Origin of the sequence: Hyphomicrobium zavarzinii ATCC 27496 (assembly GCF_000383415.1) — a bacterium.
GTDB classification, from domain to species: Bacteria; Pseudomonadota; Alphaproteobacteria; order Rhizobiales; family Hyphomicrobiaceae; genus Hyphomicrobium_C; species Hyphomicrobium_C zavarzinii.
Map to the genome: position 1 here is coordinate 1 of NZ_KB911259.1, position 56,752 is coordinate 56,752.

Genomic DNA, 56,752 nt, shown 5'->3' on the forward strand with positions numbered 1-56,752 from the left:
GCGTTATCTGGACAGTCTGGCTGTGAATTATCTGGACAGTCCGGCGCGACTCGCAGCGAACTCTGATACGGGCGTTGAGGCCACGATTTCGCTGTCCATCGACCTCAGCGTTGGCCGTGGTTCTCCGCCGCTGAGGCCGGAGCTGGGACGCGTAGCGGACCAGCGGAGGGCTCAGCGGCGGAGCGCATCTTTTCAATGTCCAAGTGCGTGCGTCGAGAGCGGGGGCTCGTCTCATGATCACGCTGTTGGAGGCAAGTGCGCGGTCGGCCGCGGAGAACGGCAATGTCACCGCCTGGAGCCGGACGGCAGGGGCGCCGGCCATCCTGCGCGATGGCGCGCCCTACGATCCCCATCTCGATCGCTTCCTCGCGGACCTGCCACTCAATGGCGTGCGCTCGCAGCACAGCCTGCGCAGCTACGCCTACGATCTCCTCGTCTGGGTGCGTTTCCTCGACGAGGCACGCGGCAAGACCGTGTGGCTAGCGACGCGCGAGGATGTGGGCGCCTACCATCGTGCCCGGCGGCACGACGAGGCCGCGAACCGCATCTCCGCCGCAAGCTGGAACCGCGCAGTGGCGGCGCTCGACAAGCTCTATCGATGGGCGGTCGAGGAGGGTCTCATAGCCCAAAGTCCGTTCAACTATCGCGACGTGTGGCGCCGGATGCCATCCGGCCGTGGCCGCACGATGACCGTAACGCGCAACCAAGCCTACGAGCGCGCCGCCAAGCATTCCGACGTCAAGTTCATCACCATCGAGGATTACCGGCACTTCCGCGATGTCGGCTTGCTCGGGCTCACCCCCGAGGGCAGCGATCGGCCCGGCGCCCGCGACCGCAACGGCAGCCGCAATGCCCTCTTCGCCGATCTCCTGATCTCAACTGGGCTCCGGCTCGAGGAGGCCTCATCCCTGCTCGCCGTGGAGATCGAGGAGGCGATCCGCGCCAGCGTGGGCCGCGACAAGCAGGTCGCCTTCCGATTGCCTGCTTCACTGACGAAGGGCGACAAGGGCCGCACCATCCGCATCCCGGCCTCGCTGCTCGCCCGCCTGCGTAGCTACCTGGAGGTCGAGCGCGCCGTCGCCGTCGAGAAGTTCAAGATGCGCGGCGGCATCATGCGCATGTCGGCGGCCCTGACGTGCGGTGTCAACGCCGGCAGGATCGAGGTCGCCACGGCGAGCGGCGAGCGGAGGCCGATGCGGCTCGACACCGTGACACCGGACGAGCGCCGCCGGCTCGTCATTCGAGGCAACGACGACACGCCGATCGAGCCCGCCGCCCTGTGGCTCAGCGAGGTAGGCCTGCCCGTCGCTCCCAACACGTGGGAGGTCACCTTCACCCGCGCTTCCCGCCGCTGCCAGGCCGCCGGCCTCGCCTTCGACGTCAGCCCGCATCAGCTGCGGCACAGCTTCGCCGTGCACATGCTGGCGTTGCTGATCCGGCAGCGGTTCGGCGATGCGCACAAGGATCAGGATCTATCCGGCGCGGCCTATCGCCGGCTGCTCGGCGATCCCCTGCAGCAAGTTCAGCGCCTGCTCGGGCACGCGAGCGTCGCCACGACCTATATCTACCTCGATCATTTGGCCGGTTGCCAGGACACGGTCGACGCCGCCGTCGAGGATTTGCTGTCCGGCATCGAGACGCCGCAAACGGTCAAGGCGGCGGCATGAGCGGCAAGGGCAAGGCGCGGCCGCGCAAGGGGCAGCGGGTCTCATTCAAGCGTGCCGATGGCCAGTCATCGGCACGGAGATCCGATGCCGTCACCGGCTTGCGCTTCACCGTCGACACTGCACATGGCGGCACGGCCCTGATCGAACTCGTCGTGCTGCGACCGCGTCGTTTGGCGCTCGCCTTCGGATCGGCGCTGCGGGAGCTCGCGCCGACCATGGTGCGCTCGACCGTGCTGCAGCACCTCAATGGCCTGAAGCGCTTCTTCGTGTTCCTCAACGAGACCGCGCCCACGATCGACGGCCCCGAGCATCTGCGAGCTGAGCACATCGACGGATTCGAGAGCTGGCTCGAGGCTCAGGGTGTGACGACCATTCACCGTCACACCATTATCGCCAAGGCCATCATCGCGCTGCGCACCATCGATGCGGGCCGGCCAGGCCTGCTCGACGAGAAGCTGCGGCAGCGGCTCGGCTACACGAGCGCGCGATCGCTCGGCAGGTCGACGCCACGGGATGCCTACAGCGGCTACGTCGCCAAGCAGCTGCGTGATGCGGCGCGAGCCGATATCCAGGCCATCACGCGCCGGCTCAAGTCGCCAGCCCCGATCGAGCATGCCGACGCCACGTTGCGCGGTCACCTCGAGGCCGCCGCCGAGGTGATCGAGGCCGAGGGCACGATCGGCCATACGCATCCGGTCCTGCTCTCGTTCTACCGGCGGTTTCACCTGCTCGGTCTCGAGAACGGCACGCCGATCCGCGATCTGCACGCCCGCCGCCATCTGCTCGCCGAGGACGTGATCCCGTTCTTCGTCCTGCTCAGCCTGGAGACGGGGCTCGAGCCCGAGTGCGTTAAGGCTCTGCGCCTCGACTGCCTGCGCAATCCGGCGTCCGGCACGGTCGAGATCGATTATGTGAAGCGCCGCGCACGGGGATCGGAGTGGAAGCGGCTGCGCGTCCGCGACGGCGCGTCGTCCACGCCGGGCGGCATCATCCGGACTCTAATCGAGCTGACGACGGCCGCCCGCAAGCACAAGCCGAGCGACAGCCTATGGCTCTACTTCCACACTGGACGCCTCGCCGATCGCTTTCTGCACCCGCAGGAGATGATCGATATCTGGGTCGCGCGCCACAATCTCGTCGATGATGCTGGCCAACCGCTGCCTCTGCTGCTCTCCCGCCTGCGCAAGACGCACAAGGCGCTCTGGTACGCCAAGTCCCAGGGCGATATGGCCCGCTTCGCCGTCGGCCACACGCCGGAGGTCGCCGCCCGCCACTACGCCGATCTGCCATCGCTGCGCCACCTGCACGAGCAGGCCGTCGTCGACGGCCTCAACGATGCGCTCAGCTCTGCGCTGCAGCCTCGCATCGTCACGCCCGAGGAGGAGGCGGTCGCTCGCAAGGCCCCTTCAACGCTGCAGCTTCCCGTGCCGGCCGCCCAGGTTCGGTCCATGTTGAGCGGCAAGCAGGATGTCTGGCTGGCGAGCTGCAGCGGCTTTCACAACAGCCCGTTCGCGGCCGACGGCGAGCCGTGCGCCGAGCCGTTCTGGGGCTGCCTCGAATGCCGTAATGCCGTCATCACCGCGCGCAAGCTGCCCTCCATCATCGCGTTCCTCGACTTCATCGTCGTGCGCCGCACCGAGATGGCCGAGGCCGACTGGTGGGCCAAGTTCGGCCGCCCCTGGTCGCGCGTCACACAGCAAGTTTTGCCGGCGTTCTCGGAGGCCGTCGTTGCCGATGCGCGCGAGAAGGCCAAGGCGCTCGAGCATCAGCCCTATCTGCCGCTGGAGACGCGCGCATGAGCAAGGCAACGGCCCTGAAGCTCGTCCCGGCCGCCACCCCGCATCAGCTTGCTGGCAAGCCGGTGCTGGAGAGCGCAGCCCTGCGCCGCGGCCACAAGCGATCGGCCTTGTCCCGCTTCGAGGACAGCACCTGGGATTTGTCGCCAGCCGTGTTTCGCGAGAACGCACGGGTCTGCCACGTCACCGCGCATTTCGACGGCATCGAGGACGCGAGCGTCGCGCGCACGCTGCGGGAGTTTCTCTATGCTCGGCTCAACTTCGATATTCCCGGGCACCGCGGCCGCCTGCCGCCCGGCAGCATCCGCCAGCTGTTCAACCGGGCGCGCCGGTTCCTAGAGTTTGTGGCCGAGAAGAAGGGCAACTGCAATCTCGCCCGTGTCGATCAAGCCACGCTCGACGCCTACCGCAATCACCTGACGGCAGATCCGCAGCGCCGCCCCATTCAGGTCGCGCATCTGCTCGAGGTCGTCGTCGATCTCCACCATTTTCGGGATCACATGCCGTCCGGCGGACTCGTACTGCTGCCGTGGAAGGGACGCTCGGCGCATGTCGTCGCCGGCTCGAAGCAGACCGCGGGCGAGAACAAGACGCCGCGCCTGCCCGAGGCGGTGATCGCTCCCCTGCTGCAATGGTCGCTCAAGTACATCACCGTCTTCTCGGCCGATATCCTAGCCGCACGCGCCGAGCTCGAGGCGCTGGAGGAACGTCACAGAACACTAGTCACCGAGGATAGGCGCTTCTCGCCGTCCACCCGCAAGCAACGCCGCCGGCAGCGGCTCATCACCTATCTCGATCAGCTGCGCGCCAACGGCCGTGGCGTGCCGATCTGGACCACATCGCACAATGGTGCCGTCCGCCAGGATCCGATCACGGGCACCTCGACGCCGCCGGTGAATGCTCTCCTCATCCATCTGCATATCGGTCTCGACGCCCAGGCCGAGCCGGCCCAGCACGTGCTGCTCCGCAAGACGACCAAGGCACTCGTACTCGATGCGATCGATGCACTCGGCACCGAGGTTGGCGGGATGGACACGGCCATCTCGATCGACCCGGACACCGGCAAGCCTTGGCGGCTGCGCTTCGACGCCAAATCTCTGCTCCTCGAGGAGCGCATGCTGCAGGCAGCCTGCTATATCGTCTGCGCCTACTTGACCGGCATGCGCGACTGCGAGGTGCAGGCGATGCGTTCGGGTTGTCTCGATGTCGAGCGTAGCGAGGACGGCCTTATCGAGCGGTATCGGATCAAGAGCACCGTCTACAAGCGGCGCGAGGTGCGCGGCCAGGCGGAGAAGTGGATCACCGTCGAGCCCGTCGCCAAGGCCATCACGGTGCTCGAGCGCCTGACCGAGCACATCCGGCACCGCCGGGGTGGCGACACGCTGTGGAGGGTGCTCAGTGACCACGGCAGCAAGGATCACATCTCGGCCGAGATCGTGCGCCAGCTCAACACCTTTCGCGACCACCTGAACGCTCAGTTCGGCACGCCCGAGGCGCCGATCATCCCGCCCGGCCCGGACGGCAAGCCGTGGCGCATCACGACGCGCCAGTTCCGGCGCACGGTCGCCTGGCACATCGCGAACCGGCCGTTCGGCACGGTCGCCGGCATGATCCAGTACAAGCACAGCGGCATCGCTGCCTACGAGGGTTACGCGGGCTCGAGCCGATCGGGCTTTCGCAACGAGGTCGAGCGCGAGCGCGTCCTCGGCCAGCTCGACGACGTGCTCTCCTACTTCGAGCACCACCGTGCCGGCGAGGTGCTGATGGGACCGGCTGCAGCCCGCATCTCGAATGAGCTGAGCCAAGCCGCCGACAAGCTCGAGCCGCTCCCCGGCCACATCGCTGATCCCGCGCGCGTCCGCGCCATGCTCGCGCACGTGGCCAAGACGCTGTTCGTCGGCGTGTTGAGCGACTGCTTCTTCGACCCGGCGACCGCCCTCTGTCTCAACGGCAAGACCGACCACAGCCGGCCGGCCATGGCCCAGTGCCGCCCCGACCGCTGCCCCAACTCCTGCATCACCGACCGCCACCGCCCGCTGTGGGCCAAGGCCATCACCGACGGCGAGGAACTGCTCAAGACAAGGCGGCTATCGCCGCTGCAGCGCGAGGCGATCGATGCAGACATCACAAAATATCGCAAAGCCATCCGAGTGTTCTGAGGGCCGCGACCTCACCGCGCGCAAGGAGGTCTGAACTTGACTCCCGTCAATGCGTTCATCAAGCTATAGAAGCTATAGATTTTTGCATGCTACCATTGTCTGGAGGTTGACCATGCGCAACACACGTAAATCGCTCCTTGCGAGCATCCTTGTTTCCGCCACGCTCCTTGCCGGGGCCATCAGTGTACAGGCTCAGCAAATGCAGCATGGGCCGGGCATGATGGGTCCAGGAATGATGGGTCCGGGCATGCCCATGGGCGGCGGCATGATGGGGTGCCCCATGATGGGCGGCCAAGGCATGACGATGGGCCAGATGCCCATGGGCGGCATGGGTCCCGGCATGATGATGACGGGCCCGGCGATCGAGGGCCGTCTCGCCTATCTCAAGGCTGAGCTCGGCATCACCGAGGCGCAGACGGCGGCCTGGAACGGCTACGTCACGGCAGTCAAGGCGCGCCAGTCGGCCATGCAGGGCACACACCAGGGGATGATGCAGGCGTGGCAATCGGGCACCGCCGTTGCTCGCCTCGACGCTCATACCAAGGCTATGGAGAGCATGGTTGAGGCCCTCAAAGCCCTGAGACCGGCGACCGATGCGCTCTATGCCGTGCTGACACCGGATCAAAAGACGAAGGCAGATCAGCTGCTCGGCATGGGCTGCTGCATGATGTGAGGACCACGATGCTCCGCAGCTTCACCCTGGCTTTGGCCCTTGTCCCGGTACTCGCAGTGCCGGGCTGGGCGCAGACCAATCCTCAAGGCTGGCCAATGCATGAATGGATGTGGTGGTGGGGGCCATGGCACATGCTAATGCCCCTGCTGTTTCTCGGCCTCATCGTGGCCGGGGTCATCTTCCTCGTTCGCAAGCTTTGGCCGGATGAGCCGCGGCACTTTGGCGGCAGCCGCGCCCTCGACCTGCTCGACGAGCGCTATGCCAAGGGCGAGATTGATCGCGAGGAGTACCAGCGGCGCAGGCAAGACATTCTCGGCAGGTGACGTCATGACCTTCTATATTGCCAAGACCATCCGGGCGCCGTTCGACGCCGCCATCGACAAGGTGACGGCAGCGCTCAAGGAGGAGGGGTTCGGCGTGCTGACCGACATCGATGTAAGCGCCGCGCTCAAGAAGAAGATCGGCGTGGACTGGCGCCCCTATCGTATCCTTGGCGCCTGTAATCCGCCGCTCGCGCACCGCGCCCTGCAGGCCGAGGACAAGATCGGCACCATGCTGCCCTGCAATGTCATAGTGCAGGACGTGGGCAACGGCCAAGTCGAGGTCGCCGCCATTGATCCGGCCGCATCGATGGAGCGGGTTGGCAAACCGGAGTTGACTGAGCTCGCGCACACGGTTCGAACCAAGTTGCAGGCAGTCCTCGCCAGGCTCTGACGCCGTCTCAATCACCGGCGAGGATCGCTCAGTGCCTCCATGATCCGGCAGTCCTTCATCTGGCCGCCATGGCACGAGGTGACCAAATCCTTGAGTGCCCGCTCGAGGGCACGCAGCCGCGCGAGCCGCTCCCTGACGACTTCCAAGTTCGCTTCCGCGATTTCAATCACCTCGCCGCAAAGCCGGTCCGGCTTCGAAGCGAGATCGAGAAGCGTGACGATGGTTTCGATCGTGAAGCCGAGATCGCGGGCATTGCGGATGAACGCCAGCCGGCGCACGTGGTCGGCAGCATAGCGTCTCTGGTTGCCCTCGGTGCGCGACGGCCGCGGCATCAGGCCGATCTGCTCGTAGTAGCGGATGGTTTGCACATTGGTGCCCGTCCGCTCGGCAAGGCCGCCGATGCTCAGTTCTTGACCAGTCATCAATAACGATCCCCTTGAACCTATAGTAGCTATAGGTTGTAACATGGCCTTGAATGACAAGCCAAGATCCTCCGGAGCAAACCATGCCAGCAGTCCAAGAGCATCGCTTCCAAGTAAGCGGAATGGACTGTCCGTCCTGCGCAGCCAAGGTCGAGACCGCCGTCGGCCGTTTCGAGGATGTCTCGGACGTCACCGTCAACTTCGCGACGCAGGTTCTGACGTTCCGCGCTTCGGCTGACGGGACGCGTCCGGACGCCATCGGGGACGCCGTCCGCAAGCTCGGCTATGGGGTCGAGCCGATAGCGCCTCGGCCGATATCTCGCGTCGACGAGAAGTTCCGTGTGGACGGCATGGACTGTCCTTCCTGCGCGGCCAAGATCGAGACGGCTGTGCGGCAGCTGCCGGGCACATCTGACATCGCCGTCAACTTCGCGACACAGATCTTGAGTGTTCGCCTCGATGCGGCCACGACACCCCCGGATACGGTCATCCAGGCGGTGACGAAGCTCGGCTATCGCACCCAACACATCGAGTCCCTCGACGGTCGTGAGCAGGCCGAATCGCGTGCGGGAGCAGCGCCGGCAGCTGACGAGGATCAGCAGACATGGTGGAGCACACCGAAGGCTCGGCTCATGGGATTGCTCCTTGCGTCGGCGGCGGTTGGCCTCGTTGCGTGGCTGAGCGGAGTTGCAAGCGAGCAGCTTGCATTCCTGCCGACGGCGCTCATCGGCCTCGCTTATTTCGGCCGCCGCGCCGTCGCCAGCGCACGTGCGGGCACGCCGTTCAGCATCGAGATGCTGGTCTCGCTCGCTACCGCGGGCGCGGTCGTCATGGGCGCGAGTTCTGAAGCCGCCCTGGTCAACGTTCTGTTCCTTCTGGGCGAGCTGCTGGAAGGCCTTGCCGCCCGCCGCGCGCGCGATGGCATCCGGGCGCTCGGCAAACTGATCCCGCGCACCGCATTGCTGGTCGAGGGCGATGTGACGCGGGCTGTCGAGATCGACTCGCTGAGCATTGGTCAGGTCGTGCTTGTGCGTCCCGGCGACCGAGTACCTGTCGACGGCACCATCATCGACGGCTCGTCCGATCTCGACGAGGCGGCTGTGACGGGTGAATCGATCCCGGTTCCGAAGACGCCCGGCAGCAGTGTCGTCGCCGGGAGCGTCAATACAACGGGCGCTCTCAAGGTTCAGGTCACCCGGCGGGTCGAGGACAATACGATCAACCGCATCATCCACATGGTCGAGGAGGCACAGGCGACCAAGGCCCCGACAGCCCGACTGATTGATCGCTTCAGTAGGTATTACACGCCCATCGCCATCCTGATCGCAGCGCTGACCATGGTCCTGCCACCGATGGCATTTGGCGCGGACTGGAGCACATGGTTCTATCGCGGCTTGGGTCTTCTGCTGGTCGCCTGCCCGTGCGCGCTCGTGCTCTCGACACCGGCCGCCATCGCGTCGGCGCTTGCAGCCGGTGCACGCTCCGGTCTGCTGATCAAGGGCGGCGCGGCACTGGAAGCCATCGGCAGCGCTCGCACGGTCGCCTTCGATAAGACCGGCACGCTTACGGTTGGTAAGCCGGTCGTCACGGATATCGTGCCCATCGACGGCACGGCCGATGCGCTCTTAAGCCTCGCTGCAGCCGTGGAGCAGGGCTCGAGCCATCCCATCGCTCGCGCGATCACCGAGCGCGCCACAAGTGCCGGGATTGCGGTGCCCACTGCGACCGATCAGCGAGCGATCGCCGGGAAGGCTGTTGAAGGCGTGGTTGCAGGCGCGCGCATCGAAATACTGTCGCCGCGCCATGCGGCCGGCCTGGACTACGTGCCCGACACGCACCCAACCATCTCCGCGCTCGAGGAGAGCGGCAAGACCGTCGTGATTGTCGCCAAGGACAAAGCGCCGATTGGTTTCATAGCCGTGCGGGACGAGCCGCGCCCGGACGCTGCTGCGGCCATCACTCGGGTCCACCAGCTTGGCGTCACACCCATCATGCTTTCTGGTGACAATCGGAGAACGGCAGGCGCGGTCGGCAAAGCGATGGGCCTCGAGGTACGCGCCGAGTTGCTCCCCGACGGCAAGCTGCAGGAGATCGCGCGCCTCAAGAGCCAAGGCACCGTAGTGATGGTTGGTGACGGCATCAATGACGCACCGGCATTGGCCGCAGCTGACGTCGGAATCGCCATGGGTGGTGGCACCGACGTGGCGCTCGAGACGGCTGATGCGGCGCTGCTGCATGAGCATGTCGGCGGTGTAGCTGACATGATCGAGCTGTCGCAACGCACCCGCCGCAACATCGCTCAGAACGTCGTCATCGCTCTAGGGCTTAAGGCAATCTTTCTCGTGACGACGATCACTGGCGCGACGGGTCTGTGGCTCGCCATCATGGCGGATACGGGCGCGACCATCCTTGTCACGCTCAATGCCCTACGGTTGCTGCGCCTCACAGGCCGCGAGCAGGATCGCACCACCCGAGACCGCCGCAAGAACCTCCGCCCGGTGGAGGCCAGCGCATGAAGAGCTCGACAAAGCTCCTGCAGTCATCGCCGGTCGCCTTCGGACTAGTCGTTATGACAGTCGCGATGTTGGATCTGTGGTCGAAGTCAGCGATGATCGCTTGGCTTACGCCAGCCCGGCGCACCGTTGAGGTGACACCCTTCTTCAACCTGCGCCTCGGCTACAACCCTGGCATCAGCTTTGGCCTCTTTCCCGCAGAGAGCGACCTTTCGCGGATGCTGCTGATCGGATTCGCGCTGCTGGTGACCCTTCTCGTCGTGTGGCTCGGATTGCGATCGCGGGTCTGGATCGAGCGTCTTGGCTTTGCACTGATTGCTGGCGGCGCCGTCGGCAATATCGTCGACCGTGGCAGTGACGGCCTTGTTACCGATTTTCTCGATTTCCATGCCTTCGGCTGGCACTGGCCGACGTTCAATCTGGCCGATGTGGCGATCACGGGCGGCGTGCTTGTACTTCTTGCTGCCAGTTTCATCGGCGATCGTTTCGCCCAACCCAGTCAGGATCAAACGCGATGATAAGAGCGACAACAGCGGTCCGCCGGACGAGCGCTCACGTTACCATGACTAAAGGAAGGCGCATCGCACAGTTGCTGTCGTTTCTCGTGATCCTACTTCCGGCAGCGGCAAGGGCAGCTTCGGTCGAGATGATGACCACATCGGGCTGCTCATGCTGTCATGCCTGGGCTCGGCATCTGCACGCTGCTGGTTTCGAGGTGACGGTTAAAGACCTGGCAATGGGCCAACTGATGCGTGCCAAGCTGGATGCCGGGGTACCCGCCACGTTGGCCGCCTGCCACACGGCGCGCATCGGCGGCTATGTCGTCGAGGGCCATGTGCCCGCGCGTGAAATCCAGAAGCTGCTAACAGAGCGCCCCGACGCGATCGGGCTCGTCGTCCCCGGTATGCCGATAGGATCACCCGGGATGGAGTCCGGCGATCGTCGCGAGGCCTATGAGGTGCTGCTGCTCAAGCGGGGTGGCAAGACGGAGGTATTTGCACGCTACGAATAGCTTTGCGTAGTCGTTTTGCGACAGGACCACTTTTCACTATTCACCGTCTGACGCGATTTCAGACTGTCAGGATAAGTTGCCGAATTGGGCGCCGCCTATCTGTGCGCCGAGCTCGGCATCTGCGCCGAACCGCGCAAAGACCACGCCCAGTACCTTTTGCACTGGCTCACGGTCATGAAACTGGACAAGAAAGCCATCTTCACGGCGGCTGCAAAAGCTGCGGAAGCGGCGCGCTACCTCATGGGCTTCATGCCCAAGGAGGCACAGAATGCCGCGTAACGGAGCCACGATCTATGAAACGCTTATCTGGCGCGGCATCACCTGCCGAGTCTGCACCACCCGCGATCGGAATATCACGGGATGGACCGTCATCACCCTGCGTGCCCCGGAGGATATCCCCTTTCCGCTTGGCGTACGCGGATACTGTCGCCATGGTTTGGAGCAGGCGGAACTCGACGCGGCCGGCGGCGCGGTATCCTTTTTCAAAGCCTGGGCAGACCGCGAGGCCCAAAACCCCACCTATCTCCACGCTGTCGTCCGTCACAGGCAAGGAGACCTGTTCAAGTGAAATGACGCCTCACCCTCCACGGCATCCTGCCCGTCAGCAGCAAGCTCGTCACGCACAGCAAGGTCATCAGTGCCAACCACAACGCCACTCCGACGAGGCAGGCAACCCCTTGTCCCATGCCGAACAGCGTATCCCGTAACGATATCTCCCCGATAATCCCGCCCACGCACCCGAGGGCCTTGCGAAGAGCAATGGCCCCCTTCTGTCTGATCAGGTTCATCGGCCCTTCCACGCTTTCACCACGTGCCCGCCGCGCATCCCAGTACCCGTCCACATCCCTCAGCTTCACGTAGCGGAAAAACGGCCAATGCCATTCCGATACAAAGACCTGCCGTAGCTCCTCCGTGGGGTCGATCTTCGAGGCAATGCACCCCAGCAAACGCTCGGGAATGCTCACCCAGCCGAGGCACTTTCTGTAAAGCAGCGATCGTTTCACAAATGTTCGACGGCACACCTGGCAATACTCGCCGTCCGTCCACGACGTCAGCGTATAGGAGCAACAAGGGCAGCGGCGATTTCGCATGGACGCAGTCTGACAAACCTGCGCTCGGTCCAGAACCTTGTGTGCGCACGGCGTATGCAATGGGAGTCTAACAACGCCGATCTCGTTCGCCCTCTGTTGCATCTCAACACTCCCGCCTTAGGAGCCAATGAGCGTTCTTCGCTCTCTTCATCTCTCCGGCAGCGAACGAGAATGCGCCGCCTCACCGCATTTTCTACCGAGCGGAAAAACTCCTGAAGGTGGTCGTCTCTCCATCAAACATAAGCTTCACGGTATCAGTGGGGCCTTTGCGGTTCTTTGCGACGATCACTTCTGTGATGCCACGCGATGCTTCAAGTTGGGCCTTTACATCCGCGATGCGCTTCCGCTCGGTGTCGGTTGACGCGGTGGCTTCATCCGCCGCGCCAAGCCCCGCCTTCAGATAATAGTCGTGGCGGTACAGCATGAGAACCACGTCGGCATCCTGCTCGATGCTGCCGCTCTCCCGCAAATCCGAGAGCAAGGGACGTTTGTTGTCGCGGGATTCAACGCTGCGCGACAGTTGGCTTGCCGCAATCACCGGCACGTCCAGTTCGCGCGCCACCATCTTGAGGCCACGGCTGATCTGCGTGATCTCCTGCACACGGTTGTAGTCGCCCTTGATGGGAGACATCATCAGCTGCAGGTAGTCGACGATGATGAGGCCGATGCCGAACTTGCGCTTCATCTCACGGGCCCGTGAGCGCAGGGCGCCGACGCTCAATCCCGGTGTATCGTCGATGTGAAGAGGTAAACTGTGGAGCTCATTGGCTGCTCCCATCATCCGTTGCAGATCGCCGTCGGACAAATGACCATTGGCAATCCGGTTCGCGCAAATATTGAGCGCGTTGGCCACCAGCCGTTGCGTCAGCTGGGTGGCACTCATCTCCAGGCTGAACACGCCCACCGGCGCCGTATTGGCGCCGTCAGCGAGGTGCCGTGTCGCCACAGCTTGCGCCATGTTCAGCAGCAGGCTCGTCTTCCCCATGCTCGGCCGCGCACCGAGAATGACCAAGTCGCTGTTCTGGAACCCGCCGAGCAAACTGTCGAGGTCCGTGAAGCCGCTCGCAATACCCGTCACGCCCGTTCCCGTGGCTTTTGCAGCCGCAGCCTGCCGGATCACCTCGATGAGGTTCTGGCGCATGTCACGCGCGGCGTCCTTCCGCCCGATCTCCGTGAGACGGAAGACCTCACTCCCCACCGCCTCGAGCATGGCTTCCACGTCCTCGGGCTTTGTTGCCGCCCGCGCCTGCGTGTGGACGCTTTCCGCAAGGCCCATCAGCTGCCGCTGCCGGAAGGTGGTGATGATGACGTCCGCAAGGCTTTTGGCGTCACCGGCCAGGGACGCGTTCTCGAACATGGCCGTCAGATGCGGAAACAGCGTCTTTTCCGCATCGAAGGCCGTTCCCTTCAGGCGCTCGCTGATGGTGATGGGGTTCGCCTCACCCCCACGCGCATTGATGATGCTCTCGATCGCTTCAAAAATGGCGCCGTGCACCGGCACATAGAAGTGCTCCGCGCTCAGCGCGCCCTCAAGCTCGTCATAGAAGCGGTTGTTGACCATGATGGCACCCAGCAGCGCCTGTTCCGCTTGCGCGCTGTGGGGTGATTTGTCCACGCCGCGCGGGAGCCTCTCGCTCCCCAGCTGCACGACACGCGCGGGCTCCCCTGCCATCGCGGCATCATGGCCCGAACAAAGCCAAACACCAACCTTTGCGAATCGTACACTTATCAGTCTGGCTGTTTCGCTTCCGAAACTTGCCGCTTATCTGGGCACCCCATGACATCCAAGCGCCTGCCGATTGCCGGCTTTCCGCACCTTGCGCTCACGGCGCAGAACGACCATAGACTGTTCGCCAGAACCTTAGCCGCCTTACGAAAAGCCGGTTTCACAATCGAAACTGACAAAGCCGTTCCTCCGGAAGGCTCGACCGGCACCTCAATCATCATGGCTCTCACTTACGCGTTCCAAGAGGCAAAGGGCGCTTAGATTACACCCCCCGAATCTCCACAATGAGCACTACAGCCGCTCCCTGCCCCCCAATCACACCCGCAGCAATTCCTCCCAGCGCGTCGTGTAGCGCGGAGACAGGTGTTCGGAACGCATGGCCCAGCGCTTGTTCACCCCGCAAGCCGCCATCACCATCGTTCCCCGCCCCCACACGCGGTTAAGACGATCAACCGTACGCATCAGGGTCTTGCCCTTCCAATCATCCGCAGAAGCCCACAGATCTCCTTGGACCCCATCTGCCGGCTCTATGGCATCCAGCATCACGCCAGCCTTGGTGTAGCGATACCCCTGCTTGTAAATGCGCCTCACCGCACAAAACGCCGCGTGAATGAGTTTCGAGGTATCAGCCGAAGCCACCGGTAGCCTCACCACGTCGGATGCACTGTATTGGCGCTCGGTGGTCTTAAACGGGTTGGTATGCACGAACACCAGCACGGTACCTGCAGCGAGATTCTGGCGACGAAGTTTTTCTGCCGCACGGCTCACGAAGCTCGCCACTGCTTCCTCAAGTTCCCGCTGTGCTGTGACCGGCCGCCCGAACGAGCGCGACGCCATAATCGATCTAGCTGGTTTCGACCCCTCGTCCAGCATCAGGCATCGTTCCCCATCGAGTTCCCGGCCGATGCGTTCGACCACCACGCCTCCCTCCCGCCTCAACAGATCGGGCTGGGCCTCGCGGAGATCCACCGCGGTCGTGATACCGAGCGCGCGCAGGCGGCGCCCAAGACGCGTCGCCACACCCCAGACCTCTTCCACCTCGAGTTTCGCCAGTGCATCCGACTGCTTCTCACGGCTCATCAACGATTTCACGCCTTGCGACCCCGCGTCCTTTTTCGCCGCCCGGTTCGCCACCTTGGCCAGCGTCTTGGTGGGCGCAAGCCCAAAGGACACCGGAATGCCAGTCCACTGCAGGATCGTCGCCCGCATTTCCCGCGCAATCCCCTCCTCACGCCCTTCTAAGCCCGCCAGGTCGATAAACGCTTCGTCGATCGAATAAACCTCCACGCTGGGCGCAAGTCGCCTCAGGATCGAGATCACCCTCTGGCTCAGATCGCCATAGAGCGCGTAGTTGGACGAACGAATGACCACGCCCTTGCGCTGCCACTCCGCCCGATGCAAATGCCAGGGATCGCCCATCCTGATACCGAGCCGCTTCGCTTCATCGCTCCGCGCCACGGCACATCCATCGTTGTTTGACAGCACCACCACCGGGCGATGACGAAGTCCCGGATCGAACAGCCTCTCACAACTGACATAGAAGTTGTTGCAATCCACCAGCCCCAAACACGTCATCGCCGCTCCACCTCTCCGTCCGCTATCGGTTACGGCGCGTGCATCCGCACGCTTTTGGGGATCACGCCCCAAATCTCAAACTCAGTCCCTTCAGTGATGGGGATATCCGGGTAGTTGATATTCTCCGGCGTGAGCCACACGCGCCCAGCTCTCATGCGAAGGCGTTTCATCGTGAACTCACCGTTCACCAGCGCCACGATGATGGAGCCATCCACCGGCTTCAACGACCGGTCGACAACGCAGATATCGCCGTCGTGAATGCCGGCACCCACCATGCTGTCGCCCTGCGCCTTCACAGCGAAGGTGCTGGCAGGGTTCCTCACCAGCAACTCATTGAAATCCAGCGGGCGGTCTTCGTGCTCTTCCGCCGGAGACGGAAACCCAGCTGCAACCGGTGCCGCCATCAGCGGAACATGTAGATTTGTGCGTATCTCAACAACCCGGACCCACATGAAAAACTCCCTCTTGATTTTTGTTCACTTTTTGTTCTCATTCTCCCGAAGTGTCAAGACGGAGATTGTCCATGCGGCGGAAAGGCGAACTCAGCAAGAGCATGATCGACCGGCAGTGGCCCCACCAAGTCGCATTGCCCGAACGGCTGTCATGCCGCTCACACTGGCCGCCCCAACACGCATTCTGCAACGGCCTCGACGTGTCACCGCGTGGGCATTGCTTTGTCCGCAATGGGGAGTGGTGGAACGTACGATGCTTTGCCGTGAAGGAGGATGCCGAACGGTTCATCCAGACCTTCGGCGGGGAATACATGACACCGGAAACTCGCCCCCGCCATTGAGATGGCGTTCGTTGTTGGAAAATTCGCACCCGGCACTTTGGAACAACCCGCATAAAGAAAGGCCTGTCCTTGAACTTCGGAGACAGGCCTTTTCGACTATCGTTTTTGGATCAGTATCCTCGATACAGCAGTCACCCAAACGGCGAATGCGCATGTAAACCCAACAAGCGCCGACGCCGGCACCTCCAGGAACAGCGCGTCCGATCCGAACCAAGCCGTCTGTTCATCGAGAATCGCCAGCCCCGTCCCGAATGCGTAGAGGACCACAACAAGCGACGCCGTCAACAAAACGGCGGAACCCAACACTTTAAGCATCGATGTTTCCTTTCTCCCCCCGCATGCGCGGAGGGCATGCGGTTGAAGAACCTAACAATCGGGGTATGGGTCGCCCGGACGCTTTTTCAACTCCTCGATGCAGTTTTTTATTTCGGCACACCGATCGGCACGATGAAAACCAACCCGCCGTATCACAGGCGCATCCGCATACCCTGTCAGGACTGCTCTGCACTCCCTCCATAATTATACCGAAACAAAGGAGAGCAAGAGTGCTTACACGTCAGCTTATGTGCGCAATCACCCTACTCGCTGCAAGCATAGGGCCCCTTTGCACCGCATACGCCCTGGAAAGCGTGACCGACACCAACAGCCGCGCATCCAACGGAGCCCTGCTTCGCCATCAGGCGCAAATTCGCTCGGCCCAAATGAACGAAGTCTCAACACTGCAAGCCCAGGCAGATGCCCTTCTTGAATGCACGGCCAAAGGCCGCTTATACGCCCCCGGCGACACTGCCGCTGATGCGCATGGCTGCATTGATATTCAAGTCACCATCGAACAATGAAAGCTATGCTCATGAAATCCACCGTCCTCGTTCTCAGTCTTGCAAGTTGCATCGCTTTGCAGGGAACCCATGCCCTCGAGGCCACCGCCCCTGCCGAAGAACGTTCGCGAAGCGTCTCCTGAAGTGAACATCGCCGCACAGAACAGCTTGATCAGCGCCGCCATCACCAAGGTCAACAAGGACCTGATGGCCATCCTCACGTGCAACAAGAGGAACAAGTTCTACAAACCAGCCGACACAGACGGGTGCGTCGGAGCAACCGTCTCCACGACCACCGCTACCATCATGGACGCGCTGCCCAAGGTCGAGTTCGACAGCTACCCCGGTTACGTAAGAACGAAGAAGGGATTCAGCGGATCATCGACCCGCCACATCAGTCTTGCGGAGATCATCTCGAAAGGCGCCACATCCGTCTCCGTGAAAGCCACCAAGAGCGGCTTCATCGGAAATTGCCAACGAGGCGACGTCGTCATGAACATCGCGAATTTGAAGACAAACGTCACAACCACGACATTCCAATGCCACTATGACAATAGTCCCAACCGCAGCACCTTTTTCAGCTGGAGCTACGACGCTTCGAGCAAGATGCTCGCGGTGCAGGCGCGCATGGCCCAAACCAAAACCAACATGGCCAATGCCGCGCTGACCGGCATGTCCGCCACCTACGAAATCACGAAGACGGTCCTGAGAATCGGTGATGGCAAGTGACGTAGCCAAATACATTCCCTAATGAGCCAGGAACGAGCCCGAAATCGGTCGTCCGACGTTGCCGCGGCACGGGCTCCTGTTCAGTCTTCGCCATCCCCTATCGGAAGATCCATCTGGAGGATTGTCTCTCCGCCTTGCGACAGCTTGGATACCGACACGCCGACCAGCCTGATGCCAATGGTCACCGGGTAAACCGTGCGGACAAGTGCCACGCAAAGCTCACGCAAATGCGCCGGCGAGCGGATCGGTGACTGCAACGTCCTGCTGCGTGTCACGGTCTGGAAATCGGCATACTTCACTTTAACGGTGACGGTTTGCCCATAGATCTGCTTATCCTGACACCAAACCCAAACATCCTCCGCCATGCGAAGTATCCCTTCCTCAATTTCCTCAGCAAGGAAGAGGTCGCGATCAAAGGTCGTCTCGCTGCCAGAAGATTTGCGGGGACGGTTGGGCACGACCGGCCTGTCGTCCTGGCCCCGGGCAATGCCGAAGTACCAAGCTGCGGATCTCCCAAAATGTTCCTCCAGAAAGAGGAGAGCTTTCTGCTTGAGATCAACACCGGTATGGATCCCAAGCCGCTTCATCTTTTCCGCCGTCACAGGCCCCACACCATGAAACCGCTCGATGGGAAGCCCCTCGACAAACGCCTCGCCCATCTCCGGAGGCACAACAAACTGCCCGTTGGGCTTCCGCTGGTCTGATGCGAGCTTCGCCAGGAATTTGTTGTAGGACACTCCGGCAGATGCCGTGAGACCCGTCAGCTCCCGAATACGGGCGCGGATCTCCTTTGCCATCTGAGAGGCGGTCGGAACGCCGCGCAGGTTCTCGGTCACGTCCAAGAAGGCCTCATCCAGCGAAAGCGGTTCAATAATGGGCGTATACTCAAGGAAGATGGCGCGGATCTCCATCGACACCGCCCGGTAGACCTCAAAGCGTGGGGGCACAAACACCAAGTGCGGGCATTTCCGCAGGGCCGTGACCGACGGCATGGCCGATCTCACGCCAAACGTTCGCGCCTCGTAGCTCGCGGCGGCCACGACGCCGCGTTTCGCCGCATACCCTACCGCCACAGGCCTCCCGCGCAGCTCCGGGTTGTCCCGCTGCTCGATCGACGCAAAGAACGCGTCCATATCGATGTGAATGATCTTACGCACGGAGATATCTATCCCCAAAGCCTTGCCGGGCGTCACGCCGCAATCAATGACAGATCGAAAGATAATTTGGACACTCGGTCCATCGACTGGCATTCGTCGTTTGCGTACCTATCATCGTGCCGTAGCGCACCGCACGCTTCACCCCAAATGATCATACCGGAAGGCGGTGCGGTCCTGACAGCTCCCCCTTCAAAAGGGGCCGCGCTATTTTTGAAGGGGCATCATGCCGAACCGGACGACGACAAGTCTTAGCGTCTCCCGCACCCGATCAAGATGGTCCGCGGAATGGGGCGGACCGGTCCCCCGCAAGGGCTTGGCAAGTAAGCCTCCAGCACCATGGTCAACCGACGACATCGCTTTGTGGCTTTATTCTCTGCAGGGCGCTGCGTACATTGCACCAAGTTGTCAACGGCAAGGATGCTCCGTGAAAGAAAAGCGAGAGGCTCACATCGTAACACTCGGCGTGCAGGCCGTTGTGCTTGCGCCGAACGGGCATGTCCTCCTCATCGAACATCGGTACCGTCCGGGCTGGCATTTTCCAGGCGGCGGCGTTGAGCACGCGGAGACCGTGGATGTGGCGTTGGCGCGAGAACTCGAGGAAGAGACGGGCATCAGGCCGACGTCAGAGCCAAAACTCGTCGGTTTTTACGCGCATTTCGACGAGTTTCCTGGCGATCATATCGCTCTCTACCGTGTCGTTGATTGGGTGCAGGCCCGCCCCTTCAAGCCGGGCCTCGAAATCGCAAACTGTGCCTTCTTTGCTTTGAACGCTCTCCCGACGTCCACCACCCGCGCAACCCGCGCGAGGCTTGACGAACTCTTCCACCACGCGCCCCTCTCTGCCCATTGGTAGAGCCCCCATTCCGGTCCCGTGATCGTGAACCTGGATTTCCTAGTACGGAAGGACGCCACACTTATTTGGGCTTTGCGCTTCACGAGGCGCGACATTCAGTCTACACGCAAATGTTGCAGAGCTGCGCGGAACGTGCAACCGTCAGGTGGGGATTTGGCAATGCATTGCCACGGCTGGATCTAGTCCTGACCAGTCGATCTCGCACACTCAGGTACCGTCGCTTGCGAACCATTGACGACAAGCGAACGATCAATGCTGACTGTTTCTAATGACGAGCTACACGGGGGCATTGCGTGTCAAACAAAGGAATTTTGGACCCGCTTATCATCGAGCTCACCAATCATTGCAGCCGGCTGGACCGCATGTCCAACGAGTTCCACGCAGCGGTTCGCGCAGGCAAGACGCCGGACGTCGACGTGACGGCCGTCATGCGCGATGTGGGTGATGCTGTAGAGCTCTGTGCGCGCATTCTTCGTGATCCAACCTCAAAGCGTTCATACCTCGATGGTTCGGTTCGGGCCTTGTCCTTTACCCTGCGCGCTGCGCACGAGGCTCTCGACGCGCTGATCCTCGCCCATCACCCGCCCTCAGGTGAATCTCCATCCAGCCCCGGGAGCGGAGCTTCGTCGGTTCCAGCGGCTTAAGTGACAAGTGGGGAGTTTGGGATTTGATTATCCCGGTCATCCTGTCGGGCGGCTCGGGAACCCGGCTCTGGCCCCTCTCGCGGGCCATGTATCCGAAGCAGTTCGTCAGCGGTTTGAACGGAGAGAAGGCGAGCCTGCTCTCCGCCACCCTCGCGCGCCTCGCGCCGCAGAATGGCTTCGCTGCCCCCATCGTCGTCTGCAACAACGCGCACCGCTTTCTGGTGCGCGAGCACGCGGCCGAGGCGGGCGTGGAGCCGGAGAGCGTGGTGCTGGAGCCCAGCGCCCGTAACACGGCCCCTGCCATCGCCGTCGCCGCGCTCCTCGCCGCCCGGCGCGATCCCGCTGCCATCCTCGCCATCATGCCGTCCGATCACGTGATCGCGGATACGGCGGGCTTCGCGGACGCCGTGCGCCGCGCAGCGGAGGTCGCGAGCCGCGGGCGTATTGTCCTCTTCGGTATCGCGCCCACCGAGCCGCACACCGGCTACGGCTACATCCGCAAGGGCAACGCCCTCGCGGAGGGCACCGAGGGCGCCTTCGAGGTCGACAGCTTCTTCGAGAAGCCGAACGCGGAAACCGCGCAAACCTACCTCGAGGATGGGCGCTACCTCTGGAACAGCGGTATCTTCGTCTTCCGGGCCGACACCTATCTGGACGAGCTGGCCCGCCATAACCGCGCCGTGCTGGCCGCGGCACGCGAAGCGCTCGAACATGCGAGCGAGGACTTGGGCTTTCTCCGCCTCGATGAAACAGCCTTCGCCAAGGCGCCGAGCATCTCCGTCGACTACGCCGTGATGGAGAAGACCGACAAGGCCGCCGTGCTGCCTCTCTCCATCGGCTGGAGCGATCTCGGATCATGGGCCTCGCTCTGGGATGCCGCCCCGCGCAATGCGGAGGGCAACTTCATCCAGGGCGACGCGCTGACCGAGGACACCACCGACTGCTACATCCGCAGCGAGAAGGCCCTCATCTCCACCATCGGCGTGAAGGATCTGGTGATCGTGGAGACGCCGGACACCGTGCTGGTGGCCGACAAATCCCGCTCACAGGATGTTGCCCGCTTCGTCACCCGCCTCAAGGCCGCGAACCGCAAGGAGCAGGAGCAGCACCTCAGAAGCTATCGGCCGTGGGGGTTCTTCGAGACGCTCAACATGGGCCCGCGCTTCCAGGTGAAGCTCTTGCACGTGAAGCCGGGCGGCATCCTCTCCATGCAAATGCACCATCATCGCTCCGAGCACTGGGTCGTGGTGCAGGGCACCGCCCGCGTGACCGTGGACGGCACCGAGAAACTCGTCCGCGAGAACGAAAGCGTCTACATCGTCGCCACCCAGTGGCACCGGCTCGAAAATCCGGGAAAAGTTCCTCTGGAGCTCATCGAGGTCCAGATCGGCACTTATCTCGGCGAGGACGACATCATCCGCAGCGACGATATCTACAATCGCGGTGACGGCGAAACCCGCTGAGCGGGAGCGCATTGATCAGCTCACGGCTCATCATCGCCGCCGCCGTGCAAGAGCCTGCCCGCAACGCCTGCGGGTTATCCCCAGAATTTTCATAAGCCGGCCGCGCGAGCGTCGTCACCACACATCAGCCATCTCGCTCGCGTACTCGACGCAGGCGAGCCGATGTGGTTTGTAAAGCGGCCGGTCCGGGGGGAGTGGCGGGTCCACATTCAAGTTCGAAACGTCTTTCGTGCTTTCTGGGCGAAATGGGCTTCGGCCCGTTCAAGAAGAAAATGCGACAACGCAACAGGCCAGGTCCGCCCCGTCGGAGTTCAAGCGTGTATTCAGCGTGTCTTGCTGCCATCTGCCGTTCCGCTGCGCGGCGCGTGCCCAAGGGGATCGCCGCCGCACTCATCGCGCTTGGCTTTGTCTGCGCCATTCCTTCCGCCGAAGCACAGCAGAAGAAAAAGGAGGCCCCGGCCGCCGCGCCCGCAGCCGCCGCGCCTGTGGCCGACGATCCCGAATGCCTGACCATCAGCCAATCCTCCTCCGCCACCTACATGATCGAGAACAAGAGCTGCCCGGAGGCGAGCGTGCTGGCCTCCATCGAGCTCGCGGACGAAGGTACGCTGGCCCGCTGCTTCACCAAGAAGATCCGGAGCCAGATCTCCATCGCGAGCCAGGGCGCCGTCCCCTACATCAACTATCAGTGCATCGAAGGAGCACCGGGATGCTCGATCGACGTGTTGCGCACCATGTTTCCCGAATGTCACGCGGGCTGAGGAGAGGTTGCATCGGCCCCGAAGCGGCGGTGGATGCGACGCAGGGACAGCAGGCCGAATGGCCCGCTTTCCGATAAGACTTTGGAATTAACGGGGTAGGGACAAGATCCGACGCCATGGCCGCCTTCAATCGCGATGCCGCGCTTGAGCGCCAGCAGATCCATGAGATCTCGCTCAACGTCGCCCGCAGGCTGCTCAAGGTGCTGGAGCGGTCACGCGCGGCGCCTCCGCACATTGGCGCCGACATCGAAGCGTCCGCCCGCCTGATCGCCGACATCCAGCGAGAGATCGACCAGCTCATGGCGGCCTTGCCGCCGCGCGAGCTGATGGACATCGCAGTGCTGACGCACATCCTCGGCAGCCACCGCCGCGCGCTGGATCTGCTGGAAGTGGTGGAGCAGAAAGCATCGGGCCTGCTGCCCCGCATGGACGCCGCGCCGGATGCCGCCCAGGCGCACGCCGCTCTGCTCGCCACATCGCGCGAGATCGAGCAGAGCGCGTTTCGCCAGGAGATGCCGGGCTTGGCCGCGCCACGCGGCCCGGTCGCCTATTTGCCCGCGCCTGCCACAGCACCGTATCCGCAGCAGCACGCCCCCATTCCGCCCGCACCCCAATGGGCACAGCCGGTAGGGCAGCGGCCCCCGCCGTCCGCTCAGCGCGCACCCATGCCGCCCAAGAGCCCCGCCAAAAAGGCGGATAAAGCGCGAAGCGCCGGCGCTGTCGCCGCCTCGAGCGTCGCCGCCATGCGGGCGCTCGTCGACAAGAACCCCACATCCGCCGCCGCACTCGCGGCTCTCACTGTCGTCGCCGGCCTCTCCATCGCCATCCTGAGCATCGTCTCGCCCGGTATCGGCGACGGCACGCGCCGCCACGCCGCAGCAACGCTGGAACCCGGAAAGAAGCTCGACGGCCGCCTCGCCACCGCCGGGGAAACGAGCACGGAAGAGGCGCCCGCGCCGCGAGCCTCCGGCGCCATGAGTGCCGAAGCTGCGGTCCTATCCCCGTCGGTCGGCAACGAGACGCAAGGACCGATCGTCGTGTCGCCGAACATGGAGCAGCCCTACCTCGTCGTGCTCTCCACGCGCCGCAGCACGGAAGAGTTGCAGCAGGATTACCGGGGTTTCAAATCCGCCTACCCGCAGATTTTGGGTGACGCCAAGGCGCGCGTGGACCGCGTGCAGGGGCAGGACCGCGAGACATGGTACCGCCTGTCTCTCATTCCGCCGCACTCGCGCGCGGACGCCAAAGACCTGTGCCGAAGCCTGAAAGCAGCGGGCCTCACGGGCTGCTGGATCAAGCCGCTCCCCCTGGGCCGGCAGTAGCACCCGCACCCTGCGGAGGGGGCCCCGCCTTGCGGCCTCCGCGAAATGCACCTATGTGGTGCTCCGCAACAGAAGTTCACGCTCTCCTGCCGCGGCGGTACGCATGAAGGCCATCATCTCGATCAAGGGCGTGAACAAGACCTATGCGTCGGGTCACGTCGCCCTCAAGACTGTCAACCTCGATATCCGCGAGCGTGAGATCTTCGCGCTTCTGGGCCCGAACGGCGCCGGCAAGACCACGCTGATCAGCATTATCTGCGGCATCGTCAATCCGAGCGGCGGCGAGATCCTGGTCGACGGCATGGACATCGCGCGCGACTATCGCGCCGTCCGCGCCCTGATCGGCCTCGTGCCCCAGGAGCTCTCGACCGACATGTTCGAGACCGTATGGGCGACGGTCTCGTTCAGCCGCGGCCTGTTCGGCAAGCCTTCGAACCCCGCCTACGTCGAGAAGGTGCTGCGCGATCTCTCCCTCTGGGACAAGAAGGACAGCCGCATCATGACGCTTTCCGGCGGCATGAAGCGTCGCCTGCTCATCGCCAAGGCGCTCGCCCATGAGCCACGCATCCTTTTCCTGGACGAGCCAACCGCCGGCGTGGACGTGGAGCTGCGCAAGGACATGTGGCAAATCGTTCGTGGCCTGCGCGACAGCGGCGTCACCGTCATCCTCACCACGCACTACATCGAGGAAGCCGAGGAGATGGCCGATCGCATCGGCGTCATCACCAAGGGTGAGTTGATCCTCGTGCAGGACAAGGTCGAGCTGATGCGCAAGCTCGGCAAAAAGCAGTTGACCTTGGAGCTTCAGAAGCCTCTCGATGCGCTTCCCCCAAGTCTCTCCCGCTATCAGCTCGAGCTGCGCCCCGGCGGCAGCACCCTCGTCTTCACCTACGACACGCAGGCCGAGCGCACCGGCATCACCGCACTGCTGAGCGACATGCGCGAAGCCGGCATCGGCTTCAAGGATCTGGCAACCAGCCAAAGCTCGCTCGAGGACATCTTCGTCGACCTGGTGAGGCAATCGCAATGAACATCCGGGCCGTACACGCCATCTATGCCTTCGAGATGCACCGCTGGGGGCGCACCCTCATGCAGAGCATCGTCTCGCCCGTGCTCTCCACCTCGCTCTATTTCGTGGTGTTCGGCGCGGCCATCGGCTCGCGCATTGCCCAGATCGACGGCGTGCCCTACGGCGCCTTCATCGTGCCCGGCCTCGTCATGCTGATGCTGCTCACCGAAAGCACGTCGAACGCGGCCTTCGGCATCTACTTTCCGCGTTTCACGGGCACCATCTACGAATTGCTCTCCGCGCCCATATCGCCCTTCGAGATCGCACTCGGCTACGTCGGCGCGGCCGCCACGAAATCCGTGATTCTCGGCCTCATCATCCTCGCGACGGCGAGCCTCTTCGTTCCCCTGCGCATCGCGCATCCGTTCTGGATGATCGGCTTCCTCGTCCTCACGGCCATAACCTTCAGCCTGTTCGGCTTCATCATCGGCATCTGGGCGGACGGCTTCGAGAAGCTGCAGATCATCCCGCTGCTCGTGCTGACGCCGCTCACCTTCCTCGGCGGCACCTTCTACTCCATCAACATGCTGCCGCAGCCATGGCACACGGTGACGCTCTTCAATCCGATCGTCTACCTGATCAGCGGCTTCCGCTGGAGCTTCTACGAGATCTCGGACGTCAACGTAGGCGTGAGCTTCGCCATGACGCTCGGCTTCCTCACGGTCTGCCTCGTGGTTATCTGGTGGATCTTCAAGACCGGCTATCGCATCAAGGCGTGATCGCCGCGCCCGGCGAGAGCGCTATCGCTGCCCGGACATGCCCGTAGCGGTGAAGTCGCTGCGCTTGGCGGTTCCCATCAGAATGGCAGCATACTGAGATGCCCCGCTCACGAGCGCGCCGGGATGCGCGAGATTGGCAAGCGCCCCGGCAAAGAGCGCATCGTGTCCGAGCCCCGCACGTCCTATCGTCAGCAGCGCACGATCGCGCTGGTCGATGCCTTCCATCACGGCCTCTGCGTGCACGCGGCTGCGCACGCCCTCGAACTCGGGCATCACGGAGGCGAGGCTGTAGCGCTGGCCCGCCACGATCGACTTGAGATCGAAGTTCGCCTCGGGCGCCTCGCCTGAAAAACGCGGCGCGTTCGCCTCACGCGGACTCGGGGCATGATGAACCGTGACGAAGGCCTGATAGAGCTCGCCGAACGACGGCCGCCCTGTTTTCGCGATATCCGGTGCGATGCGATTGCAGCCACCCCGCCAGAGCGAGGCCTCGATATCGTCCTCGCAGGTCATGCGGATCGAATAAGCGAGCGGGAGGTCCATCCGGCCCTGCTCGTCCGAGAGCTGCACCGCGAAGGCGACCACGCTGCCCGCAAGCGCGAGGAGCACAACGGCGAGCCAATGCCGCCGGAGAAACTCCAGCGTCTCGATCACGTGGCGGGTCAAGTACGACAGCATGGCCGCGGGAGAATCCCACTGGCGGGCTCTGAAGACAAGTCTCTCCAGCGGGCCTGTCATGAACCCTGGACCTTACGGCGCGAGGCCCTGGGCTGGCGGCGGGGGCGCATCCGGATCGTAGACATCCGCCATCGCCATGGCGCCGTCGCGCCGGTAGATATCGGGACGGAACTCGATCACGCCGTTGGGCTCAGCCCACGCCGTGATGTAGGTGAAATAAACCGGAACGGGACGCGACAGCGCCACGTCGAGCGCCTGCCCCTGGTCGAGGACGGCCTGCACGCGCCCCGGCTGCTCCCATCCGGCTTCGAAACGCGCCAGCCATTCGACGAGCTGGAACACGTCCTGCACGCGCACGCACCCTGCGCTGAACGCACGAGCGCGCTGCTGGAAGAGCGGCTTCATCGGCGTGTCATGCATATAGACGCCGTGCTCGTTCTGCATATCGATGCGAACGAGGCCGAGCGCGTTCTGCGGGCCCGGGTCCTGCTTGAGCTTGACGCGGCGCGCGTCCGCCTGCGACCAGTCGATGGAGGTGGGATCGAGCTCGGGCCCGTTGAAATCGCCGGAAATGACGCGGATGTGCTCCTTCGTCAAATAGTCCGGCTCCTTCACGAGGCGCGGAAACACATCGAGTTGCGCCACGCTGTCCGGCACGCGCCAGTAGGGAAAGAAGTTCAAATTGCGGATCATCGCCTTGAGCGACGGCGTCTCGCGGCCGTTGCGGCCCACGATCACGCGATGGCGCAGCACAGTCTGATAGCGTTCGACGGCTTCGAGCTGAAAGGCCGGCACGTTGACCAGCACATAACGCTCCTCGGGCGGCGTCTGCACGAGCTCCAGGATGCGGCCGTGATTGAGCTTGAGCTGGGCGAGACGCTCTTCCGCGGTGATGTTGAGTGCGGCGAGCGTCGGCTGGTCGACACGCCCCGTGGCGCGCAGGCCATTGCGCTCCTGGAAACGCACGACCGCCTGCTCGACCCCTGAATCGAACGAGTAGTCGTTGTAGCTCGCCGAACGCGGCAGCTCACCCGTCGCCATCAGCCTGCGCCGGAGCGCCGCCACGCGCTCGTCGTCTTCACCGACGCGCAGCATGCGGTTTCCGGGAATCATCGGCCAGCCGCCCCGGCTCACGATGTCCTGGTACTGGGCGATGGCCTTCTCCATGGCCACCAGCATTTCATCGCTGCGCCACGGCACGTCGGTAGGGCGGAGATCGTTGAGCACGTCCTGGCGCGGCGGCGTGCGCTCCATTTCCGCGCGCCGGCCAGAATAGTCCGGCGTGCCGAAGCTCGTGATTCCTTCCCACCAATTGCCGTCCTGCGCCGCGGCCGACGTTCCGGACCAGCTCGAAGCCACGGCGAACAGCGCCCCCGCCATCACCGGCACGGAGCAGCGCCGGATGAAAGCTCGCGTCGCTTCCGTTCTGCGGCGGACGAACGACACGCGTAGGCTACGGCAGAACGTCATGAGCGAGGTCATTCCCTGTTTGCTGAAGGCCAGCCCTGGCGACGGACGATCAGGCGTCAACGCGAGCGATTCCAGGGCCGTTAAACGAAAACGATATGGCCAAACAAAGACCCATTATCAATCAAACTATCGCCAAACCCTTGGAAATTCAGCGGGTCCCGCCGGACGCACTGAAGGGTCCCATTCGGGCTTCCGTCAATGCGGGAAATGATCCCATCCAGGCCTAGTGAACGACATCGGTTGCCCGTCCGCACCCAGCACGGAAATGCCCGTTCCGGCGGAAAGCCGTCCGATTTCCGAGACGGGCACCCCACACGCTTGAGCTGCGGCCTGGAACGCGGATGCCTCTCCAGGCGAAACGGCCGCAAGCACCTCGTAGTCGTCGCCCCCCGTGAGCGCGGTCGCGATGAGATCCGGCTGGCGCGCAAGTGCGCTCAAAAGCGGTTGCGAGAGCGGCAGGCGCACACAATCGAGCGAAGCGGCGAGCCCGGAGGCGCGCGCGAGACGTGCACAATCCTTGACCAGTCCGTCCGACACGTCCATGGCCGCCGACGCATGGGCGAGGAGATGCGGGGCGAGCGCCACGCGCGGCTCCGGACGGAGATAGCGGCCAACCAGCATCGCTGCCTCACGCATATCGAGACCGAGCGAAACGCGCCTGTCCGGGTCCTGCCGCAGCAAGAGGCCGACCGCACTGTCCCCGAGCGTACCCGAGAGAAAAAGCAGGTCGCCCGCCTTCGCTGACCCACGCCGCACCATCCGCCCGCTTGGCACACTGCCGATGGCGGTCACGGTCGCGGTGAGCGGGCCAGGCCTGCGATCGGTGTCCCCTCCGGCGAGGGCGATCCCGAACGCGGCCTGTGCTTCGCCGAGCCCGCGCGCGAACTCCGCGAGCCACGCGCGCTCCGGCAACTCCGGAAAAGCGATCGACAGGAGATAGGCGATCGGGCGCGCGCCCTTCGCTGCAAGGTCCGACACGTTGACCGCGAGCGCCTTCCACGCGATGTCGGCCGGCGCATCCTCGGGAAAGAAATGGACGCCCGCCGCAACTGCATCGGTGGTGAGAACGAGATCCTCACCAGGCGGCGGCGTAAGAAACGCGCAATCGTCCGTGAGGCCCAGCGCACCGGCAAAGCCCGAGGCCAGCGGCGCGAACGTCGTCTGGATCAGCTCGTCCTCGCCCACCGCGCACTCTCCGAATCTGGAAGCGGTCTACTCCCCGTCGCCCGGCGTCGTGAATTCTTTCGCACGCAGCTTGTGCGCGATCCTGTCGAGCACGCCATTGACGACCTTCGGCTCGTCGCCCTCGAAGAACGCCTTCGCGATGTTGATGTACTCGTTGATGATCACGCGTGCGGGCACGTCGCTGCGCTCGAGCGTCTCGAATACGCCCGCGCGGAGGATCGCACGCAGGATCGAATCGACGCGCACCAGCCGCCAGCCGGTCCGAAGCTGCTGGTCCACCAGCGGATCGATCTCGCGCTGTCTGCGCACCACGCCCTTCACGACGTCCGCGAAGAACGTCGCGTCCGCGCCCTCGAGGCTCGTCATGCTGTCGGCATCAGGCTCTGGCTCGGGCGCGCCTTCCGGCGGCGAAGGCGGCGGCGAGTTGAACTGCTCGATCACCTCGCCGGCATCGGTGCCCGCCAGATCCATCTGGTAGAGCGCCTGCACGGCAGCCATGCGCGAAACCGTGCGCGGTTTCGGACCATCGCCGGTAGATTTCTTTCTGCGGGGAGCGCTGCTCATGATGCGCGCTGCCTGAATGTCTGCGCGAGCCAGATGAGCCGGAGGCACGCCCGCGCCGCATCGCCGCCCTTGCCCTCCGCACCGCCACGCGCGCGCGCAAGTGCCTGCGCTTCCGTGTCGACGGTCAGCACGCCGTTGCCGACGGGAATGTCGTGCTGGATCGCCGTTTCCATCAGCCAATGATTGGTGTTGTTGCACACGATGTCGTAGTGCGACGTCTCTCCGCGGATCACGCAGCCGAGCACGATGGCGCCTGCATAGACGGGCTTCGCCCCGCCCGTGAACAGACCCGCCGAAACAGCCTGGCGGAATGCCTGCGGAATTTCGAGCGCACCCGGCACCGGAACACGATCGTAGCCAACGCCCGCCGCATCGAGCACCGCCCGCGCGCCGGCAACCAGCTCGTTCGTCACTTCCTGATAGTAGGGCGCCTCAATGATGAGGATGCGCGCGGAGCCGCCGGAATGCAGCTCCATCTCGATACGTTTGCGATTATCGTCTTTGACCATTTCAACTACTCGATTGCCCGCGTGCCGACGATGCGCAGCCCATAGGCCTCGAGGCCGACGTACACGTCGTCCGGCGCATTGGTGAGCAGCACCATGTCGGCAACGCCGAGCTCCCTCAAAATCTGCGAGCCGACGCCGATCTCTACCTGACGGCGTCCGCGTGCAGCCTTCTCTCCCGCATCGGCCTTGGACCGGCGGCCAACCCATTCCGAAACGCTCTTCGGACCGAGATCGCGGATCAGCACGATCACGCCGCGCCCCTCGCGCTCTATGGCGCGGATAGACTTCGCCACGGCGCCATGATCCCCCGCGATGCCCAGAAGATCGCCGAGTACGTTCACGGCATGAACACGCACGAGCACAGGCCCGCCAGAGGGACTGATGTCGCCCTTCACCAGCGCCAGATGCTCGACCGGCTCGACCGTCGTCGTGAACACGCGGAGATCGAACGTGCCGCCAAGTGACGTGTCCACCTGCGTGCGCGCGACCTGCTTCACCAGCCGGTCGTGCTTCAGCCGGTAAGCGATGAGATCCTCGATGGTGCCTATCTTGAGACCGTGCCGCTGTGCGAACGGAATAAGATCCGGCATCCGCGCCATGGTGCCGTCTTCGTTCATGATCTCGCAGATCACCGCCGCCGGATAGAGTCCGGCGAGACGCGCGAGATCGACGGATGCTTCCGTATGACCCGCGCGGATCAGCACGCCGCCCTCGCGCGCGACGAGCGGAAACACATGCCCTGGCGAAACGAGATCGTTGGCGCCCTTGGTGGCATCGATCGCCGTCGCGATCGTACGCGCGCGATCATGCGCCGAGATGCCCGTCGAGACGCCTTCGCGTGCTTCGATCGATTGCGTGAAGGCCGTGCGCTCGCGCGCCGCCTTGGTCCGCACCATGAACTCGAGCCCGAGCTCCTGCGCCCTGGTCTGCATCAGCGTGAGGCAGATGAGACCGCGGCCGTGCTTGGCCATGAAGTTGACGGCATCCGGCGTCGCCATCTGCGCGGGGATCACGAGATCGCCCTCGTTCTCGCGATGCTCCGCGTCAACGAGGATGACCATGCGCCCGTTCAGCATGTCCTCCACGATCTCCGCGGTGGACGACAGGAAGCCGGCAATTTCCGACTGCGTAATTTTACCGAGACCGGTGCTCACACCCGAAACTCCATGATCCGCGCCACATAGCGCGCAAAGAGGTCGATCTCCACGTTGACCTCGTCGCCGGGCTTTTTGCGCCCCCACGTCGTCTCGGTCAAGGTCACGGGGATCAGATTGACGCCGAAGCGGTTTCCGCTCACCTCGTTAACGGTGAGGGAGGCCCCGTCAAGGGCAATTGAGCCCTTCGGCGCCGCATAGGGCGCAAGCGCCTGGGGCAGCTCGATGAGCACGCGAATGCTCTCTCCATCGGCCCGCATGTCGATGATCTGGCCCACGCCGTCCACGTGACCCGAGACGATATGTCCGCCGAGCTCGTCGCCCGCCTTGAGGGCACGCTCCAGATTGATCCGCCGGCCCACTTGCCAGCTCCCGAGCGTGGTCTTGGACAGCGTCTCGTTGGAGACGTCGACCGTGAAGGCCGAGCCCGCGCCATCGGCCCGCAGCGTCACCACCGAAAGGCAGCAGCCGTCGCAGGCGATCGATGCGCCGAGCGCGATGCCGTCGGCCGCATACCGCGAGCGGATCGCGAAGCGTCCGCCTTCCCGGCCGATCAGCTCGCCGACGTCCGTGATAATTCCCGTAAACACTCTAACGCTCCCCGCTCATGAGCCCGGCGTCCGCACCCGGAGGACCGACATTGTGTCGGCCCCCACCCGGCGCCGCCGCGCGAGATCGAGATCTAGCCCCGGAGCGAGACGCGCGGCAAGCTCCACGGCCCGCACCTCGGCCTCGCCTGATCCCGCTTGAAACAGAACGACCTCGTCCGCGAGCTTTTCCTGCGAAAATGCTTTCCAGATTGCAGCTCCACCTTCGACGAGCAGCCGTGTGATCCCCTCGTCCGACAGCAAGCCCAGCACATCGCGCGGCGCGATCCCATGACCTGAGACAGGAAGACGGAAAATCCTCGCACCCGCCGCTTCGAGCTCTCCCGCGCGTGCCGGATCGGCATCCTCACCCATGACGATCCACAGCGGCACACTTCGCGCCGTACGCACGAGCTTGGCGCCGGCAGACAAGCCGAGCGAGCGCGAGAGCACCACGCGGACCGGTGAGCGCTCCGCAAGCCCCGGCAGACGGCATGTAAGGTCGGGATCATCATCGCGAACCGTCTGGCCGCCGACCAGAATGGCATCGCAAGCCGCGCGTAAATAATGCCCCTGCGCCCGCGCCTCCGGTCCCGTGACGAACAGGGCCTTCCCATCGGCGCCGCGTGGCACAGCACCCGCGGCCGACAAGGCCATCTTGAGCTGCACGAAGGGGCGCCGCTCCGTGATGCGAAGAATATGCCCCAGCGTCGCCCAGCGCGCCTCCTCGCCCCTCAAACCGGTTTCAACCGCAATGCCGGCATCCCTGAGACGCTGGATGCCGTGTCCTTTCGTGCGCGGGTCCGGATCGCCGACGCCGATGACGACACGACGGATGCCGCCAGCAACCACGGCATCCGCGCAGGGTGGCGTCTTTCCGTGGTGCGCGCACGGCTCGAGCGTCACGTAGAGCGTGGCATCGCGGGCACGCGCTCCCGCGCGGCGCAACGCTTCCGTCTCCGCGTGTGGCCGCCCGCCTGGCTGCGTGACGCCGCGTGCAATCAGCTCACCCGTGCTCTCATCCGCGATCACCGCACCCACCGAAGGGTTGGGCGCAGTCGTGCCGAGCCCCCGCCGCGCGAGCGTGAGCGCGATGTCCATCATGTGCTGATCGAACGGCGAAAAACCCACGGCGACTGCCTGCTGCCTAACTGCCCACTAGTGCTTCTTCGCCGCCCGATGCGCATCATCGGGGCCATCGTCGCGCGCGATCTCGCCGAGCACTTCCTGGAAATCGGCGGCCTCACGGAAATCGCGATAGACGGAAGCGAAACGCACGTAGGCCACGGGATCGAGCGCGCGAAGACCGTCCATGACGAACGTGCCGATGGTCGAGGACGGAATCTCCGTCTCACCGGTGCTTTCGAGCTGGCGCACGATTCCCGATACCATGCGGTCGATGCGCTCGCTCTCGATCGGCCGCTTCCTCAGTGCCACCTCGACCGACTTCAACAGCTTGTCGCGATCGAACGGGACCTTGCGTCCCGACCGCTTGACGACGGTCAGCTCGCGAAGCTGCACGCGCTCGAACGTGGTGAAGCGGCCGCCGCAATCCGGGCACACGCGGCGGCGGCGGATGGCGGCGTTCTCCTCCGTCGGCCGGCTGTCCTTCACCTGCGTCTCCTCGCAGGAGCAATACGGACAACGCATGTCTGGCGGTCTCCTGAAATGAAAGGCGCCGGAGCGAACCGCTCCGGCGCCTTCTTCTAGTGCAAGTCCCGCCGCAATGAAACGGCTCCTTCACATCTCCCGCTGAGAGAGACGAAAGGCGGAGATCAGTAGATCGGGAAGCGCTTGCAGAGCGCCGTGGCCTCGGCCTTGATCTTCTCCTCGACGGCGCCGTTGCCGGCTTCGCCGTTCTTGGCGAGCCCCTCCAGGACCTCGGCAATCATGCGGCCGATGTCGCGGAACTCCGCTTCGCCGAAGCCGCGGGTCGTGCCGGCCGGTGCGCCGAGACGGATGCCCGAGGTGACCATCGGCTTCTCGGGATCGAACGGAACACCGTTCTTGTTGCAGGTGATGTGCGCGCGGCCCATCGACTTCTCCGAGATGTTGCCCGTGAGCTTCTTCGGACGCAGGTCGACGAGGATGAGGTGCGTATCGGTGCCGCCCGAGACGAGCGCGAAGCCGGCGTTGACGAGAACCTCGCCCATCGCCTTAGCGTTGACGATCACCTGCTTCGCATAGGCCTTGAACTCCGGCGTCAGGATCTCGCCGAACGCCACAGCCTTGCCGGCGATGACATGCATCAGCGGACCGCCCTGGATGCCGGGGAAGATGGCCGAGTTGACCTTCTTCGCGATGTCCTCGTCGTTGGTGAGGATCATGCCGCCGCGCGGACCGCGCAGCGTCTTGTGGGTGGTCGTGGTGACGACGTGAGCGTGCGGGAACGGCGAGGGATGCTCACCGGCAGCGACGAGGCCCGCGAAGTGCGCCATGTCCACCATGAGGTGTGCGCCGACCTCGTCCGCGATCGAGCGGAACGCGGCGAAGTCGAACTGGCGCGGATAGGCGGAGCCGCCCGCGATGATGATGCGCGGCTTCTCGGCCTTGGCGATCTCGCGCACCTTGTTCATGTCGATGCGGTGCGTTTCGGGCTCGACCTGATAGTGCACCGCCTTGAACCACTTGCCCGACTGGTTGACCGTCGCGCCGTGCGTGAGGTGGCCACCGTGAGCCAGGTTGAGGCCGAGGATGGTGTCACCCGGCTTGGCGAGCGCGTTGAACACGCCCTGGTTGGCCTGCGAGCCGGAGTTCGGCTGCACGTTCGCGAAGCCGCAGCCGAAGATCTTCTTGGCGCGCTCGATCGCCAGGTCCTCGACGATGTCCACGTACTGGCAGCCACCATAGTAGCGCTTGCCCGGATAGCCTTCGGCGTACTTGTTGGTCAGCACGCTGCCCGCGGCCTCGAGCACCGCCTTGGAGACGATGTTCTCGGAGGCGATGAGCTCGATCTCGTGCTGCTGGCGCCCCAGCTCCTTGTCGATCGCCGACGCGACTTCCGGATCGGTCTCGGCAAGATGAGATTTGAAGAAGCGGGCGGTGTTCGACATGACGTTTCCTCGTGGTGTCGGCTGAGATTTTGATGGGGAGGGTGGCGATAGCACTGAATTCATTTACGAAATCGGAGAACCGTTGCAGCCAGCTCCTTGCATGACGAAAGTACAATGGTGCCACGGCAAACGCTCGCGAATGCCCTTACCATGCGTCAAGCGAAAGCAACAAGGAAGTCTCCGTCGCACCCACCGGCGATGTGCAGCGCAACAGGGATTTCTGTGAAGATCTTCGCAAGATAGGCAAAAGCAAACGGGCGGCGACAAAGCTGCCACCGCCCGCAAGCCATGAAAAAATATTTACTCGGCAGCAAGCTTGCCCGTCTTGCCCACGGCTGCAGGGCACGCGGCCCAAAGCATGCGCAGGGCTTCCGTAAGCTCGTCCATCTGCGCATCGGTGTGATGCGGGCCGGGCGTAAGGCGAATGCGCTCCGTTCCGCGCGGAACGGTCGGATAGTTGATCGGCTGCACGTAGATGCCATGCGTCTCGAGAAGACGGTCGGTCACCTCTTTGCAGTGAACCGGGTCGCCGATAAGCACGGGCACGATATGGCTCTGGTTCTGGAACACCGGGAGCCCCGCGGCCAGAAGGCGGGTCTTGAGCGCCTTCGCGCGCTCCTGGTGACGGGCCCGCTCGAGCGAGCTGCTCTTCAGATGCCGGATGCTGGCGAGTGCGCCGGCCGCGATGGCCGGAGCCAGCGAAGTGGTGAAGATGAAGCCGGGTGCGAACGAGCGGATCGCATCGCAGAGATCCCGCGTGCCGGCGATATAGCCGCCCATCACGCCGAAGCCCTTGGCCAGCGTGCCGTTGACGATGTCGACGCGGTGCATGACGTTGTCACGCTCCGCGATGCCGCCGCCGCGCGGGCCGTACATGCCGACGGCGTGCACCTCGTCGAGATAGGTCAGCGCGCCGTATTTCTCGGCGAGATCGCAGATCGCACCGATCGGAGCGATGTGGCCGTCCATTGAATACACGCTCTCGAAAGCGATGATCTTCGGCGTGCCGGCCGGAACCTGTTTCAGCTTTGCTTCGAGATCGGCCACGTCGTTGTGGCGGAAGATGCGCTTCTCGCTGCCGCCGTGACGGATGCCTTCGATCATCGAAGCGTGATTCTTTTCGTCGGAGAAGATCACGCAGCCCGGCAGCAGCTTGGCCAGCGTCGAGAGCGCGGCCTCGTTGGCGACGTAGGCCGAGGTGAACAGCAGCGCCTGCTCCTTGCCATGGAGATCGGCGATCTCATGCTCGAGCTCGACGTGATAATGGGTGGTACCGGAGATGTTGCGTGTGCCGCCCGAACCGGCGCCGACCGAGTCGATCGCCTCGTGCATGGCCGCCACCACCTTGGGGTGCTGGCCCATGCCGAGATAGTCGTTGGAGCACCACACGACGATCGGCTTGGTGCCCGCGCTCGTCACATGTTCAGCAGCAGGAAACGCACCTCGGCGGCGCTTCACATCGGCGAAAACCCGGTAGCGACCTTCCCGCCTGATCGCATCGAGTGATGCCTTGAAGTGCCTCGCATAGTCCACCATCGACGTTTCCTCGAACCTTTGTTCGTCAGAACTGCCGCTGTATGTAACGGCAGACTGCCTTTTAGGCTAGCATCCCTCGGATAGTGTTACATTGCAACCGTTCTAATGTCGCGGCAACCCCAGCTTTTTCGGCTGTTCGGGGAAACAATGGGCCGGGATTTGGAGCCCCGTCGCCCCCCTGGGAAACCATAAGCGTGCCGTGCATCCTGATTGAGGCATGGCAGGCTCGATCGCATTGACATCGGTCAAGTTGCTCAGCCCCATCGGCCTCGCGGCGAACAGGTCGCACCCGCGCGGTGAGAGCCCGCTTCTCAATAGGAAGTCGCGATCTCCGCCACGCCGTCCCGGCTATAGAGATCGCGGCGGAACTGGATGACCCCGTCCTCGGTCGCCCAGGCGGTGATGTACACGAAATGCAGCGGCACAGGAGTAGCGAGCCGCACATCCTTGCGCTCGCCGGTCTGCTTCATCGCAGCGATCTTGTCCTCGTCCCAACCGTCGTTCTGTCCGAGCAGCCAGTAAGCGAGCCGCTCGATGTTGTGGACGCGAATGCATCCCGAGCTTGCTGCTCGGAAATTGCGGCCGAACAGACCCTCCGACGGACTGTCGTGCATGTAGACCGACTCGCCTGAGGCGAAGTTGATCTTCACGAACCCGAGCGGGTTGTCCTTTCCGGGCGGCTGCCGGTACGAGTACGACTTCGGTGCCGACGAGTTCCAGTCGATCTTCTCCGGATCGACCTTCTTGCCGTTCCCGTCGTAGGCCTCGATGCCCGTTTTGACGAGCACGTTCTTGCCCTCGGCCTGCATCTCGCGGCCCTGGGGAATGAGATCCTTCTGGATCACCGTCGGCGGAAGGCGCCAGATCGGATTGAAATTCATCTCCGTGATCGTCGAGCGCAGGAGCGGCGTCGGCCGGTCCACCTTGCCGACGACGCCAGTGTGGCGCGTGATCACGCGATTGAGCGCAACGGCTTCCACCTGCGCGGCCGGAATGTTGACCACGACATACTTGCGCTGCGGCTTTACCACCTGGGTCAGCTCCGCGAGCCGCTTGAGGTTGGTCTCGAGCTGCTTGAGCCTGTCCTCGGCCGAAACGTTGAGCGCGGCGATCGTCGGCTTGTCGAGCCGGCCGTTTGGCGTAAGTCCGTTCGTCGCCTGATAGGCCTTGAGCGCCTCCACCAGCTTTCCGTCGAGCGTCTCGCCGCCAGCCTGATCCGCGGGCAACTCGCCCGAGACGATCAGGCGGTCACGCAGCTCCACGATCGCAAAATGCTGCTCGTCCGGCTTGACCACGGCATCGGGCACAGGCTTCCACCCGCCTGCCGCAACGATCTCCTTGTAGCGCGCGATAGCGGCTTTGGTGGCCTCGATGTTGGCTGGGGAGAGAGTGGGAAGGCCCGCGGGCGGATTGCGCTCGAACTCCTTCAGCGCTTCACGCTCCGTCGTCGGATCGCTCGCACTGCTCCCGCTTCCGCTCACGGGTCCGAACGAGAGCCAGTTGTCGTTGGCACGAGCAGGTGCGGTCAAAGATGCGGCCGCCAAAGCTCCGAGCATCAATCCCGTGCCGAGCTTGAACGATATCGCCATGGAGCCCCCCGCCAGAAATCGCCCATCTCCTGTTGCGTGGGCGCCGCCTTCAGCACATCGACTCGACCGTGCGCAAACCTGCCTGTGCCGGAAAGCACGCGCCATCGACCCCGACCTGCGCATGCTTTGATACGGAAACAGGATAACGCCGTTTTGCCGGGACAATTACATGATCCGGACCGGACAAAAAGCCCCCGGCGCCGGGCTGCATTCGACGTGGTGCGGGCCTGCCACAAGTAGGAACCCCTACCCGCCCGGGACGTCCGCCGTCTGAGTGCTAGGCCGGAAATCCAGCCGTCCCCAGAGTCCCTCACCCCCAGGTCACGATGCAGGGGGCTCTTATCCTTGATAAATCCCCACGGAGGGCCGCGCCACCGCGGAGCCGCCCGCACAAGCGCCTACCCATTTTCTGCAGGTCGAGCCCGGGCACCTCTACATCCGCACGAACACCTCTGGAATGTGGACATCGCCCCGGATCCAGCTGTGATCCGATCGGGCTGCGCCACGCCGCCCGGTCCATCACCGCCCCGCGATTCGGTTGCGCGCCGCTCCGCAAACGACAAAGGGGCACGCCCCCGCGCACCCCCTTGCCACCGATCCAGCACGTGCCCGCCCCAAGGCACGCGTCGTGAGACTAGAGGCGGAAACGGATCTGATCCGTCCAGAACCTCTCGAGGCGGCCCAGCGCCTTGTTGAGGCCCTTGAGCTCCTCGCCCGAAACCTGCGCCACCGTCTCGACCGAGCCGAGCTGGCGCTGATAGAGGCGATGAACCACTTCCGAGGCCTGGCGGCCCTTTGCCGAAAGCGAGACGCGCACGCTGCGCTTGTCGCTCTCGCTGCGCTCGTAGTCTATGTAGCCCATCTCGACGAGCTTCTTGAGATTGTACGAGACGTTCGAGCCCATGTAGTAGCCGCGGCTCTTGAGCTCGCCGGCTGTCAGCTCGTTATCGCCCATATTGTACAGAAGGAGCGCCTGCACGGCGTTGAGGTCCGAGCTGCCGTTGCGGTCAAACTCGTCCTTGATGACATCGAGCAGCAAGCGATGCAGTCTCTCGATGAGATGGAGGCTCTGAACGTACTCCGAACGAAGAGTAGGATCCTGATCCACGGGCGCTCGCTGGCGCCCCGCGTTGAGTGCGGTGCTCATATTACCCTGCCTTACTAACCTGTTTGACGCGACCGGTTTTCCGGTTCTCAGTGCAGGCTAAGCGAGACCGATAAAAATTAGCTCAATTGATGCGGTAAATAGCAGGTAAATCTCAGCCTCAACACGAGGCGACGTCTATGCGGATCACAGCGACAAGCTTCGCCGTCACCCCGACGGAGGTCGGGGTCGAGACAGGTGGGGGCATAGCCGGCGTCAAGGGGCTGAATCTACGGAACGCGCTTTCACGCGCGCGCCTTCTGCATGTCCTCGCGCGTCGGCAATGCAAGATCCCGCGCACCGAGCGGCGCGAAGTACGCCGCCACCATGGCATCCGTTACGTCCTCGATCCGCGCCGGAGTCCAGCGCGGCGCTCCGTCCTTGTCGATCAGCGCTGCACGCACGCCCTCGTAGAAATCGCCGTTGGCTTCGAGAAAACGCGTCGCGATCCGATAGTCGGCCCGGAGCGTCTCCCTGAGATCGCGCGCCTTGCTGTCGCGGATATGCCGGTGCGTGACCTTGAGCGCGAGCGGCGAGCGATGGCGGAGATTGGCGACAAGCTCTCCCGCCCAATCGCGATGAACGCCCTGCACGGCTTCGAGGCGCGCCACGATCTCCTCGACGCTCGGCGCCGAGAAGCAGCGGTCGATCAACTCGCGATAGGGCAAAAGCGCGCCCTCACCAGGATCCTTGTGCCGCTCGTCCAGCACCGTATCGACCGGCCAGGTATCCGCGAGCGCCGCCTTGATCGCCTCGAACTCCGCCTGATCGATGCAGTGCGTTACGAGGCCCAGCGCATAGGCGTCCGCCCGCCCGATGCTGCGGCCCGTGAGGCCGAGATAGATGCCCACATGATCCGGCAGGCGCGCGAACACATGGCACACGCCCACGTCCGGAAAGAGCCCGATCAGCGTCTCCGGCATGGCGAAGGAATAGCCCTCCCCCGCAACGCGGTGGGTGCCGTACTGCGAGATCCCCACGCCGCCGCCCATCACCATGCCGTTGATCAAGGGCACCGTGGGCTTCGAAAAGCACTCGCACTGCCAGTTGAGCGAGTATTCGTCGGCGAACGTCTTGAGCCCTGCCTCCATCTCCGCGCGTGCAAGCCCGATCACCTCGCGCACGTCGGAGCCGGACGAGAACGCACGCGGGCTTTCCGACTGGATCGCCACCGCATAGACTTGCGGATCGCGCGCTGCCGCCCACAGCCGTTCTGATAGCTTGGTCCGCATATGCTGTGTCAGCGCGTTGAGCGCCTTGGGACGTGCCAAGGTCACGAGCGCAAGCGAGCCCGTGATTTCGACTTTCAGCGTCTCGTCTGCCGTCTCGGCCATTCCCTCGCCCCGCAGTGAAGCACCCGTTGCCGCACCCAAGCGGCACAAACCCAAAAAATGCGCTCTGCGCCCTACCAAAACGTCCCTGGTCTGCCAATGTGATAAGTGGGGACAGTCGCCTTGTTGAGCCACAATTTGCGGCTATACAGGCTTCCTCGTTGAGATGAAACTGGCTGCATGATTCGCAGCGCGACTTCGCGGCTCGATGCGGAGTCTGGAAATTTCCCGCACGCCTGCAGGTGTTAAAGCTCGCCCGCAGGCATCCGAAGAGCCTCAAGGACGCGCCTATGATGCGGTTTCGGCACGCCGTTGCGATCTTCTCTCTGTGTAGCGCTGGCGCGGCCGTGGCGAACGCGGCCGATCGCTCTATTTCGGGCACTGTGACCAACGCCTTCGAGACGATCGTCATCGACGCCAAGACCGCGGCTGCGAAGGCGACGTCGGCCGCAAAAGACGCGCTCGCGCCGGACAAAACCACGCGTAGCAAAAAGGCGCGCAAGGACGGCGAGAAGACGGACACCGCCGGAGCGGACGGCAAATCCTCGAAGTCCGCCGGCAAGAAAAACGCCACCAACGACGACACCAAGCAGGCAGCGGAACCGGCGAAGCAGGACGGCACGCCCGCGGACGCCAACAAAGCCGCAACCGACGGCAAGGGCGCCGCGACAACGGCCAATGGCATCAAGGCGGGCGAGCAGCCTGCCGGAAAAGCGGCCGAGGCCGCGCCCAAGAAACCTCTGATCGCCACCGAATGGCCCGCCGTCGATGTCGAGCTGGCCCGCGCCCGCTGCACCCAGCTCCTCAAGGGCGTCGATGCAGTCACCGTCCCCGAAGCGCCCTTCCGCAAGGGCGACTGCGGAACCATGGCTCCCGTGCGCCTCATCTCCATCGGCAAGAACCCGGAGGTCTCGCTTTCACCTCCAGCCGTCGTCACCTGCGACATGGTCGTGGCACTCACCAAATGGATGAAGGACGAGGTCCAGCCCCTCGCCCGCCGCCATCTCGGATCGGAAGTGATCCGCATGGAATCGATGAGCGACTATTCCTGCCGCATGGCCTACGGCCGCATCGGCAACAAGCTCTCCGAGCATGGCAAAGCCAACGCGCTCGACATTCGCGGCTTCACCACGCGCAAAGGCGATCACGCCGTCGTGCTGGCCGACTGGGGCCAGACCAAGCGCGACGTGGAGAAGCAGATCGCCGCGGCGAAGGCGGCCGCAGCCAAGGCGGAAGCCGTGAAGCTCGCCGCCGAGAAGGCGAGCAAGGAGCGCGCCGAAGCGGCCGAGGTCGCGGCCAAGTCCGAGACCACCAACTCGCCGCTTCCGAGAAAGACGCTTATCGAAGGCTTGCCCACCAAGCATCTCGATCCCTCGCTCGCGCTCCCCGCCTCCGTCTCGAAGGAAGGCTTCGGCATGGCCCCGACGCGTCTGGGCGGCCCGAAGAACGCGGTCGAGACCAAGGTCGAGATCAGGCCCATCGAGGATAAGAAACAGAAGGGCGCCAAGAAGGACGCGGCCAAGAAAAAGCAAGGGAACGCCGAGCCGGAGACCACCGCATCGCTCCCGCCGCCCGGCGCCGAGGACCAACCGGCAGTCGCCCCGGCCCCCAAGACGCCCACCAGCAAGTTCCTGCACGAAGCTCACGCCGCCGGCTGCCGCATCTTCGGCACCACTCTCGGTCCCGAGGCCAACGAAGCGCACCGCAACCATTTCCACGTGGACATGGCCGAACGCAAAGTCCGCAAGATCTGCGATTAGCGGGTGCCCGTCCTTAACCGACGGTCTCCCGGGCGCGCCGGTTTACTGATCGCCATTTCGCCCCCTTGCGCGCCGCCCCGCAAGGCGGGATGGTCGCGCCACACTGCCGAAGCGCGCCCGCGTAACGGCTCCAATCTCCGAGGCTTCCGCGTGACCCGTTCCAAAGCACCTTCCGAGCCGACCGCAACTTCTACTCAATCGCTTCCCGCCGCCAGCTATCCGGCCGTCCGGATGCGGCGCAACCGCCGGTCTGGCTGGTCACGCCGCCTCGTCGCCGAGAGCACGCTGAGCCCGGCCGATCTCATCTGGCCCTTGTTCGTGATCGAAGGCGAAGCCAGGCGCGAGCCAGTCGCCTCGATGCCCGGCGTCGAACGCCTCTCCGTCGATCTCGTGGTGGAAGCCGCCCGGACAGCCGCCGGGCTCGGCATTCCCGCCATCGCGCTTTTTCCCAACACCGATGTGAAGCTGCGCACCGACGACGCACGCGAAGCCTTCAACGCCGATAACCTCGTCTGCCGCGCGACGCGGGCCGTGAAGAATGCCGGCATCGACATCGGCATCATTCTCGACGTGGCCCTCGATCCCTATACGATCCACGGCCACGATGGTCTCCTGATCGGCAGCGAGATCGCCAACGACGAGACTGTGGAAGCGCTCATCCGTCAGTCCCTGATTCAGGTCGAGGCGGGCGCCGACATCCTCGCTCCGTCCGACATGATGGACGGCCGCATTGGCGCCATCCGCCAGGCGCTCGAGAGCAACGGCCACCGCAACACGCAGATCATGTCGTATGCCGCGAAGTATGCGAGCGCCTTTTACGGCCCCTTCCGCGATGCCGTCGGCTCAGGAGGTCTCCTCAAGGGCGACAAGCGCACCTACCAGATGGACGCCGCCAACAGCGACGAAGCCATCCGCGAGGTCGCGCTCGATCTCGCCGAAGGCGCGGACATGGTGATGGTGAAGCCTGGCATGCCCTACCTCGACATCGTGAGGCGCGTGTCCGAGACGTTCAAGGTGCCGACCTTCGCCTATCAGGTGTCGGGCGAGTACGCGATGATCATGGCCGCGGCGGAGAAAGGCTATCTCGACGAGGAGAAGGCCATCCTGGAGAGCCTCATGGCCTTCAAACGCGCGGGCGCATCAGGCGTGTTCACCTATTTTGCCCCGCGCGTCGCGAAGCTTCTGCAGGCGCGCGCAGGCTAAGCACAAGCTCCGGAGCGTTTTCCGACGAAGTGGAGGCCGGTCCGTCGTAAGAAAATGCGACCAGCCAAATACCTAGAGCGTGCGAGCCGAGAGAATTGGATTGCACACTTTAGAAATCCACGTCTCCGCCGAGCGCGCCGTTCGCGCGCCAGGAGAACGGGTGCCCGACTATCTTGCGATAGAGCCACGGCGCCAACGGCAGCACGGCCCAGCCGACGAGATTGGCCACCGCCGCGCCGACCTGCAGCGGACCGAACTCCGCTTCGAGCGCCAGCAAGGCCAGCAGCAGAACGGACAGAACGGCCATAGCGGCCGAAAGTCCGATGTAGAGAACCATGAACGTCGCGTCGTAGGCGATCGAACGGTTATCGGTCATTGGAGGCTCCGATGTCTCGAATGACAACCTGAGTGCATCCGCAGAACGGAGCACCGCGAAATCAGAAGCGCAGCATCGGCGCCCACGCTAACGAGCCTCCGCGGATTCTGCCGTTCCACCAGGAACAGATGTGCAAAATCCACGTCGCTCGCAGCGAATTTGATTGCACAAAGAATGATGTAGGACAAAGATTCGCGATACCCCAAACCGCAATTGAACCGCGCTGGCGCTGCACTTAGCGGCGCATGTGAGTCATGATCGACACAGCTCGCGTCTCTGGGAGCAGATCGAGGGAAGAAAGGCGCACGCCGCAGTCAAAAAAAACGTCACCCCGATGAAGATCGGGGTCCAGACATGTCTCCAGCAGGGCACGTTTCAGCCCTGGCCGCGTGTCCCATCTTCCACCAACTCCATGGCCGGGCTCGACCCGGACATCCAGGGGGCGCGTCCTCCGCGTTCCGGCAAGCTGCCTCGGATGGCTGAGTTTTGGGGTCGGCAAAATCCGCTGCAGTAACGTCATGCCGGCGAAGGCCGGCACCCACGACACGTTTCGAACGGGATGCGCTTCCGGTTCTTTGAACCCGCGGAGGCTCGCGTGGATCCCGACCTGCGTCGGGATGACGTCGAAGAACGGCGTACGGCGCAATCAAAAAACAACGTCACCCCGATGAAGATCGGGGTCCAGACATGTCTCCAGCAGGGCACGTTTCAGCCCTGGCCGCGTGTCCCATCTTCCACCAACTCCATGGCCGGGCTCGACCCGGACATCCAGGGGGCGCGTCCTCCGCGTTCCGGCAAGCTGCCTCGGATGGCTGAGTTTTGGGGTCGGCAAAATCCGCTGCAGTAACGTCATGCCGGCGAAGGCCGGCACCCACGACACGTTTCGAACGGGATGCGCTTCCGGTTCGTTGAACCCGCGGAGGCTCGCGTGGATCCCGACCTGCGTCGGGATGACGTTAGGTTTGGCGGATCCGGGTTGAACCCAATCCTCAGGCTATCAATTGGAATGACACCGAGGTTTCGGTGGTTCGTGTCCACATAACTAACGTCTCGCCGGCGTCACGGCGAAGCCGTGCTCCAGATACGGCTGAAGCTAGCGCCGCACGCGACGGCGCTGCATATCGGCAGGTTCTTCCTCGGGGCCGAGCGAGTCGATCTCGCCTTGCGGAATATCGGCTCCCACCGCAGGCGGCGCCTGCTGCGCAACCGCGTTGCGCGGCTTCTGGCAGTCGGTCAGCCACACGTCGAACACCGGATGCTCGACGGCGTTGAGCCCCGGGCTCTGCGCGAACATCCAGCCCGAGAAGATCCGCTTCTCCTTCCCGTCGAGCTGCACCTCGTCGACCTCGACGAACGAGGTGGTCTTCGGCTGCTCCGTGGCCGGGCGCGAGTAGCAGACCCGCGGCGTCACCTTGAGCGCGCCAAACTGCACCGTCTCGTTGATCGGCACTTCCAGCGTCTTGATGGTCGCCGTCACTTTGTCGAGGGCCGAAAACACGGCAAGGCGATTATCGAGCCGTTCGGCCGCCCCGGCCGCGATACCGCCCGCCCCGATCGCGAGCAGCGCCGAGAGAGCGCACGCGCCTGCGCGAACTGCTCCCGTCGTGCTGAGGCTGGAATCTGGCCGCCGGCCGGTCATGCGAGCTTCGTCCTGTTTCGTGTCTGGCGCGGACTGGTCCGCTCTGGGGCGCGCAATCCCGCGCCTCCACTCATCTGCGACGCAACGATGGCGCGCACAAGGCTTACCGCCCGCATTGGATGGCGGGCGCGAGCGCAGATCGCCTCACTCGGGGCGCCAGGGCTTGTAGTCGCCGGTAGCCCGGGCTCGATGCCCCGTGCCGAGAATCGAACCGGCCGGCCGATAGGCCCCAGGCGTCCCGGTCATGTTGGGTTGATGCGGCTTCTCCCAGGGCTTCGGCGTATAGCGCTCCTCGGTAGGAGGCGTATCGACGGTATAATGGAGCCAGCCATGCCACTCCGGCGGCACCTTCGACGGGTCGGCGAGCTTGGTGTACGTCACCCAGCGCCGCAGCCGGCCGAGCGGGCCTTCGGGCCCCACGCCCTTGAGCTGCTCATAATAGCGGTTGCCGAACGAGTCGCTGCCCACATACCTGCCCTGCCGGGCGATCGTCAGCCGCGTGCCCCAGGTATTGCCGCCCCACCAGCTGAAGATCTCGCTGAAAATCCCCATTCCAAATCGCCTCCGCGCTGTATGTCACCGGATTAGCGCGTGAGCCGCGGGAGCGCCAGTGCGCATTCTCTCTCGCACCACCCGCCGGCCCTGAACGCTGCCCGCCGAAAAAGCCACTATCACCTCCCGCGACCGGGTCCCTTGACGGAGGTCGCCCCGCGCAAGTTGCTGACACAGCTTTTGCGGCAGATTTACAACAGACTCCCTGATACCCGTCTGAACCCGACTCGGATTATCGTTTGATCAGCGTTCGGCGATGCCAGGTTTTTGGGCTTTTACACACGCCTGTTTTTCAGGCATCCGGCTCCAAGCCCGCATTTTTCGGCCATCTCGGCTGTCAATCCCCAACTTGCCAACAGCCACTAGATATAGTCGCAGTTGCCGCTGCGACCACAAAATCTAGTTCTCTCCATTTGTTTCCCGCGCCCCGAATCGCATACGGTCTTGCCATGCCGCCGCCACGTTTCACTCGGCCGCGGCAGTCGCTCTCCACGTTTCGTTTCTTGGCGTTCCCCACAATCCGAGCACCCATTCTCGGCCGTCGCGCTTCATGTGTCGCAGCGGCCGCGGGGGAAGTGTGTGCCGGCTTCTGAGGACGCCGAGACGTGTGGATGAGGACACACGACGAGGTTCAAGGGCCGACGGCACAAGGGGGAACTATGAAAATTACGCGGCGCTTCACTCAGGCTGGAAAGTCTCCCTACGAGACGATCGAATTCCGCCGCGCCACATCCGAGATCAAGAACCCCGACGGCTCCGTCGTCTTCCGTCTCGAAGGCTTCGAGGTGCCCGAGGATTGGAGCCAGGTCGCCGCCGACATCCTCGCTCAGAAGTATTTCCGCAAGGCCGGCGTGCCCCGCCGCCTGAAGAAGGTCGAAGAGACGCAAATCCCGTCCTGGCTCTGGCGCTCTGTGCCCGACGAGCGCGCGCTCGCTGTCCTCCCCGAGAAGGAGCGCTTCGGCGGCGAGACCGACGCCCGCCAGGTTTTCGATCGTCTCGCCGGCACCTGGACCTACTGGGGCTGGAAGGGCGGCTACTTCACCACCGAGGACGACGCCCGCGCCTTCTACGACGAGCACCGCTACATGCTCGCCCGCCAGATGGGCGCGCCGAACTCGCCGCAGTGGTTCAACACCGGCCTGCACTGGGCTTATGGCATCGACGGCCCCAGCCAGGGTCACTTCTACGTGGACTTCGAGACCGGCAAGCTCACCGTCTCAGCCTCTTCTTATGAGCACCCCCAGCCGCACGCCTGCTTCATCCAGTCCGTGAACGACGATCTCGTGAACGAGAACGGCATCATGGACCTTTGGGTGCGCGAGGCGCGCCTCTTCAAGTATGGCTCGGGCACCGGCTCCAACTTCTCGAGCCTGCGCGGCGCGAACGAGAAGCTGTCGGGTGGCGGTCGCTCGTCGGGCCTCATGAGCTTCCTCAAGATCGGCGATCGCGCCGCCGGCGCCATCAAGTCGGGCGGCACCACGCGCCGCGCCGCCAAGATGGTTGTGGTCGACGTCGATCATCCGGACATTGAGGAGTACATCGGCTGGAAGGTGCGCGAGGAGCAGAAGGTCGCCGCCCTCGTCACCGGCTCGCGCATCTGCCAGAAACGCCTCAAGGCAATCATGAAGGCGTGCGTCAACTGCGAGCGCGAGAGCGGCGCGGTGGACGGCAGCCACGATGAGCGTTGCTTCGACCCCGCCAAGAACCCGGCCTTGAAGCGCGCCATCAAGGAAGCACGCCGCGACGACGTGCCGATGAACTACGTCCTGCGCGTCATCCAGTTCGCGCGCCAGGGCTACAAGGACATCGAGTTCGACATCTACGATACCGATTGGGACAGCGAGGCCTACCTCACCGTCTCCGGCCAGAACTCCAACAACTCGGTGCGCGTCACCGACGAGTTCCTGCGCGCCGTCGAGGGTGACGGCACCTGGAACCTGACCTCACGCACCACCAACAAAACGGTGAAGACGATCCGCGCCCGCGATCTCTGGGAGCAGATTGGCCACGCCGCCTGGGCCTCCGCCGATCCGGGCATTCAGTTCCACACCACCATCAACGACTGGCACACCTGCCCGCAGTCGGGACCGATCCGCGCGTCGAACCCGTGCTCCGAGTACATGTTCCTCGACGACACGGCCTGCAACCTGGCGTCGCTGAACCTGCTCACCTACCGCAAGGCCGACAAGAGCTTCGACATCGAAGCCTTCGAGCACGCCTGCCGCCTCTGGACCATCGTGCTCGAGGTCTCGGTGCTGATGGCGCAGTTCCCCTCGCGCCAAATCGCGGAGCTCTCCTATCGCTACCGCACGCTGGGTCTCGGCTTCGCCAACATCGGCGGCCTGCTCATGGCCTCCGGCATCCCCTACGACTCGGCGGCCGGCCGCGCGATCTGCGGCGCCATCTCGGCGCTGATGACCGGCATCTCCTACGCCACCTCGGCCGAGATGGCGGGCGAGCTGGGTCCGTTCCCAGGCTTCGAGCCGAACCGCACCGACATGCTGCGCGTGATGCGCAACCATCGCCGCGCGGCTTACGGCCATAGCGAAGGCTACGAGCAGCTCTCCATCGCACCGGTGCCGCTCGATGCCGGCAACTGCCCCGAGCAGCCGCTCGTCGAAGCTGCCCGCAACGCCTGGGATCTCGCCATCGACCTTGGCGAGAAGTGGGGCTACCGCAACGCGCAGGCAACGGTGATCGCGCCAACCGGCACCATCGGCCTGGTCATGGACTGCGACACCACGGGCATCGAGCCGGACTTCGCTCTTGTGAAGTTCAAGAAGCTCGCAGGCGGCGGATACTTCAAGATCATCAACCGCGCGGTTCCCGAGGCCCTGCGTGCCCTCGGCTACCGTGAGAGCGAGATCGCGGAGATCGCAGCCTACGCGGTCGGCCACGGCTCGCTGGCGCAGGCGCCTGCCATCAACCATGGCTCGCTCGCGGCCCGCGGCTTCACGCCGGAGGCCATCAAGAAGATCGAGGCGGGCCTCGGCACCGCCTTCGACATCAAGTTCGTGTTCAACCGCTGGACGCTCGGCGACGACTTCCTCACCGGCACGCTGAACGTTCCGGCGGCGAAGCTCGACGAGCCGTCCTTCGATCTCCTGGCCTACCTTGGGTTCTCCAAGAAGGACATCGAGGCGGCGAACGAGCACGTCTGCGGCGCGATGACCCTGGAAGGCGCTCCGTACGTCAAGCCCGAGCACCTCCCGGTGTTCGATTGCGCTAGCCCCTGCGGCCGCAAGGGCAAACGCTACCTCTCGGTCGACAGCCACATCCACATGATGGCGGCCTCGCAGCCCTTCATCTCGGGTGCGATCTCGAAGACCATCAACATGCCGAACGAGGCGACGGTTGAGGACTGCAAGGCGAGCTACCAGCTCTCCTGGCGTCTCGCGCTCAAGGCCAACGCGCTCTATCGCGACGGCTCCAAGCTCTCGCAGCCTCTCAACGCGCAGGTGCTGGGCGACGATGTCGACGAGCAGGACGACGCTGCCGAGCAGATGACCGCGGACAAGCCGCAGGTTCAGCGCATCATGGCCGCGGCCGAGAAGCTCGCGAAGCGCGTCACCGAGCTCGAGAGCGAGCTGAAGTTCGCGAACGACCGCGCGAACGTCCGCGAGCGGGCCAAGATGCCGGGCCGCCGCAAGGGCTATACCCAGAAGGCCTCCGTCGGCGGCCACAAGGTGTACCTGCGCACCGGCGAGTACGATGACGGCGCGCTCGGCGAGATTTTCATCGACATGCACAAGGAGGGCGCCGCCTTCCGCTCGTTGATGAACAACTTCGCCATCGCCATCTCGCTCGGTCTGCAGTACGGCGTGCCGCTTGAGGAGTATGTGGAGGCCTTCACCTTCACGCGCTTCGAGCCCGCGGGCCTCGTGCAGGGCAACGAGACCATCAAGAACGCCACGTCCATCCTCGACTACATCTTCCGCGAGCTTGCGGTCTCCTATCTGGGACGCAACGACCTCGCACACGTCGATCCGCGCGAGATCGTGGGCGAGACCGGCCTCGGCTCCTCCGACGAGGAGACCGACGAGCAGCTCGACCTCGACCTGCCGGAGAGCGTGACCAAGGTCGTGTCGAAGGGCTTCATGCGCGGCAACTTGCGCCTCGCCTCGGGCGGACGCGGCCATCACCACGAGACCGAGACGTCGCTCTCGTCGCTCCAGCGTGATCTCGCCCCCTCCTATCCGATCTCGGAAGGTGCGACCGCGCTCTATGCCTCGGAGGGCGCCACGGCGCTCAAGTCCGACACGGAGGTGATGTTCCACCGCACGACGGTTTCCGAGACGAAGGTCGTGAAGGCCCGCACCACATCCGATCGCGTCGCCGAGGCGCGCCTCAGAGGCTACGAGGGCGTCTCGTGCCCCGAGTGCGCGAACTTCACGATGGTGCGAAACGGCACCTGCCTGAAATGTGACACCTGCGGCTCGACGAGCGGCTGCTCGTGACGAATGACGAGGGCGGGTCCGAAAGGTCCCGCCCTTTTTTCGTTTCAAGAAGAAAAGCCGGCCGAGGGAAGGAACACAGAGGACATCGCAACACGAACACCGAGAGGCCTGCCTTGACGCCTGCCACTCCTTTCGAGCTTCTCGAGCTCCCCGATGGCCGCTGGTACGTGGCCCGGCCCGCCGCGATGGCCGGCATGACCCTCGTCGCAGGCTCGTTCGCCAGATTGGAGACCGCGGGAGAGGACACATCAGCGCCAGCGCAGCCTTACGCCGATCCCGTGGGCGTCTACGCCTCCAGAGACGAGGCAGAGCGCGCGATCGTCCGCTCCGCGCCAGCACCCGGCGGCCCGCTCGCTCCCTTCGCGCAATGGATGTGTCGCGATTGAAAGGCTGACTTTTGGCAGCAAATAAAGGTGCATAGCCAATTGCGCCGCTATTCCCCGTTCCCCACATAATCCACAACCGGCAGACGCCCGCGCCTGTGGATCGGGCCATCGCGCAACAGACAGTGACGGCAAAAAGCGCAAGATGGCCAAAGGCGTGCGGGGCACGTCAGGCGTTCGACCGCATGTCTTCGTGACGGCGGCCTGCGCAGGAAGGCTCCGAATACGCTGACGGTCATGACCACCGCTTCGGACCCCATCAGCCTGAAGCGTCGATCATCGGCCGTACTGCAGACGTAGAAACTCACTGTGCAGCGCACAGACGGTTTGTCGAAACGCAAAGCCGTCCTGGGCGTTCAAGCGTTACGTTGAGGAGAAAGCCGGAGAAGAAGCAGGAAGACGCAAACGAGGTCGACCGTGACCACATACATTCCCAGGCTCGCACGGATCACATCCGGAACAGGCGCGGGAAGGAAGCGCCCGCCACACCCCGAAGACGGCCAAGTCTTCGAGGAGAGGCCCAACGACCCGGTCATACTTCGCACCCTCGCGCGTCTCACCCCTCGGATCCGCACGCAGCTCGGCATAGGCACGGCGTTCTCGGACGACGCGCTCCTGGCGAGCATCGTCTCCATCGCGCGCCATCCCTCGCATGAGGAACGGTGGCACGCGGCGGAAGCCTCCACGCTCGCTCAGTATCTCGCGAGTACCGGCACGGACGTCGAGCGCGCCCTGGTTACGCTCCTGTCCATGTTGCCGAAACCTTAGACCAGAGTGCGCTTTCCGCATGTGAGTATGGAAAGCGCGCGACACCCAACCGGCCCGAATCGGTTCAGTATCGGCCCGGACGTGCAAGTTACTGAATTCAACTACACTGAGACGCCCTTCAAGACCCGCCTGCCTCGTATCGCGTTCCAAAGAGGTAAGTTCTTGGCCCGGCCTCAAAAAGCGATACGGAGCTTTTCATGTCGTCCGCTGGCCTCGCGGCCCCTGCCGTCGTCTATCTTCTGGCCGACCATCTCGATGCTGCCCTCGCCGCCGGCGAGGACCTTCTGAAATCCACGCTGAGCTGGAACGCCGGCGATGCCCGCTCGCCCGAGGGGCTCACCGATCAGCGCCGCGAGGAGCGCGAAGCCCTCGACGCCGCGCGCGCGCTGGAAATGGTGCTGCTGGCCCGCGTGCTGAAATCGCGCGAGACCGCCCACCAGCTCGCCAAGACCGAGCCCGAGTTCAGGCTGGTCGCCCGCCTTTACACGAGCGGCACCGACATCGTCGCCGAAGCCGCGAGCGAGCTCTCCGACGAGACCGCCAACGCCTTCGAGACCGGTGACGGCATGACCGCTTACCTCCGCTCGCGCGGCTTGATCGCCGAGGACGCGGCCGCCCCGCTCGAGGCCGCGAGCCTCACCGTGACGGAGCAGTTCCTCGTTGCGGGCCGCATGAACCTCGGCGCACTGCTCGATCTCGTCGCGATGTTCCTCGATACGCTCGAGACGCACTACGAGCTTTACGAGCAGCCCGCGCGCGCAGGCCAGACGGGCTCCGCGCAGCCGGCATCTCCCACCACGGGCGCGGTAGTTTGAGCAGACGGCGCCGCAACCGCGCAAAGAGATAAAGAGATAAAAGAAATCGCCCGCTCCGAGGCTCGGAGCGGGCGAATTTCATTTAGGCGGCGGCGCGATCAGCCGTCGTTGCCGTCACGCGGGCTGCGGCCCAGCGCCGAATACGCGCGGCGGCCCATCGGCTCCTGCGGCGCAATACGGTCCATGCCGGCATGCGTATGGCGCGCGAAAACCGACATGTCGTTCGTGCCGTCGAGCGTCACGATGCGCGACTTGCGCTGCGGCTCACGCTCGAGAGTGGCCACCTCGACAGGCTTGGTGCGTACAGCCTCGCGCTTCTGCTGCTTGGCTGCCACGCGATACGAGCGAGAATTGCGAGAGGCCGTCCGCTCGGCGCGGCTCTGGGTCTCGGCCACGGCGCGGCGCACGGGCTGCCGTTCGACGGCCGTCTCCGCACCAGGCTGCTCCATTGCCGCCACAGCCACCGAAACCTTGACCGGTGCGATCTCTGCGGGCGCGGATACGGCCTGAACGACATCAGAAGCCGCGAGCGATGCGAGCTGGACGGCGCCGTCGGCCGGTATGCCTGCTTGCGCGACGGCCGTGCCGCTCGTGCCTGCCAGATCCGGCGGAAGCGTGAGCCCGGCGACGGCGAAGCCGGCCGCCACACCCGCATGGGCCTCATCGAGGCTCGCGAACTTACCGATATAGCCGGGCAGCGGATCGTACTTGCGGCCCTTCTTGTAGGCCGCCTCAGCCGCGGTCGGCGCATCCAGAACCCGGATCTTGAGCGTCGCGACGCCCTGGCCCGAAAAGCCGAGCTTGTCGGCTGCCCCGCGCGACACGTCCAGCTTCCGCCCGCCCCAATAGGGACCGGCGTTGTTGACCCTGAGCACGACCGACGCCTGCGTGACCGGAGACCAGACGAGCAACGTCGTTCCATCCGGATAGGTAGGGCTCGCCGCATTGTCGGCAGCATCGGCCTGGAACACTTCCCCCGAAGATGTGAGGCCGCAGGGATTGTAGCGATCACGCTTGCAGGAATCGTAGAACGAGGCGGAGACGGTCTCTTCCTGGCCGATCATGGCCTCCGTCTCGGCAATGGTCTTCACCCGGTGGCATTTGCCGTGAAAGCAATAGGTCTTGCCCGGCGTCTTGGCCTCCGCCTCGCCGCCACCCAGCGCGGTGGTCAGAAGCAAGGCGCCGAAAGCCGTTGAAAGGGATGAAAGTCCTACCCGTCCGATCTTGTGTGCACCCAAAGTCGCAAATCTGCGCGTGAGGGTTCTCATCGATCAGCTCCATGTCTGTTTCTGTTCGGGATTGGCCAGAGACGGCAGCCCCCCTGCCGTTAACTCTGTGGCGCCGCGAAAAGAGCAGCTGCAACGCAGCAGGGCGAGCGGCAAAGTTGCCGCATAGTTAATTTTGCACGCCGTTCAAATTAAGGCTGTTCAGAGAAATGCGCGTTCCACGAGTGCGCGCTCGAGACCTGCACGCGCCTCCTCGAGGCGGATCGGATGGGGGCTGCGGAGGACCAGCTCGGTCCGATAATCCCCCTCCACGAAAGAGGGATAGCTGCCCATCACCACGTCTGGATAAAGCCGCTGATGGGCGGCAAAAAGATCGGCTATGTCGCCCTCAGGCTTCCGGACAACAATCGAAACAGCGTTCACTATAGGTCCGGTCCTGAGTTGCTGTGTCGCAGCAAGAAGCATCGCTTTCATGATGTCCGGCACGCCCGCCATCACGATCACATTGCCGATTTTGAACCCCGGCGCGGCCGAGACGCTGTTGACGACGAGGTCGGCCCCAGCCGGAATCCGCGCCATGCGTAGCCGCGCCGAGGTGAGTTCGATCCCCCGCGCCGCATAGACGGGTTGCATGAGCGCCACCGCGCGCGGGTCCACATCCACGGTGACCCCGAACGCAGCCCCGATGCTGTCGGCGGTGATGTCGTCGTGGGTCGGCCCGATGCCGCCGGTCGTGAAAACATAAGTGTAGCGCGCCCTCAGCGCATTCACTCCGGCGATGATATCGGCCGCGACGTCTCCGACGATCCGCACCTCCTTGAGCGCGATGCCGATGTCCGTGAGGTGCTCGGCGATAGTGCCGATGTTGCGGTCCTTGGTCCGCCCCGAAAGGATCTCGTCGCCGATCACGAGCACCGCTGCCGTGATGATGTCGCTGCCGGTCACGAGTCTATCTCCCTGGTACGTCCGCTCGCTTGTTCTTATCGCGATCATAGCAGGACGGAAGCCCTCTGCCTCGGTTTGGCTTGCAGGCCGCCGCCAACCTCCCTAAAGCTCGCCCGCCATGAAATTTCCATCCCCCCTCCTCCGCGGGCGCCTTGTAAAGCGCTACAAGCGCTTCCTCGCCGACGTCCTCCTCGACGACGGAACGGCCGTGACCGCGACCTGCCCGAACACGGGCTCCATGCTAGGCCTCGCCACTCCCGGAGCGACCGTCTGGCTTTCCGAAAGCACGAGCGCGACGCGCAAGTATCCTCACACCTGGGAAATGGTCGAAGCCGATCTCGGACGCGGACCCGAGCTGGTTGGCATCAACACCAACCACCCGAACCGCCTCGTTTCGGAAGCCATCCCAGCCGGGACGATCCCGGAGCTTGCCGGTTACGCAGGTCTGCGACGCGAGGTGAAGTACGGCGTCGCGAGCCGTATCGACATCCTGCTGGAGGATCCCGCCAAGGGCCTCGCCTATGTCGAGATCAAGAACGTGCACCTCTCGCGCACTGCGGGTCTCGCCGAGTTTCCGGACTCGGTCACCGAGCGCGGCGTGAAGCATCTCGCCGAGCTCAGCGCCATGGTTGCCGCTGGCCATCGCGCGGTGATGCTCTATCTCGTCCAGCGCGCAGATGCCGAGCGCTTCACGTTCGCGGGCGACATCGATACCCGCTACGCCGAAGCCTTCCGCACCGCACACGCAGCCGGCGTCGAGGCCATCGCATACGCCTGCCGCCTGACCCCCGAGGAGATCACCGTTACGCGACGTATTCCCATCGAGGCCTGAAACGGGCCATACTGCGAACATCGAACGCCGCGCGAAACTCTCATCCGCGTGGCGCGTACAAACAATAGAGAGATGCGGACGGGATCAACCGGCCGCCGGGATGGAAATGCGAAGTCTGCGCCGCAGGGCGCAGGAGGGTGCGTACAATGCTGAGCCGACGAAACGTCGCGATCTCCGCTCTAGGCTTCATCTTTTCGGGCCTATCCGCCCGCAAGGGTCAAGCCGCGCAATCCGGCCCGCAAACCTTCGAGGTTGTGAAATCCGAAGCACAATGGCAGCGGGACCTCACGCCTCAGCAATTCGACGTGCTGCGGAAGCACGGAACCGAGCGTCCGCGATCGAGCCCGCTCGACAAGACCTACACCGAAGGTGAGTACCGGTGCGCCGGCTGCGGCCAGCCGCTCTTTTCATCGGCCACCAAGTTCAACTCCGGAACCGGCTGGCCGAGCTTCTACGAGCCGCTCGAAAATGCCATCGGCAGCTCAACCGATTTCAAGCTCGTCTATCCGCGCACCGAGATCCACTGCCGCCGCTGCGGCGGACATCTGGGGCACGTGTTCGACGATGGTCCAGCCCCCACGGGGAAGCGCTATTGCATGAACGGCGTGGCGCTCACCTTCGTGCCCGCACCCGCCCGCTGAGCGCCGCTTTCAGCGCCATTTCTCGCCACAAACCTTGCGGCATTTGTAAACAAACCAGCGCCGGATTTCGTGCGTTAGTGCCGTTGTGCATGTGTGGGCAATGCTCTGGTCCACCGACTGCGCACCAACCGCACTGAGGGTTCCGATGAGAAAACTGAAACTGATGGGCGCCGTCCTCGGCGCTACATTGATGGGGGCGGCCGCCGCGCACGCAGCGCCCGGTTATTCGACCGCCAACGTCAACATGCGCGCCGGCCCGGATATCGACTTCCCGAGAGTCGATCTCATTCCCGAAGGCTCTCCCCTCGAGATCAGGGGATGCCTCAGAGACGAGTCCTGGTGTGACGTGATCTGGGCCGGCAACCGCGGCTGGGTGATCAGCGAATACCTCGCCTTTCAGCGGCGCGGCGACTACGTGCTTCTGCCCGACGTGGGCCTCTCCGCGCTCCGCATCCCCGTGGTTCGCTTCGCCGCCAACGACTATTGGGGCCGGCACTACGTGGGGCGCCCCTGGTACGGAGAGCGGACCCGCTGGTACGGATATAAGCCGCGTCCGCGCCAGAATTGGCACGCCCCGCCGCCGGGCAAGCGTCAGCCCGGCTGGTGGCGCTCCGGCTATCAGCCCTACGGCGGGATGAAGCCGCCGCCGGAGCACGGCTGGAAACGTCCAGACCGTCCG

At 64.0% G+C, this 56,752-nt stretch carries 57 protein-coding genes (1 of these 57 cut by a window edge); 31 read left to right on the forward strand and 26 right to left on the reverse strand.

Annotation, left to right across the window (positions count from 1 at the left end):
- The first annotated feature begins 233 nt into the window (after positions 1-233).
- The 6 genes from F812_RS0114255 to F812_RS0114280 all read left to right on the forward strand — a co-directional run bounded on the left by F812_RS0114255 (position 234) and on the right by F812_RS0114280 (position 7,009).
- Positions 234-1,667, forward strand: a complete 1,434-nt coding sequence (locus F812_RS0114255) for a tyrosine-type recombinase/integrase (RefSeq protein ID WP_020083913.1) — start codon at positions 234-236, stop codon at positions 1,665-1,667.
- On the forward strand, positions 1,664-3,466 hold the full coding sequence (locus F812_RS0114260) for a hypothetical protein (RefSeq protein WP_020083912.1): 1,803 nt from the start codon (positions 1,664-1,666) through the stop codon (positions 3,464-3,466). Before F812_RS0114255 ends, F812_RS0114260 begins: the two co-directional genes overlap by 4 nt.
- The gene (locus F812_RS0114265) at positions 3,463-5,622 is read left to right on the forward strand and encodes a hypothetical protein (RefSeq protein ID WP_020083911.1); all 2,160 of its coding nucleotides are present in this window, start codon (positions 3,463-3,465) and stop codon (positions 5,620-5,622) included. The genes F812_RS0114260 and F812_RS0114265 overlap by 4 nt, the downstream gene beginning before the upstream one ends.
- 112 nt (positions 5,623-5,734) lie before the next feature.
- On the forward strand, positions 5,735-6,295 hold the full coding sequence (locus F812_RS0114270; RefSeq protein WP_020083910.1) for a Spy/CpxP family protein refolding chaperone: 561 nt from the start codon (positions 5,735-5,737) through the stop codon (positions 6,293-6,295).
- A 131-nt stretch (positions 6,296-6,426) separates the two neighbouring features.
- A complete protein-coding gene (locus F812_RS26835; RefSeq protein WP_198011110.1) occupies positions 6,427-6,618 on the forward strand; it encodes an SHOCT domain-containing protein in 192 nt (63 codons plus the stop codon).
- A gap of 4 nt (positions 6,619-6,622) precedes the next feature.
- Positions 6,623-7,009 (forward strand): DUF302 domain-containing protein, encoded by a 387-nt coding sequence (locus F812_RS0114280; protein ID WP_020083908.1) that lies wholly within the window; start codon positions 6,623-6,625, stop codon positions 7,007-7,009.
- An 11-nt stretch (positions 7,010-7,020) separates the two neighbouring features.
- On the opposite strand, the gene F812_RS0114285 is transcribed toward F812_RS0114280, so the two are convergent.
- The gene (locus tag F812_RS0114285; protein WP_020083907.1) at positions 7,021-7,431 is read right to left on the reverse strand and encodes a MerR family transcriptional regulator; all 411 of its coding nucleotides are present in this window, start codon (positions 7,429-7,431) and stop codon (positions 7,021-7,023) included.
- Between the two features lie 83 nt (positions 7,432-7,514).
- Here F812_RS0114285 and F812_RS23975 point away from each other — a divergent pair, with 83 nt between their 5' ends.
- From F812_RS23975 to F812_RS0114310, 5 genes are all read left to right on the forward strand, one after another.
- Positions 7,515-9,947 (forward strand): heavy metal translocating P-type ATPase, encoded by a 2,433-nt coding sequence (locus F812_RS23975; protein WP_083929010.1) that lies wholly within the window; start codon positions 7,515-7,517, stop codon positions 9,945-9,947.
- The gene (gene lspA, locus F812_RS0114295; protein ID WP_020083905.1) at positions 9,944-10,462 is read left to right on the forward strand and encodes a signal peptidase II; all 519 of its coding nucleotides are present in this window, start codon (positions 9,944-9,946) and stop codon (positions 10,460-10,462) included. Before F812_RS23975 ends, lspA begins: the two co-directional genes overlap by 4 nt.
- Positions 10,463-10,506: 44 nt before the next feature.
- Complete coding sequence (locus tag F812_RS0114300; RefSeq protein ID WP_040497730.1) at positions 10,507-10,956, forward strand: DUF411 domain-containing protein; 450 nt, start codon at positions 10,507-10,509, stop codon at positions 10,954-10,956.
- 84 nt (positions 10,957-11,040) lie between these two features.
- Entirely contained in the window at positions 11,041-11,235 is a 195-nt protein-coding gene (locus tag F812_RS0114305; RefSeq protein WP_020086668.1) for a zincin-like metallopeptidase domain-containing protein, read from the forward strand.
- Positions 11,225-11,524: a hypothetical protein gene (locus F812_RS0114310; RefSeq protein WP_020086669.1), complete on the forward strand. Its 300-nt coding sequence runs from the start codon at positions 11,225-11,227 to the stop codon at positions 11,522-11,524. The genes F812_RS0114305 and F812_RS0114310 overlap by 11 nt, the downstream gene beginning before the upstream one ends.
- Here the strand turns inward: F812_RS0114310 and F812_RS0114315 are convergent.
- Entirely contained in the window at positions 11,517-11,960 is a 444-nt protein-coding gene (locus F812_RS0114315) for a hypothetical protein (protein WP_156827430.1), read from the reverse strand. The two genes, F812_RS0114310 and F812_RS0114315, sit on opposite strands and share 8 nt — an antisense overlap.
- 280 nt (positions 11,961-12,240) lie before the next feature.
- Entirely contained in the window at positions 12,241-13,719 is a 1,479-nt protein-coding gene (dnaB, locus tag F812_RS23980; RefSeq protein ID WP_020086671.1) for a replicative DNA helicase, read from the reverse strand.
- A 105-nt stretch (positions 13,720-13,824) separates the two neighbouring features.
- On the opposite strand from dnaB, the gene F812_RS0114325 reads away from it, so the two are divergent.
- Entirely contained in the window at positions 13,825-14,034 is a 210-nt protein-coding gene (locus F812_RS0114325; RefSeq protein WP_020086672.1) for a hypothetical protein, read from the forward strand.
- Between the two features lie 54 nt (positions 14,035-14,088).
- Here F812_RS0114325 and F812_RS0114330 read toward each other — a convergent pair whose 3' ends face one another.
- From F812_RS0114330 to F812_RS0114340, 3 genes are all read right to left on the reverse strand, one after another.
- Positions 14,089-15,348 carry a Y-family DNA polymerase gene (locus F812_RS0114330; protein ID WP_020086673.1) on the reverse strand — a complete coding sequence of 420 codons (1,260 nt, stop codon included), beginning with the start codon at positions 15,346-15,348 and terminating at the stop codon, positions 14,089-14,091.
- Positions 15,349-15,377: 29 nt separating this feature from the next.
- The gene (locus tag F812_RS0114335) at positions 15,378-15,800 is read right to left on the reverse strand and encodes a LexA family protein (RefSeq protein WP_051113840.1); all 423 of its coding nucleotides are present in this window, start codon (positions 15,798-15,800) and stop codon (positions 15,378-15,380) included.
- A 437-nt stretch (positions 15,801-16,237) separates the two neighbouring features.
- On the reverse strand, positions 16,238-16,456 hold the full coding sequence (locus F812_RS0114340) for a hypothetical protein (protein ID WP_020086675.1): 219 nt from the start codon (positions 16,454-16,456) through the stop codon (positions 16,238-16,240).
- Positions 16,457-16,770: 314 nt separating this feature from the next.
- On the opposite strand from F812_RS0114340, the gene F812_RS0114345 reads away from it, so the two are divergent.
- Entirely contained in the window at positions 16,771-16,980 is a 210-nt protein-coding gene (locus F812_RS0114345) for a hypothetical protein (RefSeq protein WP_156827431.1), read from the forward strand.
- A 69-nt stretch (positions 16,981-17,049) separates the two neighbouring features.
- Entirely contained in the window at positions 17,050-17,688 is a 639-nt protein-coding gene (locus F812_RS0114350) for a hypothetical protein (RefSeq protein ID WP_156827432.1), read from the forward strand.
- An 80-nt stretch (positions 17,689-17,768) separates the two neighbouring features.
- Here F812_RS0114350 and dinB read toward each other — a convergent pair whose 3' ends face one another.
- Positions 17,769-18,938 carry a DNA polymerase IV gene (gene dinB, locus F812_RS0114355; protein ID WP_020086678.1) on the reverse strand — a complete coding sequence of 390 codons (1,170 nt, stop codon included), beginning with the start codon at positions 18,936-18,938 and terminating at the stop codon, positions 17,769-17,771.
- Between the two features lie 130 nt (positions 18,939-19,068).
- Here dinB and F812_RS0114360 point away from each other — a divergent pair, with 130 nt between their 5' ends.
- From F812_RS0114360 to F812_RS0114390, 7 genes are all read left to right on the forward strand, one after another.
- Positions 19,069-19,698: an NUDIX domain-containing protein gene (locus F812_RS0114360; protein ID WP_083929200.1), complete on the forward strand. Its 630-nt coding sequence runs from the start codon at positions 19,069-19,071 to the stop codon at positions 19,696-19,698.
- A 293-nt stretch (positions 19,699-19,991) separates the two neighbouring features.
- Entirely contained in the window at positions 19,992-20,342 is a 351-nt protein-coding gene (locus F812_RS26600) for a hypothetical protein (protein ID WP_156827433.1), read from the forward strand.
- Positions 20,343-20,368: 26 nt separating this feature from the next.
- Entirely contained in the window at positions 20,369-21,805 is a 1,437-nt protein-coding gene (locus F812_RS0114370) for a mannose-1-phosphate guanylyltransferase/mannose-6-phosphate isomerase (protein WP_425337469.1), read from the forward strand.
- A gap of 317 nt (positions 21,806-22,122) precedes the next feature.
- The gene (locus F812_RS0114375; protein ID WP_156827434.1) at positions 22,123-22,566 is read left to right on the forward strand and encodes a hypothetical protein; all 444 of its coding nucleotides are present in this window, start codon (positions 22,123-22,125) and stop codon (positions 22,564-22,566) included.
- A gap of 116 nt (positions 22,567-22,682) precedes the next feature.
- Positions 22,683-23,888, forward strand: coding sequence for an SPOR domain-containing protein (locus tag F812_RS0114380; RefSeq protein ID WP_026868138.1), 1,206 nt, complete (start codon positions 22,683-22,685; stop codon positions 23,886-23,888).
- Positions 23,889-23,991: 103 nt separating this feature from the next.
- Entirely contained in the window at positions 23,992-24,918 is a 927-nt protein-coding gene (locus F812_RS0114385) for an ABC transporter ATP-binding protein (RefSeq protein WP_020086682.1), read from the forward strand.
- Positions 24,915-25,676, forward strand: coding sequence for an ABC transporter permease (locus F812_RS0114390; protein WP_020086683.1), 762 nt, complete (start codon positions 24,915-24,917; stop codon positions 25,674-25,676). The genes F812_RS0114385 and F812_RS0114390 overlap by 4 nt, the downstream gene beginning before the upstream one ends.
- Positions 25,677-25,697: 21 nt before the next feature.
- On the opposite strand, the gene F812_RS0114395 is transcribed toward F812_RS0114390, so the two are convergent.
- The 14 genes from F812_RS0114395 to F812_RS0114460 form a co-directional block, all read right to left on the reverse strand.
- Positions 25,698-26,354, reverse strand: coding sequence for a hypothetical protein (locus tag F812_RS0114395; protein ID WP_020086684.1), 657 nt, complete (start codon positions 26,352-26,354; stop codon positions 25,698-25,700).
- Between the two features lie 72 nt (positions 26,355-26,426).
- Entirely contained in the window at positions 26,427-27,824 is a 1,398-nt protein-coding gene (locus F812_RS0114400) for a L,D-transpeptidase family protein (protein WP_245257685.1), read from the reverse strand.
- 195 nt (positions 27,825-28,019) lie between these two features.
- Positions 28,020-29,009, reverse strand: a complete 990-nt coding sequence (thiL, locus tag F812_RS0114405) for a thiamine-phosphate kinase (protein WP_020086686.1) — start codon at positions 29,007-29,009, stop codon at positions 28,020-28,022.
- A 27-nt stretch (positions 29,010-29,036) separates the two neighbouring features.
- A complete protein-coding gene (gene nusB, locus F812_RS0114410; protein WP_040498516.1) occupies positions 29,037-29,573 on the reverse strand; it encodes a transcription antitermination factor NusB in 537 nt (178 codons plus the stop codon).
- Positions 29,570-30,082, reverse strand: a complete 513-nt coding sequence (ribH, locus tag F812_RS0114415) for a 6,7-dimethyl-8-ribityllumazine synthase (RefSeq protein WP_020086688.1) — start codon at positions 30,080-30,082, stop codon at positions 29,570-29,572. Before ribH ends, nusB begins: the two co-directional genes overlap by 4 nt.
- Positions 30,083-30,087: 5 nt before the next feature.
- Positions 30,088-31,236, reverse strand: coding sequence for a 3,4-dihydroxy-2-butanone-4-phosphate synthase (gene ribB / locus F812_RS0114420; protein ID WP_020086689.1), 1,149 nt, complete (start codon positions 31,234-31,236; stop codon positions 30,088-30,090).
- Entirely contained in the window at positions 31,233-31,826 is a 594-nt protein-coding gene (locus F812_RS0114425; protein ID WP_020086690.1) for a riboflavin synthase, read from the reverse strand. Before F812_RS0114425 ends, ribB begins: the two co-directional genes overlap by 4 nt.
- Positions 31,827-31,841: 15 nt before the next feature.
- Complete coding sequence (gene ribD / locus F812_RS0114430; protein ID WP_020086691.1) at positions 31,842-32,954, reverse strand: bifunctional diaminohydroxyphosphoribosylaminopyrimidine deaminase/5-amino-6-(5-phosphoribosylamino)uracil reductase RibD; 1,113 nt, start codon at positions 32,952-32,954, stop codon at positions 31,842-31,844.
- A 27-nt stretch (positions 32,955-32,981) separates the two neighbouring features.
- Positions 32,982-33,473: a transcriptional regulator NrdR gene (gene nrdR / locus F812_RS0114435; protein WP_020086692.1), complete on the reverse strand. Its 492-nt coding sequence runs from the start codon at positions 33,471-33,473 to the stop codon at positions 32,982-32,984.
- A gap of 125 nt (positions 33,474-33,598) precedes the next feature.
- Entirely contained in the window at positions 33,599-34,876 is a 1,278-nt protein-coding gene (gene glyA, locus F812_RS0114440; protein WP_020086693.1) for a serine hydroxymethyltransferase, read from the reverse strand.
- Positions 34,877-35,176: 300 nt separating this feature from the next.
- Complete coding sequence (hemA, locus tag F812_RS0114445) at positions 35,177-36,412, reverse strand: 5-aminolevulinate synthase (protein ID WP_020086694.1); 1,236 nt, start codon at positions 36,410-36,412, stop codon at positions 35,177-35,179.
- A gap of 311 nt (positions 36,413-36,723) precedes the next feature.
- Positions 36,724-38,001, reverse strand: coding sequence for a L,D-transpeptidase family protein (locus F812_RS0114450; RefSeq protein WP_020086695.1), 1,278 nt, complete (start codon positions 37,999-38,001; stop codon positions 36,724-36,726).
- Between the two features lie 634 nt (positions 38,002-38,635).
- Positions 38,636-39,148, reverse strand: a complete 513-nt coding sequence (gene ldtR / locus F812_RS0114455) for a transcriptional regulator LdtR (protein WP_020086696.1) — start codon at positions 39,146-39,148, stop codon at positions 38,636-38,638.
- A 242-nt stretch (positions 39,149-39,390) separates the two neighbouring features.
- Positions 39,391-40,479 carry an enoyl-CoA hydratase/isomerase family protein gene (locus F812_RS0114460; protein ID WP_020086697.1) on the reverse strand — a complete coding sequence of 363 codons (1,089 nt, stop codon included), beginning with the start codon at positions 40,477-40,479 and terminating at the stop codon, positions 39,391-39,393.
- A 287-nt stretch (positions 40,480-40,766) separates the two neighbouring features.
- Here F812_RS0114460 and F812_RS23985 point away from each other — a divergent pair, with 287 nt between their 5' ends.
- Both F812_RS23985 and hemB read left to right on the forward strand, forming a co-directional pair.
- Entirely contained in the window at positions 40,767-42,236 is a 1,470-nt protein-coding gene (locus F812_RS23985) for an extensin-like domain-containing protein (protein WP_020086698.1), read from the forward strand.
- A gap of 150 nt (positions 42,237-42,386) precedes the next feature.
- Positions 42,387-43,439, forward strand: a complete 1,053-nt coding sequence (hemB, locus tag F812_RS0114470) for a porphobilinogen synthase (protein WP_020086699.1) — start codon at positions 42,387-42,389, stop codon at positions 43,437-43,439.
- Between the two features lie 109 nt (positions 43,440-43,548).
- Here hemB and F812_RS0114475 read toward each other — a convergent pair whose 3' ends face one another.
- The gene (locus F812_RS0114475) at positions 43,549-43,815 is read right to left on the reverse strand and encodes a hypothetical protein (protein ID WP_020086700.1); all 267 of its coding nucleotides are present in this window, start codon (positions 43,813-43,815) and stop codon (positions 43,549-43,551) included.
- A 595-nt stretch (positions 43,816-44,410) separates the two neighbouring features.
- Between F812_RS0114475 and F812_RS0114480 the strand changes: the two genes are divergently transcribed.
- On the forward strand, positions 44,411-44,662 hold the full coding sequence (locus F812_RS0114480; RefSeq protein ID WP_156827436.1) for a hypothetical protein: 252 nt from the start codon (positions 44,411-44,413) through the stop codon (positions 44,660-44,662).
- A 246-nt stretch (positions 44,663-44,908) separates the two neighbouring features.
- Here the strand turns inward: F812_RS0114480 and F812_RS0114485 are convergent, their stop codons facing one another.
- Both F812_RS0114485 and F812_RS0114490 read right to left on the reverse strand, forming a co-directional pair.
- Entirely contained in the window at positions 44,909-45,454 is a 546-nt protein-coding gene (locus tag F812_RS0114485) for a DUF2155 domain-containing protein (protein WP_020086702.1), read from the reverse strand.
- Between the two features lie 144 nt (positions 45,455-45,598).
- Entirely contained in the window at positions 45,599-46,006 is a 408-nt protein-coding gene (locus tag F812_RS0114490) for an NADH:ubiquinone oxidoreductase subunit NDUFA12 (protein ID WP_020086703.1), read from the reverse strand.
- Between the two features lie 659 nt (positions 46,007-46,665).
- Here F812_RS0114490 and F812_RS0114495 point away from each other — a divergent pair.
- The 4 genes from F812_RS0114495 (at position 46,666) to F812_RS23990 (ending at position 52,429) form a co-directional block, all read left to right on the forward strand.
- Positions 46,666-50,463 carry a vitamin B12-dependent ribonucleotide reductase gene (locus F812_RS0114495; protein WP_020086704.1) on the forward strand — a complete coding sequence of 1,266 codons (3,798 nt, stop codon included), beginning with the start codon at positions 46,666-46,668 and terminating at the stop codon, positions 50,461-50,463.
- Between the two features lie 113 nt (positions 50,464-50,576).
- Complete coding sequence (locus F812_RS0114500; RefSeq protein ID WP_020086705.1) at positions 50,577-50,849, forward strand: hypothetical protein; 273 nt, start codon at positions 50,577-50,579, stop codon at positions 50,847-50,849.
- A gap of 414 nt (positions 50,850-51,263) precedes the next feature.
- Positions 51,264-51,614 (forward strand): hypothetical protein, encoded by a 351-nt coding sequence (locus F812_RS0114505; protein WP_020086706.1) that lies wholly within the window; start codon positions 51,264-51,266, stop codon positions 51,612-51,614.
- Between the two features lie 197 nt (positions 51,615-51,811).
- Entirely contained in the window at positions 51,812-52,429 is a 618-nt protein-coding gene (locus F812_RS23990; RefSeq protein WP_020086707.1) for a hypothetical protein, read from the forward strand.
- Between the two features lie 98 nt (positions 52,430-52,527).
- Here the strand turns inward: F812_RS23990 and F812_RS25560 are convergent, their stop codons facing one another.
- Together F812_RS25560 and F812_RS0114520 are read right to left on the reverse strand one after the other, a co-directional pair.
- The gene (locus F812_RS25560; RefSeq protein WP_083929201.1) at positions 52,528-53,697 is read right to left on the reverse strand and encodes a septal ring lytic transglycosylase RlpA family protein; all 1,170 of its coding nucleotides are present in this window, start codon (positions 53,695-53,697) and stop codon (positions 52,528-52,530) included.
- 159 nt (positions 53,698-53,856) lie between these two features.
- Complete coding sequence (locus F812_RS0114520; RefSeq protein WP_020086708.1) at positions 53,857-54,600, reverse strand: competence/damage-inducible protein A; 744 nt, start codon at positions 54,598-54,600, stop codon at positions 53,857-53,859.
- A 118-nt stretch (positions 54,601-54,718) separates the two neighbouring features.
- On the opposite strand from F812_RS0114520, the gene sfsA reads away from it, so the two are divergent.
- The 3 genes from sfsA to F812_RS24000 all read left to right on the forward strand — a co-directional run.
- On the forward strand, positions 54,719-55,432 hold the full coding sequence (gene sfsA, locus F812_RS0114525; RefSeq protein WP_020086709.1) for a DNA/RNA nuclease SfsA: 714 nt from the start codon (positions 54,719-54,721) through the stop codon (positions 55,430-55,432).
- Between the two features lie 146 nt (positions 55,433-55,578).
- The gene (msrB, locus tag F812_RS0114530) at positions 55,579-56,073 is read left to right on the forward strand and encodes a peptide-methionine (R)-S-oxide reductase MsrB (RefSeq protein WP_020086710.1); all 495 of its coding nucleotides are present in this window, start codon (positions 55,579-55,581) and stop codon (positions 56,071-56,073) included.
- Between the two features lie 145 nt (positions 56,074-56,218).
- On the forward strand, positions 56,219-56,752 hold the 5' portion of the coding sequence (locus F812_RS24000) for an SH3 domain-containing protein (RefSeq protein WP_198011206.1). The gene runs 57 nt beyond the window's last position; the window shows 534 of its 591 coding nt (coding positions 1-534); it begins with the start codon at positions 56,219-56,221; the stop codon falls past the right edge of the window.

Coding starts and splice junctions, on each gene's coding strand:
- F812_RS0114255 (WP_020083913.1), top strand. CDS start 234: ATGATCACGCTGTTGGAGGCAAGTGCGCGGTCGGCCGCGGAGAACGGC.
- F812_RS0114260 (WP_020083912.1), top strand. CDS start 1,664: ATGAGCGGCAAGGGCAAGGCGCGGCCGCGCAAGGGGCAGCGGGTCTCA.
- F812_RS0114265 (WP_020083911.1), top strand. CDS start 3,463: ATGAGCAAGGCAACGGCCCTGAAGCTCGTCCCGGCCGCCACCCCGCAT.
- F812_RS0114270 (WP_020083910.1), top strand. CDS start 5,735: ATGCGCAACACACGTAAATCGCTCCTTGCGAGCATCCTTGTTTCCGCC.
- F812_RS26835 (WP_198011110.1), top strand. CDS start 6,427: ATGCTAATGCCCCTGCTGTTTCTCGGCCTCATCGTGGCCGGGGTCATC.
- F812_RS0114280 (WP_020083908.1), top strand. CDS start 6,623: ATGACCTTCTATATTGCCAAGACCATCCGGGCGCCGTTCGACGCCGCC.
- F812_RS0114285 (WP_020083907.1), bottom strand. CDS start 7,431: ATGACTGGTCAAGAACTGAGCATCGGCGGCCTTGCCGAGCGGACGGGC.
- F812_RS23975 (WP_083929010.1), top strand. CDS start 7,515: ATGCCAGCAGTCCAAGAGCATCGCTTCCAAGTAAGCGGAATGGACTGT.
- lspA (WP_020083905.1), top strand. CDS start 9,944: ATGAAGAGCTCGACAAAGCTCCTGCAGTCATCGCCGGTCGCCTTCGGA.
- F812_RS0114300 (WP_040497730.1), top strand. CDS start 10,507: ATGACTAAAGGAAGGCGCATCGCACAGTTGCTGTCGTTTCTCGTGATC.
- F812_RS0114310 (WP_020086669.1), top strand. CDS start 11,225: ATGCCGCGTAACGGAGCCACGATCTATGAAACGCTTATCTGGCGCGGC.
- dnaB (WP_020086671.1), bottom strand. CDS start 13,719: ATGGCAGGGGAGCCCGCGCGTGTCGTGCAGCTGGGGAGCGAGAGGCTC.
- F812_RS0114325 (WP_020086672.1), top strand. CDS start 13,825: ATGACATCCAAGCGCCTGCCGATTGCCGGCTTTCCGCACCTTGCGCTC.
- F812_RS0114330 (WP_020086673.1), bottom strand. CDS start 15,348: ATGACGTGTTTGGGGCTGGTGGATTGCAACAACTTCTATGTCAGTTGT.
- F812_RS0114335 (WP_051113840.1), bottom strand. CDS start 15,800: ATGTGGGTCCGGGTTGTTGAGATACGCACAAATCTACATGTTCCGCTG.
- F812_RS0114340 (WP_020086675.1), bottom strand. CDS start 16,456: ATGCTTAAAGTGTTGGGTTCCGCCGTTTTGTTGACGGCGTCGCTTGTT.
- F812_RS0114350 (WP_156827432.1), top strand. CDS start 17,050: ATGCCCTCGAGGCCACCGCCCCTGCCGAAGAACGTTCGCGAAGCGTCT.
- dinB (WP_020086678.1), bottom strand. CDS start 18,938: ATGCCAGTCGATGGACCGAGTGTCCAAATTATCTTTCGATCTGTCATT.
- F812_RS0114360 (WP_083929200.1), top strand. CDS start 19,069: ATGCCGAACCGGACGACGACAAGTCTTAGCGTCTCCCGCACCCGATCA.
- F812_RS0114380 (WP_026868138.1), top strand. CDS start 22,683: ATGGCCGCCTTCAATCGCGATGCCGCGCTTGAGCGCCAGCAGATCCAT.
- F812_RS0114385 (WP_020086682.1), top strand. CDS start 23,992: ATGAAGGCCATCATCTCGATCAAGGGCGTGAACAAGACCTATGCGTCG.
- F812_RS0114390 (WP_020086683.1), top strand. CDS start 24,915: ATGAACATCCGGGCCGTACACGCCATCTATGCCTTCGAGATGCACCGC.
- F812_RS0114395 (WP_020086684.1), bottom strand. CDS start 26,354: ATGCTGTCGTACTTGACCCGCCACGTGATCGAGACGCTGGAGTTTCTC.
- F812_RS0114400 (WP_245257685.1), bottom strand. CDS start 27,824: ATGACGTTCTGCCGTAGCCTACGCGTGTCGTTCGTCCGCCGCAGAACG.
- nusB (WP_040498516.1), bottom strand. CDS start 29,573: ATGAGCAGCGCTCCCCGCAGAAAGAAATCTACCGGCGATGGTCCGAAA.
- ribH (WP_020086688.1), bottom strand. CDS start 30,082: ATGGTCAAAGACGATAATCGCAAACGTATCGAGATGGAGCTGCATTCC.
- nrdR (WP_020086692.1), bottom strand. CDS start 33,473: ATGCGTTGTCCGTATTGCTCCTGCGAGGAGACGCAGGTGAAGGACAGC.
- glyA (WP_020086693.1), bottom strand. CDS start 34,876: ATGTCGAACACCGCCCGCTTCTTCAAATCTCATCTTGCCGAGACCGAT.
- hemA (WP_020086694.1), bottom strand. CDS start 36,412: ATGGTGGACTATGCGAGGCACTTCAAGGCATCACTCGATGCGATCAGG.
- F812_RS0114450 (WP_020086695.1), bottom strand. CDS start 38,001: ATGGCGATATCGTTCAAGCTCGGCACGGGATTGATGCTCGGAGCTTTG.
- ldtR (WP_020086696.1), bottom strand. CDS start 39,148: ATGAGCACCGCACTCAACGCGGGGCGCCAGCGAGCGCCCGTGGATCAG.
- F812_RS0114460 (WP_020086697.1), bottom strand. CDS start 40,479: ATGGCCGAGACGGCAGACGAGACGCTGAAAGTCGAAATCACGGGCTCG.
- F812_RS23985 (WP_020086698.1), top strand. CDS start 40,767: ATGATGCGGTTTCGGCACGCCGTTGCGATCTTCTCTCTGTGTAGCGCT.
- F812_RS0114475 (WP_020086700.1), bottom strand. CDS start 43,815: ATGACCGATAACCGTTCGATCGCCTACGACGCGACGTTCATGGTTCTC.
- F812_RS0114485 (WP_020086702.1), bottom strand. CDS start 45,454: ATGACCGGCCGGCGGCCAGATTCCAGCCTCAGCACGACGGGAGCAGTT.
- F812_RS0114490 (WP_020086703.1), bottom strand. CDS start 46,006: ATGGGGATTTTCAGCGAGATCTTCAGCTGGTGGGGCGGCAATACCTGG.
- F812_RS0114495 (WP_020086704.1), top strand. CDS start 46,666: ATGAAAATTACGCGGCGCTTCACTCAGGCTGGAAAGTCTCCCTACGAG.
- F812_RS23990 (WP_020086707.1), top strand. CDS start 51,812: ATGTCGTCCGCTGGCCTCGCGGCCCCTGCCGTCGTCTATCTTCTGGCC.
- F812_RS25560 (WP_083929201.1), bottom strand. CDS start 53,697: ATGAGAACCCTCACGCGCAGATTTGCGACTTTGGGTGCACACAAGATC.
- sfsA (WP_020086709.1), top strand. CDS start 54,719: ATGAAATTTCCATCCCCCCTCCTCCGCGGGCGCCTTGTAAAGCGCTAC.
- msrB (WP_020086710.1), top strand. CDS start 55,579: ATGCTGAGCCGACGAAACGTCGCGATCTCCGCTCTAGGCTTCATCTTT.